Below are 41,224 nucleotides of genomic sequence, written 5' to 3'. Positions count from 1 at the left end.
AATATTGTTTTTCAAGTTGGCAAGAAGATGTGCTATCTAAACACGCCTTGGCAACGAGAAGTTTTAACTCACGACTATATTTGGACATAAAAGACCCCCAGTAATTAGTTTGTCCAACTATTGGGGGGCAGTTCACTTAGGCTCGCTTTTTTTATGTGTTTTATTGCTTTTAGGTACTGCTCTAGAAATACGTTTTTAAAGGTCGTTAACCTAAATCTCTCTTTCCATCAGTACGTGTAGGATGCCTGACTCTAGAAAAATTTTCCCATCCGTACTAAAACCATGGCGTTCATAAAACACTTGAGACTCAGTTTGAGCATGGAGAAAGATACGTTTTAAATCCATTTCTCTAGCAACTTGAATCGCTTTGCGTAATAGCATGGTTGCATAACCTTGGCTACGATAAGCTGGAAGTACACTAAGGCGTCCAATTTGCCCTTCTGGCGTTAGTCGACAAACCCCCGTTGGCACTGCTGTTGTGCCAAAAGAAACGAAATGTACCGCATCTTCGTCTAGGTTGTCCCACTCATCTCTTTCATCAATACCTTGCTCTATGATGAATACTTGTTTTCTGACAAAGCTAAGTTGAGCCTTGCTGCTTTCCCAATCTGTGGTGAGTACTTTCATGTCTAATCCCTATTCTTCTGCTGGCAGATGAACCACACCTTGTTTACTTATTAAGAAGCTTAACATAGGTAATATATCTTTGTGTTTGTCTGTTTCAAGGGGACTGAAATCAAATTCTACTTGATCACATATAGCATGAATAAGTGGCTCAAGTGCTTGGTCTATCTCGATTTTTGCACCATTACAATAAAGTTGAATAAGTGCGCTATCTGGCGCTGCATGATAACAAATACGCGCATCACCTGGTCTAAAGAAAGGGACACCTTTAAGTGCGTCTTCAAGGCTTGCTTGAGTGTCTTCTTGATTAAGGTCTCCATGAAACTCAGGATACTTTACCTCACTCATGTAAGTTCCTAGCCAGTCAGCAAGCATCTCAGGTTGATCAATCATGGCTTTTAGCTCTTGTTGTAAATAGCTAATGTCAGAATGATGTATCTCTGCATGATGAGGCTCTTCATGATCCGATGGTGAGCTAAATCTGTGTTTCTCATTATCTACTTCACAAATTTGATCTCTAATACCTGTCAGTACCTCTTGCATGCTTGGTGCTCTAAAGCCAATTGAGTAGGTCATGCAGTCATCATCGAGAGCACGCCCATTATGAGCAAAGTTTGGTGGTAGATAGAGAATGTCACCGGCTTCAAGTTCCCAGTCTTGTTCTGAGTTTGCTTTGAAATCAGATAAGATATGTAGATCTATATCTTCAATAGCTTGATCCTGATAAGCATCAGGAGCGAGAACTTGCCAGCGCCTTTTACCACTGACTTGAACAAGAAAAACATCGTATTGATCATAGTGAGGGCCAACGCCGCCGCCTTTGGTTGCATAGCTCACCATAACGTCATCTAAGCGCCAACTAGGTAGAAAGCGAAAGCGCTCTTTAAGCTCTTGAACCTCAGGTACCCAGTGGTCAACGGCTTGAATAAGTAAAGTCCATTCTTGTTCTGGTAACTGTGCAAAAGTCTCCTCAGTAAAGGGGCCTTTTATTGTCTGCCAAGGTGTTTTGCCTTGTTCAATAACAATACGAGATTCAACCTCACTTTCCATTGCCATGCCTGCAAGTTCATCGGCCTCAAGTGGTGGTTCAAAATCAGTTAAACCAGCTCGAATAAGAAGCGGTTTCTTTTGCCAATAATCGCGTAAAAAAGTATTCGCGCTCATACCACCAAGAATGGAAAGGGGAGTATCAAGTGTTGTCATAAAAATATGTTATTTCGCTAAGGTTATGAATGAGAAAAAGCCGAGTAAATCTCTTACTCGGCTTTTCAAAGTGTTAATTATATAAGGAGTTAACCTTAATAATTAATTTTTTATTGCTTTAGCTTGCTCTGCCGCATTACCAATATAAGTTGCAGGAGTTAGTTTTTTCAACTCTGTCTTAGCATCTTCTGGCATTTCTAATGTATCAACAAATGCTTCGATGGTCGCTTGATCGATAGCACGGCCACGAGTTAGCTCTTTTAGCTTCTCGTATGGAGACTCAATACCGTAACGACGCATTACAGTTTGAATCGGCTCAGCCAATACTTCCCATGCTGCATCTAGGTCTTGCTCTAGACGTTCTTTGTTGATTTCTAGTTTGCTAATACCTTTTAAGCTTGCTTGGTAAGCAATCAAGCTGTGGGCTAAACCAACACCTAGGTTACGAAGCACTGTTGAGTCAGTAAGGTCACGCTGCCAGCGAGAAACTGGGAGTTTAGCGCTTAAATGCCCCATAATCGCATTAGCGATACCTAAGTTACCTTCTGAGTTCTCGAAGTCGATTGGGTTAACTTTATGAGGCATGGTAGAAGAGCCAATTTCACCCGCTATGGTTTTTTGCTTGAAGAAGCCCATAGAGATATAAGCCCAAACATCACGGTCGAAGTCCAAAAGGATTGTATTGAAACGACTGATCGCATCGTAAAGCTCAGCAATGTAATCATGTGGTTCGATTTGTGTTGTGTAAGGGTTCCAGCTAAGGCCCAGAGAAGTTACAAATTTCTCAGCATGTGCTTGCCAATCTATATTTGGGTACGCTGAAAGGTGGGCGTTGTAGTTACCAACAGCACCGTTAATTTTGCCTAAAAACTCAACGGCTTGAATTTGTTTGAACTGACGAGACAAGCGTGCTGCTACGTTAGCCATTTCCTTACCCATGGTTGATGGTGATGCTGTTTGACCATGTGTACGAGAAAGCATAGGTTGTTCAGCATGTTCAAGAGCAAGGCCTTGAATCGCTTCGATCACATTGGTTAGCTCTGGCTTAATCACATCTTCCAATGCTTCGCGTAGCATTAGGGCATGAGATAGGTTGTTGATATCCTCAGATGTACAGGCGAAATGTACGAACTCAGACACATTGTCTAGTTCAGTCAATGCTTTCATCTTATCTTTGATGAAATACTCAACCGCTTTCACGTCGTGGTTAGTTGTTCTTTCAATGTCTTTAATCGCTTGAGCATCTGCTTCGCTGAAGTTTTCTGCAAGTTGATCTAAGAAGTTAGTTGCTTCTTGGCTAAGTGCTGGTACTTCTTGAATTTGTTCGTGAGCAGCAAGGGCTTGTAACCATCTTACCTCTACTAGAACACGCATTCTTAATAAACCGTATTCACTAACAGAGCGACCTAGTGAACGAGTTTTTGAACCATAACGACCATCTATTGGGGAAATAGCATTTAAGCTAGTTAATTGCATTGAAATAACGCCTCGACCGTGGATTACTGAGTGGTTTTCAGGGAAGGGCTATTATAGGGAAAAGCCTAGAAGTATGCTATCGCTGGCCTTTTTAATATGGTCAGATACTTAGTTTTTTTGGTGAGATTTTGGTTATTTTTTAAGATGTGAGATGAGACTGAAATTAGGTTTTCAGTCTCATGGAAAACGCTTCTTTTGTAGCAGTTCTTTTGATGGAATTAAAGCTTATTTAAAGTTGTTTAAAGCCGCTAAAATAGGTTTACGTTTAAAAATAAGGTGCCAGCGGCGACCACCTAATTGACGCCATAGCATAGCTGCTCTAACGCCTGCCAATAGGCTTGCTCTAACTTGGTCTGAAACCAAACTTTGTTGCAAGTAGCGACTGTCGCCGTGTACTTGGATGCGAAAATTTAGTTTGCTCAAATTATCCTGATAAATACCAGAAATAGCAGCGAGCATATTAGGATGTATCATATCCTCGTAATGTTCTTTTTGACGCTCTAGTTGGCTAATTCTTTGACCTAAAGCTGATAGCATGTCTGGTTGTTTAGCAAGTTTAGACTCTAAGTGTAAAATACTTAACGCATAACGAATGGTGTCAGGGTTAACACTGGTCTTGTCTTTGCCTATGGTTTTTTGGCAAATCTCATTACCAAGTTGTAAATTATCAAATAGTTGCCAATTACCACCATAGATTTCATCTGTGCTAGTTACGTTTATTTTTAATAAACTATCTAATAACGGGCGTAAAGAACCTTCAGGTGCTGTACCGTTTCTAGCTAATTGTGAGACGAGTTCTGCAGCTTGAAATAAAGCGCTTAATGCAATTGCTTGATCGTTTACTTGTGTGCTCATTCTTTATTTAACCTAGTTATTCTTATTAAATGCGCGATTGATAATGCCGCCACCAAGACATTCTTCGTCAAGATAAAATACAACTGATTGGCCCGGTGTAATCGCTCTTTGCGCTTCAACAAAACTCACTTCAATCGAACCGTCTGAGTTTGCCGAAATGGTGCAATCTTGATCTGCTTGACGGTAACGACACTTCGCTTTGCAAGTTAATGGCAACTCAGGCGCTTTTCTTGCCACCCAATCCATATTGCTAGCATTCAAATGGGTTTTATATAGAGGCTTGTCGTCACTACTTTGTGTTACCAATAACACGTTGTTCTTTAGGTCTTTTTCAACCACATACCAAGGCTCGTCTGAGTAGTTGGCTAAACCACCAATACCCAGCCCTTGGCGCTGGCCTATGGTGTGGTACATAAGGCCAGAATGACGACCTATGGTATCGCCTTCTAGGGTTTTTATATCGCCAGGTTGTGCTGGTAAATACTGCTCTAAGAAGTCTTTAAAACGACGTTCACCGATAAAACAAATACCAGTACTGTCTTTTTTGTTATGGGTAATAAGGTCGTGTTCTTGTGCCAAACGACGAACTTCAGGTTTTTCTAATTCACCAACAGGGAACAAACTCTTTGCAATTTCATCTTTGCCAACAGCATAAAGGAAGTAGCTTTGATCTTTGTTGTTATCAAGACCTTTTAATAGCTTAGCTTGGTTATCATCGTGAGTTCGTCTGACATAGTGGCCAGTTGCTATATAGTCAGCACCTAAAGCGTTGGCATATTCTAAAAAGGCTTTAAACTTAATTTCTTTATTGCAGAGTATATCTGGGTTTGGTGTTCTACCGGCTTTATATTCTTCTAGGAAGTGCTCAAACACATTGTCCCAGTATTCTGCGGCGAAATTGGCTGTATGCAATTTGATGCCAAGTTTGTCACAAACACTTTGGGCATCGGCAAGGTCGTCTTTTGCAGTGCAGTATTCTGTACCATCGTCTTCGTCCCAGTTTTTCATGAATAAGCCTTCTACCTGATAACCTTGCTGAATCAAAAGTAGCGCGGATACAGATGAGTCAACACCACCAGACATACCAACAATGACTTTGGTGTTTTCGTTTGGGGTAGCTAGGTTTTCAGTAGTGGAAGGTGTTGTGCTATTCATCATTTAACTGTGTATGCTCATTGGGTTGAATTAAAGTGGCAATATTGTAACTCATTACGATTATAGATGCTTATCGCAGATGAGAGATAAAGGGTATATAGTGCCTGCTAAATAATCTTCAAGGCACTTTTTTACAAGAGGGCTGCGAAGCTTATGGTTCAAGATTTCTTCCTTATTTAACCAGATCGCTTCACTGATATCTTTATCTATTTTGTCGCTTACTTTTGCAATTGGTGTACAAATAAAGCAGGCCCTATGATAAGTCTCCTGATTCTTTTCAGGTGTAAAGCTATAAAAGCCAAGTAGAGCTTGAGTTGAAACTTTCCAACCTGTTTCTTCTAGTACTTCTCTTTCAATTGCCTGGCTAAGACTTTCGCTATTTTCAACGTGTCCCGCTGGTTGGTTTAGAACGAGTTTTTCCTGCTTGCTTTCTTTGACCATGAGAAACTTTATAGTTTGATTCGCTTCTATTTGAGGAATGACTGCTGCGACGGTGAGCCTGGGAAGGCTTTCTCTGTTTGTGCTTGGCTCTGCTATCTTCAAATTGTTTTAACTCCAAGGTTAGTTTTTCGTCGATTGGCTTTTCTTGCCATTGTCCTGAATTCAAGCCATCAATTGAGTAAGGGCCAATTTGTGTGCGAATAAGGCGTAATGTTGGAAAACCAACCGCCGCAGTCATACGTCTAACTTGGCGGTTTTTACCTTCGGTAATAGTAAGTTCGACCCAACTAGTTGGAATATTTTGTCTTTCTCTAATGGGGGGAACTCTGGGCCAGCCTTCAAATGACGCTGCTCGCTTTGCTTTTGCTGGTTTTGTTAAACCATCTTTAAGCTCAATACCTTTGGCTAATTTTTGTAAGGCTTCGTCAGTTATTTCACCTTCTACCTGAACAAGGTATGTTTTTGGCATTTTATGCTTAGGTGAAGCAATAAGATGCTGTAGTGCACCTTCATCAGTAAGAAGTAGTAAACCTTCAGAGTCATAATCTAGACGGCCTGCGGGATAGAAATTTGCTTTATTTATAAATTGAGCAAGAGTGGCTTTGTCTTCATCTGAGGTAAATTGGCTTAAAACCTGAAATGGTTTATTAAAAATAATTATAGAAGGCATGACTTTCAGTATAAAAAGCCCACCTTATGCTATCGAGAGTTTTGAGTCAAAATTGATTTGCATAAGGTAAGGCTAGTGAATTTATATGTGATTTAAGCGCTGGCTGTGAGTTCAGTATGTGTTTCTCCGTTCACCTGTATGTGGTTTAAATCAGTTTGATCATCTGTGATTGGGGTTATGTCTACTGCGTGCATTCCTTGTTTGCCTGGTGATGTTTCAAATGTAACGGCTTGCCCTGCTTTCAGCGTTTTGTATCCATCAATCATGATGGATGAATAATGGGTAAATAGGTCTTCATCAAAGCTGTCTGACACAATAAAACCATACCCTTTAGCATTATTGAACCACTTTACTCTTCCCTGATACATATTTCACTCCGTTAGAAAAATTATGACAGTGTCTCATTCAAAAATAATGTAACTAATTGTTTTTGGTTATCCGGTTTGCTGAGTATTTCTTTTCTTTAAAATTGTTTAGTGTTTCTTAGTTTCAAAAAACTGCTTTCAATGCATGACATTGCTCAAAGAAAAGCGTAGAAGTAGATATAGGCTTTGTAAAATTAATGCCAATCTTTTGTTTTATCGCAGGAGAACTTGTTTGTTTCAAAGATGTCTCCATATAAATAACTAGCCGATAAATTTTAATTTTTGTAATTCAGAGACCCGGGATGAATCTAAATCAACAAATTCGACTAACCTTAGATAACGAGCAAGGAGATATAGGTGTTGTACTTGCTCCTGAGGAGACTGAGTTAAAACCACCTTCAATGTACCAAGTGGTGTTATTTAATGATGACTTTACACCAATGGACTTTGTGATATTTGTGTTGCAAAAGTTCTTCTATATGGATGGTGAGAAAGCGCAAAAAATAATGCTAGAAGTTCACAATAAAGGTAAGGGTGTATGTGGGGTATACCCGTTTGATATTGCAGAAACAAAAGTCGCAATGGTTCAGCAGTTTGTAGAACAAAATGAACACCCCTTGATGTGCGATTTGCAAAAAGTCGACTGATTTATAAGAGAGGGTACACCTATGTTAGATAAAGAATTAGAGCAAACCCTAAATAGTGCATTCAAATTAGCGCGTGACAAACGTCATGAGTTTATGACGGTTGAGCACCTTTTATTAGCCTTAACAGAGAATGATGCCGCCTCTGTTGTATTGAGTTCGTGTGGCGTAAATTTAGATACTTTAAGACAAGAATTAATTGAATTTGTCGATAGTACGACACCTTTAATCCCTGAAGATGATGCAGAGCGAGAAGTTCAGCCTACATTGGGTTTTCAGCGTGTTTTGCAACGAGCTGTTTTCCATGTTCAGTCATCCGGTAAGCGAGAAGTGACAGGTGCTAATGTCTTGGTTGCTATTTTTAGTGAGCAAGAAAGCCAAGCTGTTTACCTGCTTAAAAGGCAAGGTGTGGCTCGAATTGATGTAGTCAATTATGTTGCCCATGGTATTTCTAAGGTGGGTGACCAATCCTCTCCTGACTCTGTAGAGCAAGAGGAAGAGGGTGATGATAATGCAGCACCTTTACAAAAGTATGCATTGAACCTGAATGAAGAAGCTAAATCAGGCAAGATTGATAATTTGATTGGTCGAGATTATGAGGTTTCTAGAGTCGTTCAGACATTATCTCGACGCCGTAAAAATAACCCTTTACTAGTGGGTGAATCAGGAGTCGGTAAAACGGCCATTGCTGAAGGCTTAGCGAAGCGAATTGTTGATGGTGATGTACCAGATGTAATCAAAGATGGTGTGGTTTATTCATTGGATCTGGGCGCTTTATTAGCAGGTACTAAGTACCGTGGTGATTTCGAGAAGCGCTTAAAGCATTTATTAAGCGAATTGAAAAAACTGCCTAATGCCATTCTCTTTATTGATGAAATACATACCATCATAGGCGCAGGAGCTGCGTCTGGTGGGGTAATGGATGCATCTAACTTATTGAAACCTGTGCTTGGTGCTGGTGGATTAAGGTGCATTGGATCCACGACTTTCCAAGAGTTTCGTGGTGTGTTTGAAAAAGATCATGCTTTAGCAAGAAGGTTCCAGAAAATAGATGTTAATGAGCCAAGTGTTGATGATACTTATCAGATTTTAAAAGGTATATCAGCCGCTTTTGAAGCTCATCATGAAATCAAGTATGAAGAGCCTGCATTGCTTGCTGCTGCTGAACTTGCTTCGAAGTACATCACGGATAGACACATGCCTGATAAGGCAATTGATGTCATTGATGAAGCGGGTGCTTATCAAAGACTGCAGAAAGATAATCTTCGTAAGGAAGTCATTACTGTCGAAGATATTGAAGATATTGTGTCAAAAATTGCTAGGGTTCCGGTTAAGTCTGTTAATTCAGATGACAGAAAGGTGTTAGAGAATCTTGAGCGCAACCTTAAAATGGTAGTGTTCGGTCAAGATCAAGCCATAGTGTCATTATCTGATGCTATTAAGCTTTCTCGTGCTGGTCTTAAAGCAGATCAAAAACCAATAGGCTCCTTCTTGATGGCAGGCCCTACTGGGGTGGGTAAGACGGAAGTAACACGCCAGCTTGCTAAACAGCTAGGTGTAGAGTTAATCCGTTTTGATATGTCTGAGTATATGGAAAGACATGCGGTATCCAGGTTGATAGGTGCGCCTCCAGGCTATGTTGGCTTTGATCAAGGCGGTTTATTGACTGAGGCTGTGACTAAGCAACCTCATAGTGTGGTTTTACTTGATGAAATTGAAAAAGCACACCCTGAAGTCTTTAATTTACTCTTACAGGTCATGGATCATGGTACTTTAACTGATAATAATGGTCGTAAAGCAGACTTTAGGAATGTGATTCTTGTAATGACATCTAATGCTGGTGCAGAAGTGCTAGCGAAACGCTCAATAGGCTTCTCAAGTCAGGATAATTCTACTGATGGTATGGAAGTTATTAATAAAACCTTTACACCTGAATTTAGAAACCGTTTAGATGCTGTGATTCAATTTAATCAACTTGATGAAAAAGTTATCTTTAATGTGGTTGATAAGTTCCTAGTAGAGCTTCAAGCTCAACTAGACCCTAAAGGTGTTCTCATGGAGGTTTCTGATGAGGCTAGAGGTTGGCTAGCAAGTAAAGGTTATGATAGACAAATGGGAGCTAGGCCTATGGCTAGGGTCATTCAAGAGCATTTGAAAAAACCTTTAGCAGATAAAATCCTATTTGGTGATCTTGATTCAGGTGGAAGTGTTTTAGTTAAACTTGATGAAAAACTTGATGAGTTAGCTTTTGAAATTGAAAAAGAAGCGGTTGTGTAATATTAACTGAATTTCTTTTAGACATAAAAAAACCGAACTAATGAGTTCGGTTTTTTTATGTCTTGCTGACTGAGTATTAGCGAGAACGGTAAACAATACGACCTTTAGATAAGTCGTAAGGTGTTAGTTCTACTTTTACTTTATCGCCAGTCAAAATACGGATGTAGTTCTTTCTCATTTTTCCAGAAATATGAGCAGTCACTACGTGTCCGTTTTCAAGTTCTACGCGAAACATGGTGTTAGGCAGTGTATCAATGATAGTGCCTTCCATTTCTATGCTTTCTTCTTTTGCCACAATATGTGTCCTATGGTGTTATAAGTTTTTTAGTTCGTTCAAGCTTAAAGTCATTAATCATGCGCTTTTGCAGAACGACTACAGGTCTGAACTTTTGATGTCTCACCTGTTTAGGCGAAGTATAGTTCGACAGTATTTGCTTAGTTTGAATAAATACTAGGAAATACGCCTAAAAATTAATCGCGCATATTTTGCCTAAAATTTGCTGATTAGGCAAATGCTTCTCTGGAACAAGGCGTAAAATAAATCTATTGGTCAGTATAAAAAACGAAAACTTCGCACAATTAAAGATCTAAATGTGTCTGATTAATTAAATTTTGATTTTTTTCAGGCTTAGGTATTGCTTGCTGTAATTGTTGGATAAAGTTTTTGCGAGGTATCGAGCTAGCTCCCAGTGACATGAGATGCTCTGACTCTACTTGGCAATCGATATGTTCAATCCCTAATGCTTTAGCATTTAAACAAAGGCTATAGAGAGCGAGTTTGGACGCATTAGCTTCTAAGGAAAACATGGACTCTCCAAAGAAAAAACGGCCCATAGCAACACCATAGAAACCGCCTATTAACTGCTTGTCTTGCCATACTTCAATAGAGTGAGCATAACCTGCGTTATGGAGTTTAACAAAGGCAGACACTATTTCATCTGATATCCATGTACCCTCTTGCTCCTGCCTTAATTGAGCACAATGCTGAATCACGGTTTCAAATTCAGTGTTGATTCTTATCTGTCCAGAAAATTTACGGATATGCTTTTTTAAAGACTTTGAGCAGTGGAATTTGCTGGGATTAAGTTGGCATCTTAAAGAGGGATGCCACCATAAAATTGGGTCGGATTCGCTATACCAAGGGAAAAAACCATGTTGATAGAGATGTATTAAGCGTCCGTTTGATAAATCACCACCGATCGCAGCTAATCCATCTGGATCATCTAACGCCAAGTTAGGATCAGGAAGTTCTAATATGTCTTCTGAGAGGATTAAAAGCTGTTTTTGTTCGTTCATTTTTCGGGCTTTTTAACTAGAAATGATAAGTTATGTAAACGAAAATTCTATCAGAGTGCATCAAGAGAATAACGGCATTATGTCTAAAATCTTTAAAAAAAATTGGCTTAAGTCGAATAAAAGATGAAAATTGCAAAAAATAAGAAAAAAATGTTGATGAATGCTTGACCTACAAAGGAAAACTTGGTTTTAATCAACGCAGTCTTAAATGGCGTCAAATTCGAACTTAGGCAAAATGACCTTAGTGAGATGACGGTTGACTTTTTTGTACTAACTGTCATAAAAGTGACACTGCTGGGTTTTAGTATTTCAGAGTCGTTGATTTTTCAGCGTTTCTTCGATAGGTTAGTCAAAGCCTTTCGAAAGGTCTAAAAGCCAAAAAAATATAATATAAAGGGGAATCTTGAATGAAAGCGATTAAACTTGCTTCTATCTTTGCAGTATCTGCTGTTGCAGCTGCTGTTTCTACAACGACTATTGCAGCTGAGCCAGTTTTCTCTGGTACTGCTGGTGTTTCTTTTACTTCTGGTGCATCTAAAGATGACGTTAGTGGTACTGATGATGCCGAAATCGAAATTGCCATCGATACTGGTGTTGTTTACATGGAAGTTGAATTTTCTGTAACCGATACAGAAACTGTTACTACAGGTCTTGAAAAAGCTTACGTTACTCAAGGTGCTGTTCAATTTGGTCGTTTTGACGGAACTTTGGCAGATGCTGGTTTCTTGGGTATAGCAGAGAACTCTGCAATCGATCTAGTTAGTAACTCTGATACAGATGATACAGGTATTCGTTACTCAATTTCTGATGAATTAACAGTATCTATTGAAGCAACTCAAGCGAATGGTGTTGCTGACGCTTCTTCAGAAGTTGGTATGGCTTTATCTTATGTAGCTGATATGGGTCCTGGCACTTTCGGTATTTCTGGTGGTTCAGTTGGTGAATCAAACGCTGTTAACGCTGGTTATTCTATGGACCTAGGTGGAGCTACTGTAGCTGTTGCCTATGCAGTAGGTGAGCAAGTTGATACTGATAGTTCTTCAACTACTTATCAGCAAGTTTTAGATAAAACAAGTGCTGCTTTAAGTGTTGAAATGACTCCAAGTGATGCAACTACTCTAAACATTGAGTACACATCTAATACTTCTGAAACTATTGCGAACGTAGAGACAGACAAAGATGGTTTCTATGTATACGGTGATTACACAGCTGGTGATCTAACTTACTATGTAGAATACTATTCTAAAGATTTCGGTGACACTACTGAGATTGGTGTTAACGCTTCTTTCTAAGACCTACTTAATAAGTAATTCTTAGTATAGAAATCCAAAAAGCCAACCTTCGGGTTGGCTTTTTTTATGGTAAGCTAGTCCCTTCTAAAGCCCTTTTCATCATGTTTTTATAGTTCTCTTAGATGCTGCCGTTAATCTTTAAAGGGAACCTATTGAAATGGGTCTACATTTATTACTCTTTTTAGAATGGATACTTTTGTATGAGTGAGTCGTTACGATCACCTGCTATGACAACGATTACCAAACAAGGTTTAGGTTTATTTGCCTTGTTGATATTTCTTTTTTTCAGCTTTGCGACTTTTTCTTATGATGTTCATGATGCTGGCTGGTTCTACTCTGGTGATGGTTCTGCAACCCAAAATTCTATGGGGGCCATTGGTGCTACATTAACGGATATCCTTTCCGCCTTTTTTGGCTCTCTTTTTGTTACTTTCCCTTTCGTGTTTTTATTATGCGCTTTTGTCTGTTGGCGTAATATTAATCAATTGCAGTCTATTACTAATGTGTCTTTAGTAACCTTTGGTTGCCTTCTATATTTATCTGCTGGTTCTACGCTTTGTTTTTTGCATTCCATTGGGTATGACAACTTACAATATGGTCATGGTGGTATTCTTGGCCGAGCTTTAGGTGAATTGCTATTTTATTGGGTTGGGTATGATGGGGCGACACTGGTTAGTTTGGCTCTTTTTATTCTGTCCATAACCCTTATTAGCCAAGCTCACTGGGCGCTCATTGTTGAGAGGTTAGGTTTTTATGTACTCAAGGTGCTGAATAGCCTAAAAGCGAAACTCGAAAACAGACAAAAGAACAATTCAGAAGAAAAGAATGTTGACTATGATGATTCACTTGATGAATTGGATGAGCCTGCCTACAAGCGAAAACTAAAGAAGAGCAAGTTAGAATCGACAGGCACTTCGCCTAAAGTTGAGATTTCATCTGTACCTAATGAAATTGATGAGCCTTCATCTAATACTAACTCCGATAATAAAGGTAAAAAACTCTTTAATAGAGTCTCCTCACTGTTTAGATCTTCAGCAAAAGAAGTGTCTGAAGAAGGTGTTGCAAATTTAGATAGTCATAAATTAGATCAAAACACTAGAGTTAGTGATGACTCAAAATCTAGGGTTTCTAAATCAAAAGAAGAGCCAAACTTTGGGTCTTTTGATGATATTGCATTAGATGATGTTGATCTCGCGTTCAGTGATACCCTTTATATTGAAGATGAAAGTGACCTAGGGTTAGAAGGCTCAGATGTACGAGGCGATACGAATCAAATAACCGCCAAACAAGATAAAAATATTAAGAAACCTGAGAAAAGAATCACAGAAAGCGTTGAAAAGACCAGTGAAGTAACTCCCATTGAATCTCAAGAAAGTCAGCTTGCAGATGCTTTTAAACAGAAGAGTTTTGATAGTTTAGAAGAGAATACTTCAATTAGGGATGAGCTTGAGCGAATTGATGCTTCCCAGAGCAAACCAGCGGTAAAAACATTATCTGAAGCTAAACAGCTCGATAAGTTAGCAAGCCAAGAGCCTAATGGGCAGACTAAAGAGGCCGTGATGAGTTACTCACTGCCTGATAGGAGCGTTTTGACTCAACCACAGCCTAAAAAAGGTGGCTACTCAGAAGATGAGTTGCTTTCTTTATCTGCTTTATTAGAGCAAAGGCTAGCTGACTTTGGTGTAAAGGTTGAAGTGGTCGAAGTAAATCCTGGTCCTGTTATTACCCGATTTGAAATACAACCAGCGCCTGGAGTGAAGGTTTCTCGTATCACTAACTTAGCGAAAGATTTAGCGCGCTCTTTAAGTGTGATGAGCGTTCGCGTAGTTGAAGTGATAGCAGGTAAATCGACAATAGGTATAGAAATTCCTAATGATGTAAGGGATATTGTTTACTTTAGCGAAGTCATTAACTGTGATATTTACGACAATGCCACATCTCCTCTTACCATTTCTTTAGGGCATGATATTTCAGGTGAACCTGTTGTTGTTGATCTAGCCAAAATGCCGCATTTATTGGTTGCCGGCACAACGGGCTCTGGTAAGTCTGTTGGCGTTAACTCCATGATCATGAGTATGTTGCTCAAGTCATCCCCTGATCAAGTTAGAATGATCATGGTTGACCCTAAAATGCTGGAGCTCTCTATTTATGAAGGCATTCCTCATTTGTTAACCCCTGTTATCACGGATATGAAAGATGCAGCCAATGGACTTCGTTGGTCTGTCGATGAAATGGAACGTCGTTACAAGCTCATGTCTAAATTAGGGGTGAGAAATCTAGCTGGCTTTAATAAGAAAGTTAGAGAAGCTATAGAAGCGGGTAACCCGATTGAAGACCCATTATGGCAGCCAGAGCATGATGCAATGTTCTCTCAAGAGGGTGTTGCTAGAAGTGTTCCCCTGTTAGAGCCCTTACCATATATCGTCATTGTCGTGGATGAATTTGCTGATATGATGATGATAGTAGGTAAAAAAGTAGAAGAATTGATTGCTCGTATTGCCCAAAAAGCGAGGGCGGCAGGGATACATCTAATATTAGCGACGCAAAGACCTTCAGTAGATGTTATTACCGGTTTGATCAAAGCTAACGTGCCGACTCGAATGGCTTTCCAAGTGTCCTCAAAAATTGATTCGAGAACAATTTTGGATCAAGGTGGCGCTGATCAGCTATTAGGTCAAGGTGATATGCTTTATTTACCTGCTGGTCTTCCAACACCAATTCGAGTGCATGGTGCTTTTGTTTCTGATGAAGAAGTGCATGCAGTTGTTGAGGAATGGAAAAAGCGTGGAGAGCCTCAATATATTTCTGATGTTGTTGTTAACCCAGAAGATCTAATGACAGATTCTGGCTCGGAAGATAAAGATGCACTTTATGATGAGGCAGTTGCTATTGTAATTGAGACAAGAAAAGCCTCTATATCATCCATTCAGAGGCGATTAAAAATTGGTTATAACCGTGCTGCAAACTTAGTTGAGGCAATGGAAGCGGCTGGTTTGGTAAGTTCTATGGGAACTAACGGCCAGCGTGAAGTTCTGATACCAGAGTAGACTCGTTGTTATTTATTAGTCTGCTTATTGGTTATCTTTTTTATTAGGGTTTGAGATTTTAAAATGCAAAAAATATTAATTATGCTGATGTTGTCTTTAGGTATGAGTATCAGTGTAGCAAGTGAGCTTCTAACTCAATTACTAGAGTCGAATCGCAATATAGAAGGCGAATTTCGCCAGGTTACCTATGATGAGGAAGGCCTTCAATTACAGGCTAATGAAGGTGTCTTTCTGCTAGCAGAACCTAATCGCTTTGTATGGGATACGATTACTCCTTTCCCGCAAAGAATTATTTCTAATGGACAATGGATTACAGTTTGGGATGTAGATCTTGAGCAAGCGACACAAAAACCTCTTGAGGGTGCTTTAGGTAATTCGCCTGCTGCTTTATTAGGGCGCCCAGCTAACGATGTTTTGCCTCATTACGAAATTACTCAATTGGGGGAACAAAGGTTTAGATTAGAGCCTAAAGAAGAAGTAGACCTGTTTTCTACTCTGACACTTTCGTTTAGAAGTAATGACATTGAAGCTATGAGTATTCAAGATAGTTTGGGTCAAACCACTGTGATTGAATTTAATAATGTAGAGCATCACGATGGCGTTGCAGATGGTAACTTTCAAGTAGACTTGCCCGATGAAGTAGACTTATTGATTGAGCCAAGTTTGTTGGAGAAAACAGCGAAAGCAAAGGTTAATTAATGCAAGACTTGTTTGAAAGTCAATGGGATTTATATGAGCCGCTAGCCGCTCGTATGAGACCAAGAAGCCTATCTGACTACCTAGGTCAAGATCATCTGGTGGGTGACGGAAAGCCTTTAAAGAGGATGATAGAAACAGGTCGATGCCACTCTTTTATACTTTGGGGCCCTCCAGGTGTGGGTAAAACGACATTTGCCAAATTATTATCACATCAGTTACAGGCTCATTTCTTAGAGTTATCTGCCGTTATGTCTGGTGTTAAAGACATTAGAGCAGCCGTTGATCAAGCTAAGCAACATAAAATGATGAACTCAGGTCAAACTGTGTTGTTTGTTGATGAGGTACATAGATTTAATAAGTCCCAGCAAGATGCATTTCTGCCTTACATCGAAGATGGTACTTTTTTGTTCATTGGTGCCACAACTGAAAATCCTGCGTTTGAATTAAACTCAGCCTTACTTTCAAGGGCGAGGGTTTATAGCCTCAAGAAACCAACCCAAGCTATTATTCGACAAGGGCTTGAGCGAGCACTGATAGATCAAGAGCATGGCTATGGAAAGGATAATATTCTGATTGAAGCTAGCTTCATTGGTGCCATTGCCCATGCAGCAGATGGTGACGTAAGGCGATCACTTAACCTTCTCGAAGTTTTAGTCGATATGGCGACAGAAGAGGGTGGTAAAAAGCAAGTAACTGAAGCTCAGCTGGTTGATGTTTTAGGGCAATCTTATAGGGCCTTCGATAAAGGTGGCGATGCTTTCTATGATCAAATATCTGCATTTCATAAGTCAGTAAGAGGCTCATCTGCTGATGGTGCCCTTTATTGGATGGCGCGTATGCTAGATGGAGGTTGTGACCCTCTTTATATAGCAAGGCGTCTATTGGCAATTGCATCAGAAGATATTGGCAATGCAGATCCAAGAGCCTTACAAGTAGCCCTTAACGCATGGGATATTTACCATAGAGTAGGTCCTGGTGAAGGGAATAGAGCTATCGCACAAGCGGCTGTATATCTTGCCTGTGCGCCTAAGAGTAATGCGGTTTATAACGCTTTCAAACAAGCAATGTCCTTAGTTGCTGAGCAGCCAAGTCATGATGTTCCGAATCATTTACGTAATGCGCCTACTAAACTGGCAAAAGAAATGGGGCATGGAGAAGATTATCGATATGCTCATAATGAAGAGAATGCCTTTGCCGCAGGAGAGTCTTATTTGCCGCCAGAGCTAGTTGACCACACTTTCTATCATCCAACGGATAGAGGTTTAGAGAAAAAAATCTCAGATAAACTGGCATGGTTAAATGAGCTAAATGAGTCAAGTGCAAATAAGCGGTATGAATTTGATTCTCACAACCCTCATTATGATAATTCAGATCCATATTCTAATAATTAACCTTCTATTACCGACTAGATAAGAATCTTTATATGAGTGCATATTTGATGGTTGCTTTAGGTGGCGCTATTGGCGCTATGGGGCGATTTTCTGTTGCAAAATACTTTGCTCAGTTTAATCAAGGGGCTTTTCCGATAGCGACCTTTACTGTTAATGTCATTGGCTGCTTTGTAATGGGGGTGTTGTTTGTGCTTATGACGGAGCGCATCACAGCTTTAGAGGCTTATCGACCACTCTTAATGGTTGGGTTCTTAGGGGCTTTTACTACCTTTTCTACTTTCTCATTAGAAATAGTTGCGTTACTGAATCAGCAAGCTTGGCTTAGTGCGATCAGCTACTTATTATTAAGCTGTTTTTGTGGTGTTATTGGCACTTGGCTAGGAATATTAGCAGCAAGACTCATTTAATTGCAGAATATCATACATCTTATTGTTTAATGTTAAGTTAATCGTAGTAGTATAGTCGCCCTTAAATAATTTTATTAATTCTTGTTATGCGCCGTTATGTATAAATATAACCTTAGCGCTAACTCATAGAGGAAAGAGTTGCAGAAATGTTGGACATTAAAGCATTAAGAGCAGACCCAGAAGCGGTTGCTCTAAGTCTCAAGAAAAAAGGTTTTGAACTAGACGTTGCCGCTTTTGTTGGCCTAGAAGAGCGTCGTAAATCCATTCAGGTCGAAACTGAGAATCTGCAACAGTCCCGCAACTCTGTTTCTAAAGAAATTGGTATGGCCATGAAGGCTGGTGATAAAGACAAGGCGGCTGAGCTTAAAGCGCAAACAGCAACCTTGGGTGATGATCTAGCTAATGCGAAGGAGCAGCTTGCTCAAGTTCAGCATGATATGGATCTTATTCTTGCTAGTATTCCTAATGTGCCTCACGAATCAGTTCCAGCTGGTGCGACAGAAGACGATAACGTAGAAATTCGCCGTTGGGGTGATATTCGTGAATTTTCTTTTGAGCCTAAGGATCACGTAGATCTAGGTGAGCACTTAGGGCAACTAGACTTTGAAGCTGCAGTTAAATTAACAGGTTCTCGTTTTGCTGTTATGAGACAAGACTTAGCGCGTCTACACCGTGCCTTGACTCAATTTATGATTAATACCCATGCAGATGAGCATGGTTATAGTGAAGTTTATGTTCCTTACCTAGTTAACGAGCATTCTTTAAAAGGAACAGGTCAGTTACCAAAGTTTGAAGCTGATTTGTTTAAGGTGCCAGTCGATAAAGAAAGTGGTAATAATGATCTTTACCTTATCCCGACAGCTGAAGTACCTGTAACCAATTTGGTGCGTGACGAGATCTTAAATGATGCAGAACTTCATAAAAAGTTTGTTGCTCATACGCCTTGTTTTAGAAGTGAAGCGGGAAGTTATGGTCGTGATACGCGTGGTATGATTCGCCAGCATCAATTCGAAAAAGTTGAATTAGTGCATGTTTGTCGCCCAGATCGTTCAGAGCAAGTGCTTGAAGATTTGGTCCAAGATGCTGAAGTTATTTTGAAGAAGTTAAACCTGCCTTATCGTACAGTAATACTGTGTGGTGGAGATTTAGGTTTCTCTGCACACAAAACTTATGATATTGAAGTGTGGCTACCAGGTCAGGGCAAATATCGTGAAATTTCATCTTGTTCTAATATGGGAGACTTCCAAGCGCGTCGTATGCAAGCTCGCTGGCGTAATCCGGAAACAGGTCGTCCAGAATTGGCACATACCTTGAATGGTTCTGGTCTTGCTGTTGGTAGAACTTTAGTTGCTGTACTTGAGAACTATCAAAACGAAGATGGCTCTGTTGATGTGCCTGAGGCGCTTGTGCCTTATATGGGTGGAAAAACTAAGTTGAGTGCGAATCAAAATTAATTTAGTTCAACTAAACTAATTTATAAAGGACGCCTCTCATTACAGAGGCGTTTTTTTTGACAAATATTTTGAGAAAAATTATGAGTGGTAAGGTTTATTTAGTTGGGGGCGGTCCAGGTGATCCAGAGTTATTAACATTGAAAGCCCATAGGATATTAACTCAAGCTGATGTCGTTCTTTATGATCGCTTAGTTGGTGATCAAATTATTGCACTGATTCCTGATAGTGCCGAAGCCTTATATGTTGGTAAGGCTAAATCAAAGCATAGCCTGCCTCAGGAAGATATTAATAAGCTTTTGTGTGAAAAAGCGGCTGAGGGCAAGTGTGTTGTTCGCTTAAAAGGGGGAGACCCTTTTATTTTTGGACGTGGTGGCGAAGAGATAGAAGAGTTGGTGGATGCCGGTGTTGAATTTGAAGTCATCCCAGGGGTAACGGCTGCTGCTGGCTGTGCTGCTTATGCAGGCATACCACTAACTCATAGAGATTATGCGCAATCCGTGCGCTTTGTAACCGGGCATTTAAAAGATGGCTCAACAGACCTTCCTTGGGGTGAGCTAGTACATCCAGCACAAACTTTAGTGATTTATATGGGGTTAACTGGTCTTGCTGAAACCGCTGAGGAGCTGGTTGCTCATGGAATGAATAAAGATATGCCTGTTGCTGTGGTTGAGAAAGGGACAACACTTTCTCAAAGAGTTTTCACTTCTAATATTTGTGAGATTAACCAAGTAGTAATAGATAATGAAGTAAAATCACCTAGCTTATTAATTATAGGTGACGTAGTTAAGCTGCAAATGCGTTTATCTTGGTTTAAGCCATAAGTTGAAGTTAGAAGCTGCCTATAAACTATAGCTATTGATAGAACAATTTATAGGCAGTTAGCAGGTTTGGGTAAGCCTGCAAGTTTTGCGATCAGTTTTGCCGGACTACCAGGAAATAGCTGCATTAAGTAGATACTTTTGCCTTTATCGCTCCCAAGCTTTTTGCTAACGGCTTTTACTAAAGGTCTCATAGCAGGAGAGACTTCATATTCTTGATAAAAGTCTCGCAATAGGAATATTATTTCCCAGTGTTCATCCGTTAAGATGATTTCTTCCTGATCCGCTAAATAAGATGTTAGCTCTTCAGACCAATCTTCAAGCTTGATCAGATAACCTTCTTGGTCTAATAATGTTTCAAATGCTGTCATATCTTGCTACCAAGCTGTGTGCTGTTCAAATTTACTGGTTAACTCTAACCATTCTTCATTGTTAATAATATCGAGACTTTCAGCAATGAGGGCATAGGTTTTTATGTCTTGCTCTAAAGCATAAATTTTAATATTTAAACTATTTGCTTTTCTAAATAAGGATTCATCTTTATCTGCTTTAAGTACGCCTTCTTCAATGAGTAATATGGCATCATTCTGCTGCAAACTTAAAAGAATCTCATGCTCAGTATTGGCTGGGTAATTGGCTTTATTTAGTTGATGTAAACGCGGCATGCTTAAAACCTAAAAGTGTGTTGGTAACGAGTTAGCATGTCTTTCCACTCTAATTCAGACAGACTAGATGCAAGAGAAGTAATTTCTATACCTTCTTTAGGTATTTGTGACTCAGGAAGATAGAGGTTGTCGATATCATAAAATTCGAAACTGGCTAGCATTTTATAAAGTGCTTTACCTTGGCTCTCATCTGGTGATTGGTTTTGATGAAGAAGAGCGATACCAGCACCCGAAAAAGCTAGATCTACATCTTGTTCAAATGTAGCTAGAACCATAGCTAGGTCTAGTGCTTCTTTTACTGCCAGTCCCGTATAAGGAGAGCTGGTGATATGTATGAGAGTTTTACCCATCTTGTGCTCACTTAAAACTAATTATTTTGTCACAATCATTCATAAAGGATACAAAGGTGCCAAGGCCCTCAAGTTGGAATTGAGAGGCTAAACTTGCACTTTCTAGCTCATACCTTTCACTTTCAGATTCGCTAATGATGCCACGCCTTACAGCTGCTGCAATGCAAAGTGTCAGCTCAATGCCATAGTCTTTTGACAGTGTTTGCCAAGCCGCTTGAATATCAAACTCATCTCTTGGGCATTGATTAAAGCGATTGCCAATAAGCACGGCATCCTGATAGAAAAACACACCCTTTAATTGGTGTTCTTTGCTCGCAATGATTGTTTTGGCAAAAGATAAAGCTGAGTGGCAGGCTTTTGTTTGAAAAGGTGAACCATGGATGAAAAGTGCGTAAAGCATGTTAGGGCCTAACAAAAGGTTATATGACGATCAAAAAAACTAAAGGCCACATATGCGGCCTATAGTTATGGGGCTATTTGCTAGTTTACAATAAACAACTAGTCGTCGTTAGCCATGCCTAAAAGAGCTAGCAAGCTAAGGAATAGGTTGTAGATAGAGATAAATAGAGTCACAGTGGCCATTACATAATTGGTCTCACCGCCTCTTACGATTTCGCCTGTTTGATACAGAATCATAGCAGCAGAGAACAGTGCGAAGCCTGCTGAGATAAAGATTTGTAGTGCTGGGATTTGAACAAAAAAGCCAAGAACCATGGCAAACAATAGAACAAACACACCAACAGTCAAAAAGCCTTTTAGAAAGCTGAAATCTTGTTTAGAGATTAATGCATAAGCAGAAAGGCCTAAGAAAGCTAAACCTGTTAAGCCCAAAGCGTTCATAACTAAAGACGTGCCGTTAGGCAAACTTAGATAAGCGTTTAAGATCGGTCCAATGGTAATTCCCATAAAACCTGTTAGAGCAAAAACTAAAACAATGCCTAGCCCAGAGTTTTGAAATTTACTAATGAAAAATAGTAGGCCGTAAAAACCAACTAGGGTAATGATTAGTCCTGGGTGAGGTAAGTTGAATGCCATACTAGCGCCTGCAGTGAAGGCACTAAAAAGTAGTGTTAATGACAAAAGTCCATAAGTGTTTCTTAAAGTTTTGTTTGCCGCTTCTTGTGTTTGGCTTGAACTGATTGCATCGGTATAACGCATCATAATCTCCATTAAGGTCAAATCTATATAGCTAATATGGAGACGCTGGCCATAAAACTCAAGTGTTTGTGCGTAATTTCCTTGTATTGCTTTGTTAAAAACGTGGGGAAATAAGTAGGAGATAAAAAAAACACCGCTAATAAGCGGTGTTTTATGAAAATTAATATGATTTGATTTAGATCAAGATGCGACCATAGGTTTTTGGTGGTTCGCACTTTTTCGGGTTTTATGTTTATCAATCTGTCTCGCCAGTTTTTCTGTCATGGCATCAATTGCATGGAACAGGCGGTTTTCAGAAACAGCAGCTGCAAAAAGCTCTTTACCTGGAAGATGAATGGTTGCTTCTGCTTTTTGTTCATTATTGTCTTGCATGAGAGTGACATGGATAGTGGTGATTTGATCACTAAGTCTACCTAGTTTATCCATTTTTTCATTGATGTGTTCTTTTAGAGCGGGAGTGACGTCGACGTGGTGTCCAGTAATATTGATTGTATACATACAACTTTCTCCTTGGCAAAGTTGGACCGTTAAAATAGGTTTTTTAAAAATAAAAACCACACGGCACAGTTTCAGCATAGAATTCTGATAAATGCCTGTCAATACGCTTTAATCACTCTGTAACAAATAAATGTTTAAGCCCTAGATGATTTTTAAAGCATCCTTTTAGTGCTTCAAATAAGTCAATTTGCTACACTGCATTTTGATTTAAAGACAATTGAAGTAGATAGATAAAATGCCCAGCAACGATTTTATATTGCCGATTTCATTTCGCACAGCTCAAGAGATTGGTCTGGAAGAATCTGTTTTAATTGCGTTTTTAGAACAGCATGCTTTCATGTTATCAAGTCGAGTACTTAGTTTCGAAATGTCTGTTTTAGCGGCCCAACTTCCGTTCTGGACTGGTCCTATGTTGCAGCGTATTTTTTCAAACCTACAAGCTAATCAAGTGTTAAATTTTCAGCGTGAAAACGGGAAGTTAATCGTCTATTTAGATGGTCAAGGGCAAATGCAAGACCCTGAACCTAAAGTAAACAGTCAAACTTATCATGCAGCCACAGCTGTGCCGTCAAGCTCTGAATCTTCGCAATCAAATGATGAGTTAGTTGATAGAATTGGTCGTTTACAAAGGCAGGCTAAAACTCAACCTTCAGTTAACCCTGACCCGTCAAGGTTAAAAAGCCGCAAGAATTTGGCTAGTTCTCATATGCAATATGCGAACAAACAAGGGCAAGGACAATATCCAGCAGCGTCTGAATCTCCTCCAAGGTCGGCAACCAATTCGTGGCCTGGCGCTCATAAAAGCCAAGAAGATAAACGTCGCGGAGTGTCTGACTTCGATCTATATTTAGAGCAGAAAGAAAGAACTCGTCAACCTGATCAGTGGCAACCTGAAGAGAGTACCTTAGAGCAAATTTCGCAGGCTGGAATTAATCGTCAATTTGCATTACAACTGCTCGCAGAATTCTTGTTACGGATAAAAGAACAAAGAAAGAATGTACGCACTTGGAACAGCGAATTTTTCAAATATGTAAAACGTCAATGGCAATATAAACAATCGGATAGATCCTCGCATGAAGGCACCCAAGGCAGCTCATACACTAATCGAACCTCTAAAGAACAAGTTAGCGATGCACTCACAAACATCCACGACACAGACTGGTAGTCAAGAGCGCAGTCAGCAATCACAACAAGAAAGTTCGGATGCCCAGCAGCAAACTCGAGTTTTGGTTAATATGCTTTTTGCTCGTTTTAAAGCAATTTATACACACAAATTTGCGTCTGCCTATGCGAACCCCGATGAAGTAAAACTAGCTAAAAGAGAGTGGGCAATAGCTATAAAAGGCTTTAAAGAGCCACTCTTGGCTTATGCTGTTGAAAGGTCGAAAGAGACTTATGCATGGCCGCCAACTATCGCTGAATTTTTACAGCTTATTTCAAAGGCCTACGGGGCTTATGGTTTAGTTGATACGAGAACAGCCTACCTTGAAGCGAGCCAATGTCGCATTAATCCATTAGAGTTCTCTTGGTCTCATCCTGCGGTTTATCATGCTGGAGCTGCTACTGGTTGGTATAGCTTAAAGTCGGATGAAGAATCTAAAACATGGCCGGCTTTTGAAAAAAACTATAATGAACAAGTTGATAAAATCGTTCAGGGCCAAGTTTTGGTTATACCAAGTGTGCCCCTGATTGAAAACCGTCAAGAAGATCATCTTGCTAGTTTGATTCCAGACTTGATGCAAAAAACAGGTTTGCCTGAAGGGGATATTGCTTGTTTGCTTTATTACCTTAAAAAAACCAAAGGAACACAAATAAGAGCAAGATATCGTGCTAAAAGCCAAGCCGATTTAGCTGAAAAAGGATTTGACCTGCAACTACCTGAATAAAGGTGAATGGTTAACTAACTTTACGTAATTGTTTGAATTATAAGTGTTTCACCCTACTTGGGTGGGCTCCAATTGTGTTGATTTGTTTTTTTGACATCTATTTTGACAAAACAATTTTAAATACAAGAAATAATCCCTTATATTGAAAACTTGAAAGCGTAAAATAGAGGTGAAATTAGGTGCTGAAAGTATTAATTGTTGATGATCACGAAATTGTCAGTACTGGGATCAGTCGCATGTTACAGGATGTGTCCAATTTGCAAGTTGTAGGTTGTGCCGCAAGTGGTGAAGAAGCTATTTCACTTACTAAAGAGCAACAACCGGATATTGTACTTATGGATGTTCACATGCCGGGTATTGGTGGCTTGGGTGCAACCAAAGAAATTAAACGTTTGGTACCAAAAACAAAAGTCATTGCGCTTTCTGCCTTAGATGATAACCCCTATCCTACCAAGCTGATCGAAGCGGGTGCTTCTGGTTATATTACTAAAGGTATCGCCTTAGATGAAATGATAGGCGCGATTGAAAAAGTCGCTAAAGGTGGCAAGTACATAAGTTCTGATGTTGCTCAAAAAATGGCTCTATCTCAAATGTCCAAAGAGGAAGGGGAGACACCATTAGATAGCTTATCAGACCGTGAACTACAGATTGCTCAAATGATAGTAGACTGTCGCAAAGTTCAAGATATAGCTGAAAAGCTGAACTTAAGCGCAAAGACGGTTAATACCTACCGTTATCGTATGTTTGAAAAACTGTCTATTGGCAGTGATGTAGAATTAGCTCGTCTGGCAATGCGCCATAACTTATTAGGTGTTGGCGCTGTTGATTAAGTCTAATCGATAGCCGTCCTGATTAAGTCCTCTCTCTAGGGTCAACAAACACTCTGAATTTTGCTACATTATGGAACACACCATCTAACCTAAAATTAGGTGTTCTAGATTGATTATATTTGGCTGTTTGAGGTTTGTTTGACTCACATTGAATTTGATGCAAAACATTTTATTAGCAACCTTACGACCCGACCAGGGATCTACCGCATGTACGGTAAAGGTGAGTTACTTTATGTGGGTAAGGCAAAAAACTTAAAGAACCGTGTTTCTAGTTATTTTAGAAACACAGGTCTCTCGACAAAAACCATGGCCTTGGTTAACCGCATTGATGATATAGAAGTAACCCTAACCAAGAGCGAGACAGAAGCGCTTTTGTTAGAGCAAACGTTAATCAAGCAACATAGACCACCTTATAATATTTTATTAAGGGATGATAAATCCTATCCCTATATTCTCCTGTCTCAACATCAGCATCCTGCTTTGCTGTTTCGTCGTGGTGGTAAGTCTGAAGAAGGTAAATTGTTTGGCCCTTTTCCGAGTGGCACAGCGGTTAGAGAAAGCCTTACGACCATGCAGAAAGTCTTCAAAGTGCGCCAGTGTGAAGATAGCTATTATGCCAATCGATCTCGTCCATGCCTCCAATATCAAATTAAGCGTTGCTCTGCACCTTGCGTAGATCTCATTACAGACGAGGAGTACGCCAAAGATGTGCGTCATACACGTATGTTTTTAGAGGGAAAAGACCAAGAATTAGTCAGTGAAATTACCCAAAATATGAGCGCTGCCGCAGCTGAGATGGAATTTGAGCGAGCCGCGGAATTAAGAGACCAAATTACTCAGCTTAAACATATTCAAGAACAACAATACGTTTATGGGCAATCGGGTGAGGCAGATGTGCTTGCCGCTCTGATTCAGCCTGGTGGGCATTGCGTTCATCTTATGATGATTCGAGGGGGCAAGGTTGTTGGGAGTAAAAGCTACTACCCTAAAATGCCACTTGAGATGAATGAAGGTGAGTTATTAACTAACTTTATTGCCCAATCCTATATAGGCGGTGCTCAAGAGTTACCTAAGGCGTTAATTTTGAGTCACGAGCCTAGTGACACCGAAGTGCTTACAGCTGCCATATTTGAAAGTACCTTAAAAAAGGTTGAGATCACCTGCAACGTAAGAGGACAGAGAGCCAGATGGCTTGACCTTGCTAAGTTAAATGCTGAGCAAGGTCTGCAAACCCGTTTATTGGATAAAAAGCATCACTTTAGCCGAGTAACTGCTTTGCAAAAGCTATTAGGTTTGTCTGAGCCACCAAAACAAATGGAATGTTTTGATATCAGTCATTCTAGTGGTGAAGCAACGGTTGCTTCCTGCGTTGTGTTTGGGCCAGAAGGGCCAGATAAAAAGCGTTATCGTTCTTTTAATATAGAAGGCGTAGAACCCGGTGATGATTACGGTGCAATGAAGCAGGCATTAACAAGACGCTATAAACGAGTTAAGTCCGGTGAATTAGAAGCGCCAGATGTTCTCTTAGTCGACGGTGGTAAAGGTCAGTTAACCCAAGCCGAAGAGGTATTGAGTGAGTTAGGCCTAAACCAAATCTTTTTATTAGGTGTGGCAAAAGGCGAAACTCGAAAACCAGGGTTGGAAACTCTTTATATAGGTTGCAAGGAAGATGAGGTAGTATTGCCTCCTGATTCAGCCGCTTTGCATCTCATACAGCACATTCGTGATGAAGCGCACAGGTTTGCGATAAAAACCCATAGAAAAAGACGAGATAAAAAGCGTCGACACTCTACTTTAGAAGGGATTCCAGGAGTAGGCCCAACTCGTCGTAAAAGTTTATTAACGGCTTTTGGTGGAATACAAGAGTTAAAAGCCGCGAGTCAGGAGGAGATAGGTAAGGTAAAAGGTATCAGTAGTAATATGGCGCAAGAAGTTTACCGCTTTCTCCATCAAACATAAGTGTTATGATGATGTTACTAAATAGCATCATCCTTAAAAATACATCGTATTAACGAAAAATCAGCTCAAGCTATTGATTAGCAAAAAAGACTAAGCAGAAAATAAATGAATATACCGAATATTTTGACGTCTATCCGAATTTTTATGATACCCATTTTGGTTGTATTGTATTACTTGCCTTGGGATGGACGTTATGTAACTTGTGCTGCCGTATTTGCCGCCGCAGCAATAACCGATTGGCTAGATGGTTATTTAGCGAGAAAGTTGAACCAAACATCTGCTTTTGGTGCTTTCTTCGATCCAGTTGCAGATAAGCTTATGGTGTCAATTGCACTTGTGCTACTTGTCGAAAGTTATGCAAACCCATTAATGACAGTAGCCGCTGCCGTGATCGTTGGTCGTGAAATTGTCATTTCAGCTCTAAGAGAATGGATGGCAGAAATGGGGAAGCGAGCAAGTGTAGCTGTTTCTTACGTCGGCAAGCTCAAAACAAGTATGCAAATGTTAGCCATCTTTATTTTATTGGGTAATGAACCAGATACTAAATGGGCAAGCCTAGGTGAAATTGTACTGATTCTTGCTGCGTTATTAACGCTTTGGTCTATGTATGTTTACCTAAAAGCAGCTTGGCCACACCTAGCGCCATCAGTATCGGATAAAAAATAATCACTTAGAACAATTATTGATCTAAAAAGAAATAAAACGCTAAGTTAATGGATTTATTTAGAATTATTGCTTGACGCAGGATCAGAAATACATAGAATATGCACCATCTTCTGAACGCGGGAATAGCTCAGTGGTAGAGCACAACCTTGCCAAGGTTGGGGTCGCGAGTTCGAGCCTCGTTTCCCGCTCCAGTAGAAGATAATCTGATTTAAGGCCGGATGGCAGAGTGGTCATGCAGCGGACTGCAACTCCGTCAACGCCGGTTCGATTCCGACTCCGGCCTCCATAATCAGAGCATGTAGCAAAAGCTAGATGTGCCCGGGTGGCGAAATTGGTAGACGCACAAGACTTAAAATCTTGCGGTAGTAATACCGTACCGGTTCGATTCCGGTCCCGGGCACCATTTGGTGCCTTTTTTTATGCCTAAAATAAATTCAAACTTCCTCAATACCTCGCCAATTCTGGCTTATAGCGCTTTCAGCTAACTTATCTAAATTGTTTACTTTCCCTATCTTATTTTCTCTCTTTGATTAACACTTAAAACTCACAAGCGATCCTCTTATTATTGCCGTAGTAGCGAATAAGGAGTAGCGCATAAGCTGCTTAAATCTATTAACCTTTATTTTTTGCGATTAGACTGATGTAAACAAAGTGCTGCTTTTTATCTTGTGGCACTAGCAAGGTTAGGTATTCAATTATGCTAATAAACATTAATGATTACTCCTTACAAGGCCATGTAAGTCGCTCAAATGCTTATCTTACCTTCAAGCCTACACTTCCATTAAATAATTGGGTGCAGGAGTTTTGGCAGCTCAATGTCCCTATGGGTAGGTATTTTTATCGTAGTGTTCCAGATAACTGTGTAGATATAATTTACAACATTACATCACCTGAAGAGGCCTTCATTGTCACGCCATTCTCCACTGCTAAAATATTTGAAATGACAGGGCCAGTGTCATATTTTGGTATGCGTTTTCGTGTCTTAGGGCATCAAGGGATCATTAAGGCACCACTGGGAGAGTGGAGCAACAAAGATAATGTCACGGATTTAAATGACGTTTTCCCCAGACATTTAACTAATGTGCTAAATGACTGTGCCTATCAGAGCATGCCATTCCAAAATCGTTGCAACTTCATATCCGAGGTCTTGCTTAGTGTCTTGCGTCCAAGTGAAGTAGATAAACGCTTAATCCGTTATTTATTGTATTGTGACCAACACCATGATTCGAATATGGATTTATCTGATAAGCAGTGTTCGGAATTTGGTTTGTCCGCTCGCCATCTTAGACGACTAACCTCTCAATATTTAGGGCTTACGCCGAGGGGTTTTGCTAAGGTCTTTCGCTTTCAAAAAACACTAAGAACCATGAATACTAAAGGCTGTGTTAATGCTTGGACGAACCATTATTACGATCAAGCTCACTTCAATCGAGACTTTAAAAAACTGTCAGGTGTAACCCCAAGTGAATTTCAAGTTATGTCCGCTTTGTACAATACAGATTGAGTTTAAAAAACAATAATTTGGTTTTTAAAAATCTAATCTGAGGAGAAAGTGTAATGATAGACGTTGATGCTATGTTTCCTGTCATGGTGACAAATGATCTAAAAGCCGTAAAACAGTTTTATGAGACCGTTTTTGGTTTTACTGCGGTATTTTATGACTCAAACTTTTACCTTCACTTGATATCACCCAACAAGAGCATTCAGCTAGGTTTTCTATTGCCAAACCTAGTAAACCAGCCAGAATTTCTACATCCAATCATGTCTACCGAAGGGTATGTTATATCTCTAGAAGTTAAAAATGCATCTTTGGCTTATTCAGAAGCCAAAGAAATGGACCTAAATATAGCCATGGCTCTAAAGCAAGAAGAGTGGGGGCAAATTCATTTTATGATACAGGACCCAGCAGGTATTCATGTCGATGTGGTACAGCATCTAGCGCCAGCAGCTAACTAGTTATTAACCGATAAGAGTGGCTAAGCAGAAAGTAATACATGACTTTCTGCTTAGCCTGATGCTATGTGAATGAGAGTGCTATATGAATAAAATGGAAATAGTTTTTTGGGGAGATCTAATCAAACATTAGCTAAAATTGTTCAAACTTTTCCTATGGAATGCTTGATAGATCTTATTGGGTCGTCATAATCTTAGGAAAATAGACGTTTTTTTTGATCTTTTTTGAAATGGTTGTGTTTTTAGAGTTTTGATTTGCTTGATATAATTAGAAAAGTCGCAGGGGCGGGGCGTGCAATTATATGATTGAGGTAATGAATTTTTTTGAGTTAAAGCATTATATAAACTAGCCTCGAAGAGTAGCATGTGCCTCATTGGCTACTTTCAAGGCGTAGTTGCTAATATGAAAATATTATTGCTTTTTTGCGGGTTATTTAAAATTCATACCTTAAATAAATAAGCTTATTTTTATTTATTAAGTAATATAAAACGGTAAAAATAGATGAAAATATAAAAGCATACTGAAATATTGTTATGAGAAAATTTATTGGAAAGAAGTAGGTATAAGAAGAATAAAATATTAACCAGCTAGGTATGTAGTTAAATACTAAATTAGTGACAGATAAAATCAAAAAAATAAGTATTGAATAACTAAAGTGTTGAAAGAATTTCCTAGATAAAATTTTAAATGATTTAACTGGGTAGATATAAGATTTACAAGGAGCACACATTTTCGCTTTAATATTATGTTCATTGTAACAATTGGGACAAGTGAGGGTTTGATTTTCCATAAATTCTCTCTTTTAAGTAAAGTGCTAAACTAATTGATTTATTTCATAAAAAAGATGAATGAGGCGTAGAAAAACTGCGCCTCATTTGGTCTATGCACTAGGTGCAGATCGCCAGTGAGAGATAACATTCTCCCATCTGCCAAACCTATATCTAGGGTAAGACCTTACGTGAATGCTTTTAGTCTGAGACATAATAAAGCTCCTGTAAGTTTAAAGAGGAGGGATCTCTATTGTGTTTTAAGTTGACTAAGGCTAGTATCAAACACGTAACATATTTGGTGTAGCCAGCAGGAGAGACCTCCTCGGTATATGCCTGAAAGTAAAAATTGTGGTGATTTTTACTCTTCAACTTAAATACTAAAATAGGTTTTCATTGTGGTGATGAAAGCCTATTTTTCTTTCCGGACTCCCTTAAAGGGTGTCTTATCAGATGTTTTTATATCCATAAACTGTCCTGTTTCAGCATCTCTTTTTACCCAATGTCCGCTAGGCATTTGAGTTTGCGAACGTTTTCGTACTGCACCATGCCGGCGGTTATCGCCTGATTGTCCATTTTTTGCCATTAGCTTTTTCCTCTGTGTTAGATATTTTTAACGAATAGATGATTTAATATCTAACGCAATAGTAACTATACTCATAATAATGGGTCAAGCTCTTTGTTGGAAATATCCATACAAAAGTGTTACTTTATTTTAACGAAAAGCATATAGTTATAATTTTACTGTTTATTTATACAGTATATTGAGTGTATTATTATATGATATCGTTTGATATATCTAACAATGGAGTGTTCAGGGTAAAATTTGTAAGATGAATTTTAACGCGTGTGTTTGTTCTGTACTTACAAAAATTACTAGGATATGATCTGCACCGAAATTTACTATGGAGAAAACACATGACTTTAGCTGAAAAATTAACAGAATTGAGAGTGGCAAAAAATGTCTCGCTTCAAACTGTTGCAGATGCTGTAGGTGTGTCTAAACCCCATATCTGGGAATTAGAAAAGGGAAAAGCTAAGAACCCATCACTAGAACTACTAAAGAAGCTTGCTGTATACTACGTAACCTCATTAGATGATCTTGTTGGCATAGGTAAAAAGCAAGATAATGATGATTTACAGGTTATGTTCAGAGAATTTGATACTAAGAACCTAACTCCAAAGGATTTAGATGTTATCAAGCAAGCCCTAAAAATGGCTATGGCGTTGATTGATACGGAGAAAAATAAAGAAGGAACTTAATGATTACATTGGATGATGTAAGGCTTGATGACTATTTTACACCACATGACATAGCAAATGAAATTTATAGACAGCTCCCCGAGCTGTCTTTTCCTGTACCGATATTTGAAATCGCTTATCAGTGTCGAATCGAACTTATTCGAAACTTTGAGGATTTTGCTTTAGGAGAGTCTATAAAAGACTATCCAGAGGGATATTGGACAACTCCAAAAGATGAGTTTGATATTGGTATTATTTTATATAAAGACCATGAGATAGCTCCATACCGTAAACACTTCACAATCGCACACGAATTAGGTCACCACCTATTACCTTTGCACCGTAATACTGCTTCCTTTAACGATTTAAAAGAGTTTTATGCATTAAGCGAAGAACAAAAAAAAGAAAAAGTTCTTAAACTCACTAAAGAAGGTAAGATTGAAAGTGAAGAGTTTGAAAAAGAAGCAAATAAGTTTGCAAACCTAATCTTATTACCTAAACACTTACTGATTAAAGAGTTTGAAGGCAAAGAGTTTTGCTTAAGGTATTTGAATGAAGTCTCACATCTTACGCAAGTCAGCTTCTCAACGGTTGCAAACCGATCTTGTTCAATTCTAAAAGACAAAGCTATTGCCTTAATCCACGCTGAAAATGGTGTTTGTAATTATACTTGGTCAAATAAAGATAATTTACCAGGCTTGTTACGGGTAGGAAAAAAACAACCTCTTCCTAAAGACAGTATTTTCGCTAACCATAAAGGTGAAACATACGAGCACTTTACTGAAAAAGAGCCTGTAGATGTTCAAACTTGGTTTTCAGATATTGAAGATGGCTTTGATAAGATCGTTTTTGAACAAACGTATTATCAAAAAAAGGGGTTCTCAATCACGCTAGTTATTATTGAGTAGTTTTCTATTACCCCACTAACGCTTTTCGCAGTTCGTCTTGCAGTTTTTCTATTTGAATGGTGATTGTGTGTTTGTGTTCGGGTTGTAGATCTGAGGTGTCTTTTAGGGGCTCTTTTTTAGGTAAGTTTGATCATTTCTAGACTTAACTGAATTAGATAGTGGTGATGTGTTCCATGGTCGCGCTCCTTGCGTTATTTATCTTTTAAAGGCTCGTTGTTGTTCTCATCCTAAGTACGAACAGCGAGCTTAGCCAGTCCTTGGCTACTTCATTTGCTCTTCTAATCTAGCTTATCCTCAGTGCTCTCAAGGCTTTCTGTTAGTTAGTTTGATTCACATTTAAATCAATGACTTGTAGGTGTTGGAAAAGTTAGAAAGTACTCACTAAAAAGCGTAAAGTTCTATAAATTAAGAATGTCTGTCCATGTAAAATACTTCTCATCTACCATAAAGTATTATGAAGTTGAGGTGGGAGTGGCGTTTAAATGCAGTGAAGTTAATCGAAATGAAGTAGCCATATTGTTGGAAAAATAAATAAGCTTAGCTGGCACATTATTAAAATTTATAGAACTGGATTAACTCTATATGAATGCTATAAAAAATGATGATCAATCTGATTACTTAATTCACCTTGTTGGCAAAGAAAACCCTTATGAAACATTTATGAGAATATTATCATCTGGAAAAGTTTGCTCTAAAAATTCGTTTGGATATAAAAAAGAGTGTCACAAAAAGAACTCAATATGCTTTAGTGAAATTCCACCTAAATTTTTAAAGAAACTAGTGAATAGAAGGTACAACTACGGAATAGTGTTTAAGAAAGACTGGCTTCTAAAAGTAGGTGCTCAACGAGTTTGGTATGTAGAAAAAGATAGCAAAGAGCATATATCACTTACTCACCTTTCAAATAATTTAAGCGGGTTAGATAAAGAGTATTTCTTTGACTTGGCTCCATTTATTGACATTCCAGGGGAGTATGGCAGTTCAAGATATCGTTTCGAATGGGAAAGAGAGTGGAGAATCATTGGTGACTTATCATTTGCTCCAGATGATGTGGCATTTCTAATATTGCCATGTGACGTACATGAGCATGCACGTAGTTTTTTTGCTGATGCAGAGGAAGAGCAAGTAGGTCCTAATTATGACTGCCCATACTACGACCCATTAAAAGATCAATTTAGTAATAAAAAATAGTGAGCGTAGCCAATCTTTGGCTACTTCATTTAATCTTCTAATCTAGCTTTCATTCTTGCTTTGCCAATAGGCGGTACGTAGCTTTTTGACTGAGCTAACAATTTGCTCAAGGTTATAAGGTGCGTAGCCAAAAATAACGCCTTCTCTTTGTGGTGTTTTAAAGTTGAATAGAGAGGTGGGTAGTAGTTCTATATCGACACTGGCGGCGGCTGAAATGAGCTGCTTTTGTTCCACACCTTCTTTTAACCAACCGATTAAATGTAGGCCACCGTCTAAAGGTGGTAGTTCTAGAATATCTGCTAAATGCTCTTTTGCTGCGTTAACTAAGGCTTTTTGACGTTCAGAGTAGAGTGATCTCATTCGTCGAATGTGTCTTGAAAAGTGGCCGTGATTAATAAAGTCGGTCAATACTATTTGCTCTAGAGCGGGAGAGTGGCGATCAAGCAGCCAGCGAATGGTACCAAGGGGTTCTACCAATTGTTGAGGGACAACCATGTATCCCAATCTAAGTGCGGGAAAGAGTAATTTGCTGAAACTGCCAATGTATATAACGCGATCATCATTTGCCATTGTATGAAGGGTTGGCAGAGGGCGGCCACGATAGCGATATTCACCGTTATAATCATCTTCAAGAATAATAGTGTCAGTTTCTTTGGCCCACTTTAACAAAGCTTGGCGTCTGGATTGAGATAAGGTCGTACACAATGGAAAGTGGTTAGCGGGAGTGACATAAAGCAGCTTTGCTTCACTTATCGTTTTTTGTAATTCATCGACATCTAAGCCGTCTTCATCTACTGGAATGGTGACTATTTTTGCACCAGCTAATTCAAACACCATGGCTGCATGGGTGTACCCTGGGTCCTCAAAGCACACGACATCGCCAGGGTTAATTAATAACTTTGCGATTAATTCTATGGCCTGTTGTGCACCCGCAGTCACGATGACTTGTTCGGCTGTTGTGCTTACTCCCCTTGAAACACCGAGATAACTTGAAATGGCAGACCTTAAAGGTTCGTAACCGCAAGAATGGACCCTTTCCATCCAACTGTCTGGTTTCTGGCGTAGTTTTTTGCTCATAAGTTGAGCCCATTGAGCCCGAGGAAACTCAAAATAGTTCGGGATATTTGCTCTGAAGGGGCGAGCCGTACCTTGGCCCCCTTGTGATATGTCAATCTCATGGTTTGCAAGGGTTTGATAGCGATCAGAAAAGTCTGCCTGTTTTATGGATATTGAGGACGCATCACTTTCTTGGGTTGAATCTTTTGATGGCGGTGGGAAGTGATCTGTCACTCGTGTTCCTGAACCACGCAGGGTCACAATAAAACCTTCTAAAGCCAGTTGTTCATAAGCGTTGATAACGGTATTGCGTGCAATGCCAAGTTGTTTTGCTAAATGACGGGTAGAGGGTAGTCGTTCACCCGCTCTTAAGCGCTCCTGCCAAATGGCTTCACGTATTTGATTCTCTAACTGACGAAAGAGTGCGGTGGGGTCTTGTGTGCTGACAGTTATGGATTCAAATTGAAAGCGAAGGTGTTTGCCCGTCATAAAGTGGTTCCTAAAAAATGAGGAAAGTGGGTCTTTTTGGGTAGACTACTATAATTTAAGATCATCAGCACTTACAAAATTGAAGTGCAAAAATCATGAAAACTCTCCTTCTTATTCAATCTACTCCCAGAGGTAATGGCTCTAATACTATGCCATTAGCAGAGCACTTTATTAATGCTCTTCAAGCTACTGGTGAGCGCTGGAATATTGATAAATTAAATTTGTGGGATGAGTCTCTTCCTGCCATGGACGGCGACATACTTGATGCAAAATATGCCTTTTTTCAAGGGCAAGCACTGACAGAAAAACAGGCAGCGGGTTGGTCGCAAGTTAGGCGACATCTAGACCGTTTTTGCCACGCTGATGTTGTTGTATTGGTGATGCCAATTTGGAACTTTGGAGTCCCTTATGTGCTTAAGCATTATATCGATGTTATTACTCAGCCGGGTCTTTGTTTTAGCTGGAGTCCAGATGCCGGTTATCAATCATTACTAGATACAAAAAAAGCCTTTTTATTGAGCTCAAGTGGTCAGGATTTTCGAGTGGGCTCGGGTAATGAGAAAGATGATTTTGGCTTAACTTATATCGAGCGTTGGTTGAAAACTTATATGAATTGTGAGGTAGAAACCGTTGCCTTCGCGCCCACCATTGCGGAAGAAACTAAGGTTGTAGAAGCTAAAGAGCAAGCCTATAGCCAAGCATGGAATCTCGCCCAAAGTTTTAATTGAAATATGGAGTTAGTGTAATGAAGAGCTATATACAAAAAATAAGTAACATGATTTGTCAGTCGATGCTGGTTGGTATTTTTGTGTTATTTACGACGAGTGTCCATGCCGCCAGTGCCAAAATTGGTGTTATCGTTTTTGATGGTGTGCTGACCAGTGATGTGACCGCACCAATAGAAGTGTTTGGCGCGGCGAGTAAAAAAGCCTGGTTCTCAGATTATGAAGTGGTTGTAGTGTCTGCAACAAAGAATAAGACGATTAAAACCGAAGAAGGCTTAACCATAACGGCAGATAAAACAATTTATGATCCATTGACTTTAGATGTTGTCATTGTGGCCAGTGCATACAATATGAGCCCAGTGCTTAATAATGAAACCCTAATCAAGTTTGTTGAAGAGCAACATGGTCAGGCTAGCTGGATGGCAAGTAACTGCTCTGGTGCCATGATATTGGCTGAAGCAGGTGTGCTAGATGGAAAAAATGCGACAACTTGGGCGGGTGGTGAAGAAGACTTTGCCGATGACTATCCAAAGGTAAAAGTTCAGTTTGATAAAAACTTCGTCATTGATGAGGGTGTCTTAACATCAAATGGTGGACCAGTAAGCTATCAAGCGGCATTCGCTTTGTTAGAACAGTTGAGTTCTGATGAGTTTTCACAAGAAATTGCTGAGCTAATACAATTTAACCGTTTAGAGACAGCATTTAAGTAAATCTATAGGCAGGTAAGGTTTACAATCTTGCCTGCTTATTCTCCTACTTTTAAACCTCTCCAAGCTCTCCTTTCCAAGCTTTCTTTTTCTAAAAGCTTGAATCAATCGTTAAGTTATCTCTTGCTAATTGATGCTCCAAAGAGGAGCCTTCTCTCGGATAATAGCTTGTCTATCTAGTAGAAAATGCTGCTAGGTTTTTTCGATAAAAACTGTAGAATCAGAAGTTAACGAACGCTAAGGAAGGCGGATTAACACCCCTTTGCTCCTTTCTTATGCTCTAAACATCATTTAACTAAGCCTTTATTTAGCTTTGTAATTAACTGCTAAAGGGTTGGATGGTAAGGAATATTTTTGAACTGTTTAGTTGTCATTGCACTCCCTTAAAAAATAGCTTCAAGCATTTAGTTAGCTAAGCGATCAAGTGCTTAAAAACTGTAAGCTTATAACATCACAATTAAAGGATTAAGTGCTGATAGTTAGCCAAAAATATTCTAATGAAATTTATTGTTTGTTTTGTGTACAAAAGTAAGTTTTTTGAGTACTATCGCCTCATAAGTAAAGTTATGTACAACTTTGTAATGTTTTAGTTATGCTCGGATGCATTAAGATTTAGGTGGTAAGAGTATATTATGGAAGCAGGTCAAACGAGTTTGAGGAGAAGTAAGTGCCTATTTGGTTGGGTGTTTGTTCTTTCTAGTTTTGTGTTTTTTGTGCCAGATTTAATCGGTCAGATGTTTCAGCATAGTGCTATGCAAGGTTCGATATGGACACATAAGATTGACCCTATCATGGATAGGTTTACTTATAGCTCTCCTTCATATTTGGCTTTTAATGGTGTGATTATTCTTTCATTGTTCAATATGTTAACGGTTATTTTCTCTTGTATTGTGTTTGCTTTTACTTGCCTTTTAGTATGGAAAAAAGAAAAGCACATTGCTCTGTCAGTAAAGCAAGAAGCGCAAAAATTAGAGTCTATTTTGGCCGATTTACAATTGGAGTTAGATCAGCGTCGCTAGGCCTTATCTATTATTTACTCAGATAAGTTGGATTATTGAGCTTATCTGAGGTGTTCTTCCTTTCACTTTCTCTTTCCCTTTTTGGGCTTTCATTTTTAGTGGGTTTGCTTGATTGAGCTTATGTCTGTTTTAGCAATCGCTAAATTAGAAAGTTGAACTACACTTAATTTGCTCGATTAACTTATTGGCCAAGAGAGCTTGCTCTCAGATTACTTCTCTCTCATAGAAAAGGATGATTGGCAGTGCGCCGGCAATTATGGTGAGGCTAGTTTATAGTGCTTTCATCGAGTCTTGAGATACAAGATAAAATTGTTGCGGCCTCAGGCACCATTTGGTGCCTTTTTTTATGCCTGTAGAAAATTACACTCTGCTCTAGTTCGCTGATTTCTTTGCTATAGGTTTAACCGATAGCCCTACTAGAAAATAGATATTATTCATCGTGTGTCTAGCGAATTAGTATGTTTGAAAGACTTTTCACTTTGTATAAGGGGTTTCACTATGGTGTCGTATTGGACTGATTTATTAAAAGAGATATGGCAAATCGATGGAGATTTAACACAGCTTGATGGGGAGTATGATCTTAACTTTTCAGTGGAAGGGGGTGTTCCGGCTATTTTAAAGGTGATGCGTGTTGGCTGTGATGAAGGTTTTATCGATTTACAAACTCGTGCCCTTCAATATTTGTCTGAGCACACGGCTTCAATACCGGTACCCAAAGTGATTCCCTCTATTAAAGGTGAGCTATATCTTAGTGTGAATGGGCCAGATGGAGAAGAGCGAATTGTCTGGCTACAAGAGAAGTTAGTCGGTAAAACCTATGCGACCTTTAAACCGCAAAGTTTATCTCTTATTTATAATCTAGGTGAAGTGGTGGGTTCACTGGATAAAGCTTGGCTCGGGTTTGATCATGCGGCTTTGGTTCGTGATTTTAAGTGGAACCTTATGTCGGCGGCTTGGATTGCAGATGAGTTATCTATTCTTCAAAATCCGACAAGGCGACAACTTGTCAGTGATATATTGTTTCAGTACCAAGAGCTAACGCCTGAGTTGGCGAGCCTTAAGCAGCAAGCTATCCATAATGACGTTAATGATTACAATATTATCGTATCAGGGTCTTTGACTGAGCAGGCGAAAGTGTCAGGTTTGATTGATTTGGGGGATATGTGTGCTAGCCCCAGAATTTGCAATTTAGCCATTACAGCGGCTTATGTCGTGCTTGGGCAAGCTCAACCTGAGCAGGCACTAGAAGCTTTAGTTGCAGGATATCATGCTAAAAACCCTTTAACAGCCCACGAGTTATCCTTTTTATGGCCTTTACTGAGAATGCGTTTGGCTGTCAGTGTGGTCAACTCTAGTCTTGAATCTCTGCAAAACCCTGATGATCCTTATATTACGATTAGTCAGCATGCCGCTTGGCAGTTTCTAGAAGAAAACAAAGTAAATCAGGATTTACTTATTGGGCGTTTGAGGCTTGTTTGTGGTTTTCCTGTTACTGATAGTGCCCCTCGTATTATGCGATGGTTAGATAATGAACGGGGTAATTTTGCACCTGTTTTGGGTGTTGATTTAGCTGATGCGAGTATGCGTAGCCTTTCTGTGGAGAAGAGTGTCTGTCCACAAAATCCATTTGAGTTAACCGGAAAAGAGGCGGAAGACCTTGGTGGAAATTACCGAGCTGAGGAAGGTGTTTGGCTTGGTTTTTATAATGAGCCTAGATTAGTTTATACAGATAAAGCTTTCAGAAAAGGAAGATATAAAGCCAGTAATCGTCGTACTGTGCATATTGGCGTTGATGCTTTTGGTCCAGCCGGTTTAGAGGTGCATGCACCTATGGCCGCCACGGTCGCATTTAGTGAGTATCGAAGTGATTATTTGGATTATGGTGGAATGGTTATCTTGGCGCATACGACTGAAGAAGGTGACCTTTTTTATACCTTGTACGGGCATTTAGACTCAGAATCAATGGCATCTTTAGTTGAAGGTCAAATGCTAGAAAAGGGCGAGGCTTTTGCACGCTTAGGCGGATTAAACTCTAACGGTGGTTGGAACCCTCATTTGCACTTTCAATTAGCATTAACAACTAAGGGAATGGGTGATAACTGGCCGGGCGTGGCTGACCCTGAAGAGTTAGTTTTGTATAACTCGCTTTGCCCTAATCCAGCTGCATTGCTAAATCTAGAGGATGATAAAACCGAATATCAAGGTACACAAAAAGTCAGTGTGTTAGATAAGCGCCAAGCCCATTTTGGTGAAAACCTTAAGTTGACTTATGCAGAGCCTGTGATGTTCTTGCGTGGTTGGCGTCATCATTTGTTTGATGAGTGGGGGCGCCCTTATTTAGATTCGTATAATAATGTGCCTCATGTCGGACATGCACATCCCCGTATTCAGGCTGCTGCGGCTGATCAGTTATTAAGGATGAATTCAAATACTCGATACTTACATCCGGCTCAAACTGAATTTGCCGAAAAAATCCTAGCAAAAATGCCCAAAGAGTTAGATGTATGCTTTTTTGTAAACTCGGGTACTGAGGCGAATGAACTGGCTTTAAGGTTGGCGCGAGCGCATACCGGCGGTAAAGATATGGTCACGCCAGATCATGGTTATCATGGTAATACTACTGGAGCGATTGATATCTCGGCGTATAAGTTTAATGCCAAAGGGGGTGTTGGTCAGGTGGGCTGGGTTCAGCTAGTGGATGTGGCAGATGAATATCGAGGGCCGTATCGTGTAAATGATCCTCAAAGGGCGCAAAAATATGCAGCCCAAGTGGGTGATGCAATTGATTCTATCAAGAAGAGAGGTGGAAAATTGGCTGGCTTTATTGCTGAAACCTTTCCAAGTGTTGGAGGCCAAATTATTCCTCCAAAAGGCTACTTATCTGAGGTTTATCAGCGTATTCGAAATGCTGGTGGTGTGTGTATTGCAGATGAGGTTCAAACAGCTTTGGGCCGTTTGGGTGAATACTATTTTGCTTTTGAACAGCAGGAAGTAACACCGGATATTGTGGTGATGGGTAAACCCATTGGGAATGGTCACC

At 39.6% G+C, this 41,224-nt stretch carries 41 protein-coding genes and 3 tRNA genes (1 of these 44 only partly in view); 26 read left to right on the top strand and 18 right to left on the bottom strand.

All coding sequences use genetic code 11. The features are described from left to right. Positions 1-210: 210 nt before the first annotated feature. The 8 genes from OA91_RS08345 to OA91_RS08315 all read right to left on the bottom strand — a co-directional run bounded on the left by OA91_RS08345 (position 211) and on the right by OA91_RS08315 (position 6,792). Positions 211-627 carry a GNAT family N-acetyltransferase gene (locus OA91_RS08345; RefSeq protein WP_046019231.1) on the bottom strand — a complete coding sequence of 139 codons (417 nt, stop codon included), beginning with the start codon at positions 625-627 and terminating at the stop codon, positions 211-213. Between the two features lie 9 nt (positions 628-636). Beyond that, the gene (locus OA91_RS08340; protein WP_063337562.1) at positions 637-1,827 is read right to left on the bottom strand and encodes a cupin domain-containing protein; all 1,191 of its coding nucleotides are present in this window, start codon (positions 1,825-1,827) and stop codon (positions 637-639) included. Between the two features lie 102 nt (positions 1,828-1,929). Further along, entirely contained in the window at positions 1,930-3,303 is a 1,374-nt protein-coding gene (gene purB / locus OA91_RS08335) for an adenylosuccinate lyase (protein ID WP_063337561.1), read from the bottom strand. A gap of 225 nt (positions 3,304-3,528) precedes the next feature. Further along, on the bottom strand, positions 3,529-4,158 hold the full coding sequence (gene hflD, locus OA91_RS08330; protein ID WP_063337560.1) for a high frequency lysogenization protein HflD: 630 nt from the start codon (positions 4,156-4,158) through the stop codon (positions 3,529-3,531). A gap of 12 nt (positions 4,159-4,170) precedes the next feature. Beyond that, positions 4,171-5,316, bottom strand: coding sequence for a tRNA 2-thiouridine(34) synthase MnmA (gene mnmA, locus OA91_RS08325; RefSeq protein ID WP_269447903.1), 1,146 nt, complete (start codon positions 5,314-5,316; stop codon positions 4,171-4,173). A 57-nt stretch (positions 5,317-5,373) separates the two neighbouring features. Then, a complete protein-coding gene (locus tag OA91_RS08320; RefSeq protein ID WP_231870341.1) occupies positions 5,374-5,754 on the bottom strand; it encodes an NUDIX domain-containing protein in 381 nt (126 codons plus the stop codon). After that, positions 5,696-6,424, bottom strand: a complete 729-nt coding sequence (locus OA91_RS24020; RefSeq protein WP_082827830.1) for a pseudouridine synthase — start codon at positions 6,422-6,424, stop codon at positions 5,696-5,698. The genes OA91_RS08320 and OA91_RS24020 overlap by 59 nt, the downstream gene beginning before the upstream one ends. Before the next feature lie 92 nt (positions 6,425-6,516). Then, positions 6,517-6,792: a cold shock domain-containing protein gene (locus tag OA91_RS08315; protein ID WP_063337559.1), complete on the bottom strand. Its 276-nt coding sequence runs from the start codon at positions 6,790-6,792 to the stop codon at positions 6,517-6,519. Between the two features lie 299 nt (positions 6,793-7,091). Between OA91_RS08315 and clpS the strand changes: the two genes are divergently transcribed. Both clpS and clpA read left to right on the top strand, forming a co-directional pair. Then, positions 7,092-7,436: an ATP-dependent Clp protease adapter ClpS gene (gene clpS / locus OA91_RS08310; protein WP_197477773.1), complete on the top strand. Its 345-nt coding sequence runs from the start codon at positions 7,092-7,094 to the stop codon at positions 7,434-7,436. Between the two features lie 21 nt (positions 7,437-7,457). Next, positions 7,458-9,710 carry an ATP-dependent Clp protease ATP-binding subunit ClpA gene (gene clpA, locus OA91_RS08305; protein WP_046019236.1) on the top strand — a complete coding sequence of 751 codons (2,253 nt, stop codon included), beginning with the start codon at positions 7,458-7,460 and terminating at the stop codon, positions 9,708-9,710. Between the two features lie 76 nt (positions 9,711-9,786). Here the strand turns inward: clpA and infA are convergent, their stop codons facing one another. Together infA and aat are read right to left on the bottom strand one after the other, a co-directional pair. Then, entirely contained in the window at positions 9,787-10,005 is a 219-nt protein-coding gene (infA, locus tag OA91_RS08300) for a translation initiation factor IF-1 (RefSeq protein WP_009835335.1), read from the bottom strand. Positions 10,006-10,289: 284 nt separating this feature from the next. Then, positions 10,290-11,006: a leucyl/phenylalanyl-tRNA--protein transferase gene (aat, locus tag OA91_RS08295; protein WP_063337558.1), complete on the bottom strand. Its 717-nt coding sequence runs from the start codon at positions 11,004-11,006 to the stop codon at positions 10,290-10,292. Positions 11,007-11,413: 407 nt separating this feature from the next. Here aat and OA91_RS08290 point away from each other — a divergent pair, with 407 nt between their 5' ends. The 7 genes from OA91_RS08290 (at position 11,414) to cobA (ending at position 20,117) form a co-directional block, all read left to right on the top strand. Beyond that, positions 11,414-12,298: a hypothetical protein gene (locus tag OA91_RS08290; protein WP_063337557.1), complete on the top strand. Its 885-nt coding sequence runs from the start codon at positions 11,414-11,416 to the stop codon at positions 12,296-12,298. Between the two features lie 200 nt (positions 12,299-12,498). Beyond that, on the top strand, positions 12,499-15,345 hold the full coding sequence (locus OA91_RS08285) for a DNA translocase FtsK 4TM domain-containing protein (protein ID WP_063337556.1): 2,847 nt from the start codon (positions 12,499-12,501) through the stop codon (positions 15,343-15,345). A gap of 63 nt (positions 15,346-15,408) precedes the next feature. Beyond that, positions 15,409-16,044 (top strand): outer membrane lipoprotein chaperone LolA, encoded by a 636-nt coding sequence (gene lolA / locus OA91_RS08280; RefSeq protein ID WP_063337555.1) that lies wholly within the window; start codon positions 15,409-15,411, stop codon positions 16,042-16,044. Then, positions 16,044-17,435: a replication-associated recombination protein A gene (locus OA91_RS08275; RefSeq protein ID WP_063337554.1), complete on the top strand. Its 1,392-nt coding sequence runs from the start codon at positions 16,044-16,046 to the stop codon at positions 17,433-17,435. The genes lolA and OA91_RS08275 overlap by 1 nt, the downstream gene beginning before the upstream one ends. Before the next feature lie 32 nt (positions 17,436-17,467). After that, a complete protein-coding gene (crcB, locus tag OA91_RS08270) occupies positions 17,468-17,842 on the top strand; it encodes a fluoride efflux transporter CrcB (RefSeq protein ID WP_046019243.1) in 375 nt (124 codons plus the stop codon). 146 nt (positions 17,843-17,988) lie between these two features. Further along, a complete protein-coding gene (gene serS, locus OA91_RS08265) occupies positions 17,989-19,296 on the top strand; it encodes a serine--tRNA ligase (protein WP_046019244.1) in 1,308 nt (435 codons plus the stop codon). A 56-nt stretch (positions 19,297-19,352) separates the two neighbouring features. Then, positions 19,353-20,117, top strand: a complete 765-nt coding sequence (gene cobA / locus OA91_RS08260; protein ID WP_231870340.1) for a uroporphyrinogen-III C-methyltransferase — start codon at positions 19,353-19,355, stop codon at positions 20,115-20,117. Between the two features lie 47 nt (positions 20,118-20,164). Here cobA and OA91_RS08255 read toward each other — a convergent pair whose 3' ends face one another. The 6 genes from OA91_RS08255 to hpf all read right to left on the bottom strand — a co-directional run bounded on the left by OA91_RS08255 (position 20,165) and on the right by hpf (position 22,785). Beyond that, the gene (locus OA91_RS08255) at positions 20,165-20,485 is read right to left on the bottom strand and encodes a TusE/DsrC/DsvC family sulfur relay protein (protein ID WP_063337552.1); all 321 of its coding nucleotides are present in this window, start codon (positions 20,483-20,485) and stop codon (positions 20,165-20,167) included. Positions 20,486-20,491: 6 nt separating this feature from the next. Continuing rightward, a complete protein-coding gene (locus tag OA91_RS08250; RefSeq protein WP_046019247.1) occupies positions 20,492-20,779 on the bottom strand; it encodes a DsrH/TusB family sulfur relay protein in 288 nt (95 codons plus the stop codon). A 2-nt stretch (positions 20,780-20,781) separates the two neighbouring features. Next, positions 20,782-21,129, bottom strand: coding sequence for a DsrE family protein (locus tag OA91_RS08245; protein WP_063337551.1), 348 nt, complete (start codon positions 21,127-21,129; stop codon positions 20,782-20,784). 7 nt (positions 21,130-21,136) lie between these two features. After that, positions 21,137-21,529 carry a sulfurtransferase complex subunit TusD gene (tusD, locus tag OA91_RS08240; protein ID WP_063337550.1) on the bottom strand — a complete coding sequence of 131 codons (393 nt, stop codon included), beginning with the start codon at positions 21,527-21,529 and terminating at the stop codon, positions 21,137-21,139. A 98-nt stretch (positions 21,530-21,627) separates the two neighbouring features. Further along, positions 21,628-22,287, bottom strand: a complete 660-nt coding sequence (locus OA91_RS08235; protein WP_063337549.1) for a Bax inhibitor-1/YccA family protein — start codon at positions 22,285-22,287, stop codon at positions 21,628-21,630. 180 nt (positions 22,288-22,467) lie between these two features. Next, a complete protein-coding gene (hpf, locus tag OA91_RS08230) occupies positions 22,468-22,785 on the bottom strand; it encodes a ribosome hibernation-promoting factor, HPF/YfiA family (protein WP_046019251.1) in 318 nt (105 codons plus the stop codon). 235 nt (positions 22,786-23,020) lie between these two features. Between hpf and OA91_RS08225 the strand changes: the two genes are divergently transcribed. The 10 genes from OA91_RS08225 to OA91_RS08180 all read left to right on the top strand — a co-directional run bounded on the left by OA91_RS08225 (position 23,021) and on the right by OA91_RS08180 (position 30,082). Further along, positions 23,021-23,950 carry a DnaT-like ssDNA-binding domain-containing protein gene (locus tag OA91_RS08225; protein ID WP_063337548.1) on the top strand — a complete coding sequence of 310 codons (930 nt, stop codon included), beginning with the start codon at positions 23,021-23,023 and terminating at the stop codon, positions 23,948-23,950. Then, positions 23,916-24,671 carry a replication protein P gene (locus tag OA91_RS08220; RefSeq protein WP_082827829.1) on the top strand — a complete coding sequence of 252 codons (756 nt, stop codon included), beginning with the start codon at positions 23,916-23,918 and terminating at the stop codon, positions 24,669-24,671. Before OA91_RS08225 ends, OA91_RS08220 begins: the two co-directional genes overlap by 35 nt. A gap of 179 nt (positions 24,672-24,850) precedes the next feature. Then, positions 24,851-25,501 (top strand): UvrY/SirA/GacA family response regulator transcription factor, encoded by a 651-nt coding sequence (gene uvrY, locus OA91_RS08215; RefSeq protein WP_046019253.1) that lies wholly within the window; start codon positions 24,851-24,853, stop codon positions 25,499-25,501. A 138-nt stretch (positions 25,502-25,639) separates the two neighbouring features. Next, positions 25,640-27,460 (top strand): excinuclease ABC subunit UvrC, encoded by a 1,821-nt coding sequence (uvrC, locus tag OA91_RS08210; protein WP_063337547.1) that lies wholly within the window; start codon positions 25,640-25,642, stop codon positions 27,458-27,460. Between the two features lie 105 nt (positions 27,461-27,565). After that, a complete protein-coding gene (gene pgsA, locus OA91_RS08205) occupies positions 27,566-28,126 on the top strand; it encodes a CDP-diacylglycerol--glycerol-3-phosphate 3-phosphatidyltransferase (RefSeq protein WP_063337546.1) in 561 nt (186 codons plus the stop codon). A gap of 116 nt (positions 28,127-28,242) precedes the next feature. Beyond that, positions 28,243-28,317 (top strand) — tRNA-Gly (locus OA91_RS08200). A 21-nt stretch (positions 28,318-28,338) separates the two neighbouring features. Further along, positions 28,339-28,412 (top strand) — tRNA-Cys (locus tag OA91_RS08195). A 30-nt stretch (positions 28,413-28,442) separates the two neighbouring features. Beyond that, a tRNA-Leu gene (locus OA91_RS08190) sits at positions 28,443-28,529 on the top strand. Between the two features lie 294 nt (positions 28,530-28,823). Further along, the gene (locus tag OA91_RS08185) at positions 28,824-29,630 is read left to right on the top strand and encodes a helix-turn-helix domain-containing protein (RefSeq protein ID WP_063337545.1); all 807 of its coding nucleotides are present in this window, start codon (positions 28,824-28,826) and stop codon (positions 29,628-29,630) included. Between the two features lie 53 nt (positions 29,631-29,683). Further along, entirely contained in the window at positions 29,684-30,082 is a 399-nt protein-coding gene (locus OA91_RS08180; protein WP_063337544.1) for a VOC family protein, read from the top strand. A 1,177-nt stretch (positions 30,083-31,259) separates the two neighbouring features. On the opposite strand, the gene OA91_RS24410 is transcribed toward OA91_RS08180, so the two are convergent. Beyond that, positions 31,260-31,433 carry a hypothetical protein gene (locus OA91_RS24410; RefSeq protein ID WP_197477771.1) on the bottom strand — a complete coding sequence of 58 codons (174 nt, stop codon included), beginning with the start codon at positions 31,431-31,433 and terminating at the stop codon, positions 31,260-31,262. A gap of 332 nt (positions 31,434-31,765) precedes the next feature. Between OA91_RS24410 and OA91_RS08175 the strand changes: the two genes are divergently transcribed. The 3 genes from OA91_RS08175 to OA91_RS08165 all read left to right on the top strand — a co-directional run bounded on the left by OA91_RS08175 (position 31,766) and on the right by OA91_RS08165 (position 34,188). Continuing rightward, a complete protein-coding gene (locus tag OA91_RS08175; protein WP_063337543.1) occupies positions 31,766-32,110 on the top strand; it encodes a helix-turn-helix domain-containing protein in 345 nt (114 codons plus the stop codon). Continuing rightward, positions 32,110-32,997, top strand: coding sequence for an ImmA/IrrE family metallo-endopeptidase (locus OA91_RS08170; RefSeq protein ID WP_063337542.1), 888 nt, complete (start codon positions 32,110-32,112; stop codon positions 32,995-32,997). The genes OA91_RS08175 and OA91_RS08170 overlap by 1 nt, the downstream gene beginning before the upstream one ends. Positions 32,998-33,579: 582 nt before the next feature. Then, entirely contained in the window at positions 33,580-34,188 is a 609-nt protein-coding gene (locus OA91_RS08165; RefSeq protein WP_063337541.1) for an abortive infection system antitoxin AbiGi family protein, read from the top strand. Positions 34,189-34,230: 42 nt separating this feature from the next. Here OA91_RS08165 and pdxR read toward each other — a convergent pair whose 3' ends face one another. Continuing rightward, positions 34,231-35,733: a MocR-like pyridoxine biosynthesis transcription factor PdxR gene (gene pdxR / locus OA91_RS08160; RefSeq protein WP_063337540.1), complete on the bottom strand. Its 1,503-nt coding sequence runs from the start codon at positions 35,731-35,733 to the stop codon at positions 34,231-34,233. Positions 35,734-35,828: 95 nt separating this feature from the next. On the opposite strand from pdxR, the gene OA91_RS08155 reads away from it, so the two are divergent. The 4 genes from OA91_RS08155 to OA91_RS08140 all read left to right on the top strand — a co-directional run. Then, the gene (locus OA91_RS08155; protein WP_063337539.1) at positions 35,829-36,461 is read left to right on the top strand and encodes an FMN-dependent NADH-azoreductase; all 633 of its coding nucleotides are present in this window, start codon (positions 35,829-35,831) and stop codon (positions 36,459-36,461) included. A gap of 17 nt (positions 36,462-36,478) precedes the next feature. After that, positions 36,479-37,168 (top strand): DJ-1/PfpI family protein, encoded by a 690-nt coding sequence (locus OA91_RS08150; protein ID WP_231870339.1) that lies wholly within the window; start codon positions 36,479-36,481, stop codon positions 37,166-37,168. Positions 37,169-37,797: 629 nt separating this feature from the next. After that, a complete protein-coding gene (locus OA91_RS08145; RefSeq protein ID WP_063337538.1) occupies positions 37,798-38,184 on the top strand; it encodes a hypothetical protein in 387 nt (128 codons plus the stop codon). A 498-nt stretch (positions 38,185-38,682) separates the two neighbouring features. Next, on the top strand, positions 38,683-41,224 hold the 5' portion of the coding sequence (locus tag OA91_RS08140; protein ID WP_063337537.1) for an aminotransferase class III-fold pyridoxal phosphate-dependent enzyme. 473 nt of this gene lie beyond the right edge of the window; 2,542 of the gene's 3,015 nt are visible here — the first part of the coding sequence; the start codon lies at positions 38,683-38,685; its stop codon lies off the right edge, out of view.

Origin of the sequence: Marinomonas sp. SBI8L, from assembly GCF_001624705.1 — a bacterium.
In the GTDB taxonomy this organism is placed as follows: Bacteria; Pseudomonadota; Gammaproteobacteria; order Pseudomonadales; family Marinomonadaceae; genus Marinomonas.
The sequence above is the reverse complement of the archived record's forward strand: the minus strand, read 5'-3'. Positions and strand labels throughout refer to the sequence as shown.

Coding starts and splice junctions, on each gene's coding strand:
- OA91_RS08315 (WP_063337559.1), bottom strand. CDS start 6,792: ATGTATCAGGGAAGAGTAAAGTGGTTCAATAATGCTAAAGGGTATGGT.
- OA91_RS08225 (WP_063337548.1), top strand. CDS start 23,021: ATGCCCAGCAACGATTTTATATTGCCGATTTCATTTCGCACAGCTCAA.
- clpS (WP_197477773.1), top strand. CDS start 7,092: ATGAATCTAAATCAACAAATTCGACTAACCTTAGATAACGAGCAAGGA.
- OA91_RS08275 (WP_063337554.1), top strand. CDS start 16,044: ATGCAAGACTTGTTTGAAAGTCAATGGGATTTATATGAGCCGCTAGCC.
- crcB (WP_046019243.1), top strand. CDS start 17,468: ATGAGTGCATATTTGATGGTTGCTTTAGGTGGCGCTATTGGCGCTATG.
- mnmA (WP_269447903.1), bottom strand. CDS start 5,316: ATGATGAATAGCACAACACCTTCCACTACTGAAAACCTAGCTACCCCA.
- serS (WP_046019244.1), top strand. CDS start 17,989: ATGTTGGACATTAAAGCATTAAGAGCAGACCCAGAAGCGGTTGCTCTA.
- OA91_RS08255 (WP_063337552.1), bottom strand. CDS start 20,485: ATGACAGCATTTGAAACATTATTAGACCAAGAAGGTTATCTGATCAAG.
- OA91_RS08150 (WP_231870339.1), top strand. CDS start 36,479: ATGAAGAGCTATATACAAAAAATAAGTAACATGATTTGTCAGTCGATG.
- clpA (WP_046019236.1), top strand. CDS start 7,458: ATGTTAGATAAAGAATTAGAGCAAACCCTAAATAGTGCATTCAAATTA.
- aat (WP_063337558.1), bottom strand. CDS start 11,006: ATGAACGAACAAAAACAGCTTTTAATCCTCTCAGAAGACATATTAGAA.
- hpf (WP_046019251.1), bottom strand. CDS start 22,785: ATGTATACAATCAATATTACTGGACACCACGTCGACGTCACTCCCGCT.
- tusD (WP_063337550.1), bottom strand. CDS start 21,529: ATGCTTTACGCACTTTTCATCCATGGTTCACCTTTTCAAACAAAAGCC.
- OA91_RS08175 (WP_063337543.1), top strand. CDS start 31,766: ATGACTTTAGCTGAAAAATTAACAGAATTGAGAGTGGCAAAAAATGTC.
- OA91_RS08155 (WP_063337539.1), top strand. CDS start 35,829: ATGAAAACTCTCCTTCTTATTCAATCTACTCCCAGAGGTAATGGCTCT.
- OA91_RS08285 (WP_063337556.1), top strand. CDS start 12,499: ATGAGTGAGTCGTTACGATCACCTGCTATGACAACGATTACCAAACAA.
- OA91_RS08185 (WP_063337545.1), top strand. CDS start 28,824: ATGCTAATAAACATTAATGATTACTCCTTACAAGGCCATGTAAGTCGC.
- hflD (WP_063337560.1), bottom strand. CDS start 4,158: ATGAGCACACAAGTAAACGATCAAGCAATTGCATTAAGCGCTTTATTT.
- pdxR (WP_063337540.1), bottom strand. CDS start 35,733: ATGACGGGCAAACACCTTCGCTTTCAATTTGAATCCATAACTGTCAGC.
- OA91_RS08180 (WP_063337544.1), top strand. CDS start 29,684: ATGATAGACGTTGATGCTATGTTTCCTGTCATGGTGACAAATGATCTA.
- OA91_RS24020 (WP_082827830.1), bottom strand. CDS start 6,424: ATGCCTTCTATAATTATTTTTAATAAACCATTTCAGGTTTTAAGCCAA.
- OA91_RS24410 (WP_197477771.1), bottom strand. CDS start 31,433: ATGGCAAAAAATGGACAATCAGGCGATAACCGCCGGCATGGTGCAGTA.
- OA91_RS08320 (WP_231870341.1), bottom strand. CDS start 5,754: ATGGTCAAAGAAAGCAAGCAGGAAAAACTCGTTCTAAACCAACCAGCG.
- pgsA (WP_063337546.1), top strand. CDS start 27,566: ATGAATATACCGAATATTTTGACGTCTATCCGAATTTTTATGATACCC.
- OA91_RS08345 (WP_046019231.1), bottom strand. CDS start 627: ATGAAAGTACTCACCACAGATTGGGAAAGCAGCAAGGCTCAACTTAGC.
- OA91_RS08245 (WP_063337551.1), bottom strand. CDS start 21,129: ATGGGTAAAACTCTCATACATATCACCAGCTCTCCTTATACGGGACTG.
- OA91_RS08340 (WP_063337562.1), bottom strand. CDS start 1,827: ATGACAACACTTGATACTCCCCTTTCCATTCTTGGTGGTATGAGCGCG.
- OA91_RS08170 (WP_063337542.1), top strand. CDS start 32,110: ATGATTACATTGGATGATGTAAGGCTTGATGACTATTTTACACCACAT.
- OA91_RS08165 (WP_063337541.1), top strand. CDS start 33,580: ATGAATGCTATAAAAAATGATGATCAATCTGATTACTTAATTCACCTT.
- purB (WP_063337561.1), bottom strand. CDS start 3,303: ATGCAATTAACTAGCTTAAATGCTATTTCCCCAATAGATGGTCGTTAT.
- lolA (WP_063337555.1), top strand. CDS start 15,409: ATGCAAAAAATATTAATTATGCTGATGTTGTCTTTAGGTATGAGTATC.
- OA91_RS08290 (WP_063337557.1), top strand. CDS start 11,414: ATGAAAGCGATTAAACTTGCTTCTATCTTTGCAGTATCTGCTGTTGCA.
- OA91_RS08220 (WP_082827829.1), top strand. CDS start 23,916: ATGCACTCACAAACATCCACGACACAGACTGGTAGTCAAGAGCGCAGT.
- OA91_RS08235 (WP_063337549.1), bottom strand. CDS start 22,287: ATGCGTTATACCGATGCAATCAGTTCAAGCCAAACACAAGAAGCGGCA.
- OA91_RS08250 (WP_046019247.1), bottom strand. CDS start 20,779: ATGCCGCGTTTACATCAACTAAATAAAGCCAATTACCCAGCCAATACT.
- OA91_RS08145 (WP_063337538.1), top strand. CDS start 37,798: ATGGAAGCAGGTCAAACGAGTTTGAGGAGAAGTAAGTGCCTATTTGGT.